Here is a 57,671-nt window from a genome sequence, read left to right on the forward strand (position 1 = left end):
CAATCGGTTCACGACGGGTAAAGACGTGCATGTCCGGCTTGTCGATCGGCAATACTGCGCCTTCGATCTTGTCAGCAAGCCCTGCATAGTAGCGATAATAATCAGCCACATAGGCGGTTTGGCTGGCTGTTTCAGCAAGTAGCTTGCCGCTGTCCGTGGTTTCGATTTCTCCCAAACGGGCCGCGTTTTTCTCAACCAGATCAGCCAGACGGGACAGAAGTTTGCCACGGGCGGTCTGGCTGATGTCTCTCCATGCAGGATCAGACAACGCGCGGCGGGCTGCGGCAATTGCCCGGTCAACATCATCGGGCGCTGCGCAGGCGAAACTGGCCCAGTCCTCGCCCGTTGCGGGGTTCTGAGAGGTCATCACCTGACCTGCCGATCCTTCGGTCCAGATGCCATCAATGAACAGTTGAAAATGTGTCCGTTGGGTCATGGGGCGTCCTCACTGAAACTTGGGAATGACGGTGTCGATAAATCGGGCGAGAGACGCACGCTTGCGCTCAAAACTCATTCCGCTGTCGATCCAGTATGAAAATTCATCATAGCCCAGATCCTGATATCTCCGCAGCCGATCTGTGACCTGATCTGAGGTGCCAATGGTCAGATCTCTGGCAAGGTTCTTTGCAGCCATCAGGCCGTTCGCAGCAATATCGTCGTCGGTCAGCGGCTCTATCAATCCCTGACGCACGGGGCGTTTGTTTTGAAACCATGCGCCAAAGTAATTGTAGAAGCGAGACAGCTCATGCGCCGCCTGCCCGACATCTGCATCGTCCGCGCCGACATAGGTATGGTGAAGCAACATGATTTTGGGGCGCTTGCCATCGTGTTTTGCACAGGCCGCATTGAAGCGCCCCATCAGGGTTTCTATCTCTTCCTGCCCCTGCCAAAGGGGTGTCACCTGAATATTGAACCCGTTTTCCACGCCAAATTCATGGCTGTTGGGGTCGCGTGCAGCAATCCAAATTGGGGGGCCGTCTGATTGGACAGGCTTGGGCGCTGCGGTTGTTGACGGGAACTGAAAAAACTCTCCCTCATGGCTGCAATCACCTGCCCATAGTTTGGGCAACAGGGGCGCGATTTCACGCATTCTCTGCCCAGCTTCCCAAGGGTCCAGACCGGGATGCAGACGCTCGTATTCATAAGAATATGCACCACGCGCGATGCCAAGTTCGATCCGCCCGCCCGTCATCAGATCGGCAGCAGCGGCCTCTCCTGCCAGTTTGATCGGATGCCAGAACGGGGCGATCACCGTCCCGGTGCCCAACCGCACGTTTTTGGTATGATGAGACAGATCAACCAGTGACATCAGGGGGTTGGGCGCGATCGTAAAGTCCATCCCGTGGTGTTCTCCGGTCCAGACAGCGCGCATTCCTGCGTCATCGGCCATCTTGCAGAGTTCGATGAACTCCTCATAGAGGCGGTCCTGGGGTTGGTCGGCGCTGGTGCGCTCCATATGAGCAAAGAGAGAAAACTCCATCCATCAGGTCCTTTCTGAGAAACGGTGGACATCGCCGGTTTCGGCAGTGCCGAGATACAGGGAAAAATCCCCCTGACGGCTTTCTGTGGCAAAACGAGACATCATCGAGGTGATTGATGGCGTCGCAAAGGTTGCATCGGCCAGAGCGTTGAGCGGCACTGCCGTCAGACGACCCGCCCGCGAGGGAGGCTCTGACAGGGAGGCAAGGATGTAGACGAAATGGGCCTGCCCGCTGTCAAAGACGGAATAAGCGGCACCGAGTTGCGTGTTATACCCTGCCGTAGCGAGATGGCTGCGGAGCAAACCGCGAAGCTGCGACTGATCCTGTATTTCGATTTGTGGCGGTCGAAGACCTTCTGACGTGGCCTCGAGGTAAACCTTGCCCTCATGTTCGATGATGGCCCCGGCCAGCGTAGGCGCTTGGGTGGTTTCAAACGCCTTGCGCTCCAGTCCGATGCTGAAATAGCGACCGTTTGAATACCCCAATCCCGGCCCATCGCGGTGGTTGTAGGTTTCGACCTGCCCCAACAGAATCCCGTGATCGCCTGCATCGACAAGCTCGCGGGTTTTGCAGGAAAACTGAGCTACTGCACCGTCAATCAGGGGCACGCCGTTGGCGGCTAACCGGTATGGGGATCGTGCAAATCGATCTCCCTTGAAGCTTGCAAAAGTATTGGAGATTTCCTCCTGCCCTTCTGCCAAAACGCTGACCCCGAAGTAGTCGCAGGATGCGAAGTGATCGAACGTTGACAGGAACTTTCCGGGGCAGATAAGCAACAATGGTGGGTCCAGGGACACCGAAGAAAAAGAGTTCGCAGTAAATCCGACGGGCGTGCCCTGGGGATCAACCGTGGTGACAATCGTGACACCAGTCATAAATCGGCCAAAAGCCTGCCGCAGGTCACGCGGATCAATGGTGGTCATTGCCAGACCTCCTTGAGGAACTGAAACAGGGCTGCGTTGACGTCGCCCGGATGGGTCATCGGCATCATATGTGCGGCGCCTGCGACGATCTGAGCCCGTCCGCCGGGGCAAATTTCCGCCATGGTTTCGGCCATCGCGGGGGTCGAGTTTGGTTCCAACTGCCCTGTCATGAAAACCGCCGGGCACCGGATCCCGCTCAGATCGGATCGTGATGGTTTCTGGCTTTGTGCAAAGGCGGTGTAGGCCAGTTTATAGCCCATCGGCGACACCTCCGAGAGCCAGGTATGGCAGGCCTCGCGTTGAGGGGTCTGATCCGTTCCGAACCAGCGTTCCAGGGTCGGTGACGGATCTGCCGGCGTTTCGCCATCCAGTGCGGAGGCACGGTAGCAAACTGCAGAAGACGCCTCGCTGCTGCGTTCAAACACCGCGTTCAGGGCAACGAGCCCCTCGACCAGCTGGGGAAACCGTGTTGCCAGTTCGACAGCAATCATGGCCCCCATTGAATGGCCGACAATAACAGCGGGGTTATTCAGGCGTTGCAGAACATGACCCATGCGATCGGCATAATCCGAAAGTGTTTCGAGCCCCGCATCCAGCGGGCTTAGGCCGTGGCCCGGCATGTCCGGCGCTGTCAGCTGATAATGGGACGTCAGCGCATCAAGCTGCGCGCCCCAGGCCTCTGCCCGCAAGCCAACACCGTGCAGCAGCAAAACCGGTCGACCTGTGCCTGCCCGAACGGCCGCTAGCCCAGCGTATTCAGACCGCGGCCGGGTTGTCCACGTCATGACCCAACTCCTTGAGATCCTGATAGCGATCACCAATGCGGTGATGGGGTCTGCCGGTGGTGGCGGCGCCCAGCACAACCACGACTTCATCGTCACGCGGAGCATCTGGGACAGAGAACTGTATGGTCAGGTAGTGTGACCGTCGACCGGCATCATTCTTGTCCATCAATGGGACCATGATTGGTGCGTTGGCGGGCCCGCGGGTGTTGGTAAATGCCAGATAGGATTTTGCATCGACCGCCTGGCGGTAATGGTTGCCAAATCTCAGGGTATGGATGAGGCCAGAGGCGTGTTCTATTTCGCCATCCAAGCCTACAACAGCGGCTTTCCCGTAGGCTTCGATCGCTTGGCCGCTGCCAGCCAGGGCAATCATACGCTCGGTCATCAATTCACCGAGTACCGGCCCGTAGGCGTAAATCTCTGGGGTCAGATCCTCTACATACCTGCCAGCCCAAGGGTTTTTCAAAACCACCGCGACTGCGAACATGCGCCAGGGTGTTTTTGCCGGGCGAAAGCCCTCGATCAAGACTTCCTCGTCGTAGGTGACGATTTTTCGAATTTCCGGTTCCATGCTGCTTCTCCTGTCGCGCAAGAAGACGTTAGGAACAGGCGAATTTTTTGACAAACGAATGAATTATGTGCTTACCCATTAGCGATACTAATGGCTGAGTTGCGCAATGAGTAAATATCTTCCTCCATTGACTTGGTTTCGCTCTTTCGAGGCGGCTGCACGGACGCTCAGTTTTACTGCAGCGGCAGAAGAAATCGGGCTCACGCAATCTGCTGTCAGCCAACAGGTCAAATCCCTGGAAATGCGATTGGGGGTCGATTTGTTTGTGCGTCGAACACGTGGCCTTGCCTTGACAGACGCCGGACGCAAACTGTTGCCAGAGGTTGGCAGCGCGCTTGAGATGCTTTCGGGGGCTGCCGCCAGATTTGACATCGGCGCGGCGGGCGATCTCCTGACCGTTGCGACTTCGGTCAGTATTGCACAATGGGTCATCGCCCCTAACCTGGCAGCCTTCAAAACGCAGAACCCTGAGATCAGGTTGCGGATCCTCAGCGCAATCTGGCCTGATGATTTTCACGCCTCCCGTGCGGATGTGCAAATTCGGTTCGGCTCAGAGAAGCAGGTAGGCGCGGGATCTCAGCGCTTGTTGCCGGATCACCTGATTGCCGTGAAATCGCCAAGCCTAGAGACTGATTTCGAATCCTGCCCGCTGATCGAAACCGTGGGAACATCCAACGGCTGGGCGACTTGGGGCGAAGCAAACGGCCCCGTCCAAGAGCCGGCGGTCTTTGCAGATACATATGGGATGGCCCTGCAATTGGCCGTCCATGGCAACGGCGTCGCCTTGGTGAGTGAGCTTGTCGCCAAACACGCGGTCACATCCGGGTTGGTGGTGCAGGCCCATCCCGGTCAGATCGAGAGCAAAGAGGGCTACTTCTTGTCTATCAATGAGGAGTTGCCGGCGGCTTGTGTCTTTCGCGATTGGCTAAGGACGCAGCTTGCTGCGGGATGAAACCGGGACTGATGGCCCCGGTTTCCTTTTTATTCTTACGTCAGAATGATTTGGTCACAGACACCTTGAAGGTGCGGCCCGGTGCCTTGCGGCTGGCAGAGGACAAATGGCCAACGTAATCCTCGTCCAACAGGTTTTCGATCCCTGCGCGGAACTCCGTCCCTGTCAGCACACCCTCTTGCGGGCGCCATGTCGCGCGGAGATTGTGAACGGTGACATCTGCCAGGTCGTTGCGCAGAGCATCCCGGCGATTCGCCGAGTGCACCATCTCCCAGCTCAGATCCAGCCAGTTGTCCCACTTCTTCCCAACGGTCAGCTGCAAGCGATCCGCTGCAGTGTTGCGCCAGACTGCGGATGTCCCGTCTGGATTGAACTCGGTTCCGTCAGCGCGGTGCCCTGCAAAATCAACATATGTTCCATTGGCCATCCCGTAAGAGGCCTCTAGTTCGAACCCCTTTGACTGAACGTCTCGCAGCTCGAGACTGGTTGATCCCGAAACCGTATAGCTGGTGATATCGTAAAGATCCGTGTCGTAGTAGTTCCCCCGCACCGTCAGGCTGTCGCCAGCTGCAAAGACATCAGTCCCCGTGTATTCAGCGCCGATTTCATATGTGCGGGATTTCTCCGACTGGTTAATCCGACGTTGGGCCGTTGCACTGGTGCCCAGGTCATCAATAATCGGAAGACCTTCGGTGTAAGCCGCGCTGCCAAAGACCGACAGACCATTGCCAAAGTCGTAGGCCAAGGCAAGTCCACCCATGAGCGCATCACTGTCATATGAATTCGGAACACCGGCCAGCGCAGTCGCGCTGTCGATCTTGGAGCTTTCGTAACGAATGGCGGGGGTCACGGTGAATTGCCCTATCGACATTTCGTCGATAACAAACAAGGCCATGCGATCATTCGTGCCACCCGGCGCGCCGGCGGCTGTGTTATCTGCCCGTTCCCGTCGTTGGATTTCGAAACCAGCGAGTAGATCATGGGATACGGTGCCGGTTTCAAAAATCGACCGGTTGGTGATCGTAAGCTTGGTCGTCTCATAGCGCTGGTCTGCATTCACGGTCCCCACGAGGAAGGGGAAACTGGGCGTGCCTTCCAGCGGTGAAGAGCCGGGGACATAGTCATACTCGATTTTTTGGTCTGCATAGGAGAGATTGGCGCGCAGATCGATCAGATCATTTCCAGGAGCAAAGCGATACTCGAGGACCGTTTGCTGGGTATCGGTCAGGCGGTCGACATTCCCAAAGCTGCCGCCGTCCGTCGCAAACTGATCGTAGGGAACATCCTTGTCGTCTGCCTCAGTTCGCGAATGGCTAAGGGTAATCGAATGGGCATTTGAATCACCAAAAGTGAACTTGCCTTTTGCCAGATAAGACGGCGTTCGAAACGCGCTGTTGCCGATGGTGGTGCCGTCACCTGCCTCCAGATCTCCCTGATCACGCAGCGAATAATTCAGCAAGAATTCCGTCTGCTCAGTTGGCATCCAGGCGAGATTGGTCGATGTGACCCACCCGCCACCGTTGGAACTGTACTCAAATGTCTGCGATCCACCGAAACCCGGCACCCCTCCGGTGAAGTCGGAGGCGTCTTTGGTTTCCAGCTTTACCACGCCGCCCACAATACCAGAGCCATAGGCGAAACTGCCAATGGTCCCGCGCAGCACCTCGACCTCACGGTAGAGCAGCGGATCCGTAAACAGCTGGGTTCCGATGCGATAGAGCTCTTCTGAACCGACGCTTGCACCATCGACCTGCACCGCGATTTTCTGGTCTGATCCAAAGGTCGTGTTGGCCCCGAAGCCACGAATGTTGATCCCCGACCCTTGTGGAGTGGTGCCGTTCACCAGCGATACGCCTGGAACAGAGTCAATCAGTTGGGCGACGGTGCTCGCCTGCCTGTCCTGAATTTCCTCTTCGTCCACGACTGTGCGAGGCAGTGCAGTTCCAAATGTCAGATCCCGCTTGCCAGCCGTTAGAATGAGAGTTCCAAGAAATCCGGGATCTTCCTGAGCGGCAACAGGGGCCGCTAGCGCCACGCCAAGCGGGACACACACAAGCGCGGTGGTTCCGCGCAAAAGAGGGGTAAGCATTTCGCCATCCTTGTTTTTTAGGGGGGCCACAACTGGCAAAGGCTGGCGAGGCTGATCGTCGTTTTGCGATATCTGTATCGCGACGGGTTGCAGCGATACTTTAAGCATACTAAAACAGTCAAGTAATTTAAGACAGCCATGCTCCCCTTCGTCAGAGCCAGCCATCCGACCTGTTCAGATCTGAGAGGATGCCATGCTCGACCGAGCCACCCCAACACCCGAAGAAATCCGTGCCTTTGTGCAGGACCATCCCAATTTGCGCGCCCGCGACATTGCGCAGAAACTCTCAATCGCCGAAGCGCAGCTGGTGGCCGCGGGCGTAGGGATCAATGCGACGCGGATTGCTCCGCACCCTGATGGCATCATTGCCGCTGCTGAACAGCTGGGCGAGGTCATGGCGTTGACGCGGGTTGGTGATTGTGTCCACGAAAAAGTCGGAGAATACGGGAATTATCATCCGGGCGAACATGCCGCGATGACCCTGACAGAGGAGATCGACCTGCGGATCTTCCCACGCCATTGGGTGCATGCCTACGCCGTCGAAACCCTATCCGACGCCGGCCCCAAACGGTCTCTGCAGGTTTTTGACGCAGCTGGCGATGCCGTTCACAAGATACACCTGCGAGAGACATCCCGGCAGGAAATGTGGCCAGAACTGATCGCAGGGCTGGCGATGGCAGACCAGTCCGCCGGGCAGGAGGTCACAGAGCGCGCTCCGAGCGAACCGCCAAAGTCCCGACCCGAGAAAACAGATGTGCTGCGACACGAGTGGTCAAGAATGACCGACACCCACCAGTTTCTGCGCCTGTGTTCCAAGTTGAAGATGAACCGCCTTGGCGCGTATCGTGTGGCTGGTGCGCCGTTTGTGCGCGCGCTGGATCCCGGAGCCGCGAATGCCATGCTGATGGCCGTTCGGGACGCAGGCATCAACATCATGTTTTTCGTGGGCAACCGTGGCTGCATCCAGATCCATACCGGTCCAATCCAGAACTTGCGCCCCATGGGCCCGTGGCAGAATGTCATGGATGAACGGTTCAACCTTCACTTGCGCTTGGACACCGTTGCCGAGGTCTGGGCGGTTGAAAAGCCAACACAACGTGGCCCTGCACTATCTGTCGAAGCATTTGACGCCGAAGGTGGATTGATCTTCCAGGTCTTTGGCGTTGGCAAGGAAGGCCAAGACAGTCGGGAAGACTGGGGCCGGATCGTGGCGGCGCTGCCTGACCTGCAGGAGGGGGCAGCATGACACCGCTGCGCGATAACTTTGCCTTTTTCGCTACGGTGCTGAGCCTTTGCCTTGGACTGGCTTTCGCCGTTTCAGTCAATCGGCTGCATGCGAAAGCTGGCAGCGAGGAACAAGCTGATGTTCTGTCGATCGGCGGGTCTGTCACAGAAATCGTGGTTGCGTTGGGCCAGCAACACCGCTTGAAAGCCCGCGACACGACTTCGGTCTATCCTGAAGACATCACTGCGCTGCCTGATGTGGGCTACATGCGCGCCTTATCGTCAGAGGGCATCCTCTCGGTTGCGCCCGGCTTGATCCTGTCAGAGGAAGGCGCAGGCCCGCCCGAAGCGCTGGATGTGATCCGTGGCGCTGACATCTCGTTTGTCGAAATTCCGTCTGCCGTGGATGGCGACGGAATTGCCGCCAAGATCATGGCTGTTGCAAAGGCCCTGGATGTTCCCGAGCGTGGCGAAACGCTCGCCGCAGAAGTGAGAGAAAGCCTTGCTGCGGCGGAAAAGCAGGCAAAAACAGCCAGCGACAACGCACATCGTGTCATGTTTGTCCTGTCCGCGCAGGACGGCAGGATCGTTGCAGCAGGGCAAAACACCGAAGCTGACGCCATCATCCGCATGGCCGGCGGGATCAATGCCGTGACAGATGTATCTGGATACAAACAACTCTCTGACGAGGCCATCGGCCTTGCATCCCCCGATGTCGTTCTGATGATGGATCGCAGGGGCAATCATGCGATCAGCGATGAAGCCCTGCTGGAGCTGCCTGCCATGCGTTTGACGCCAGCGGCCAGAACGCGATCGATCATCAGAATGAATGGCCTATTGCTCTTGGGGTTTGGGCCCCGCACCGCAGAGGCGGTCACTGAACTGCATCGTCAGCTGTATGCGGATGGATCCTGAGCGATGGTGGCAACAACCGACATTCCAATCGTCTCTCGGGACAGATTTCCAAAAGCACGCGCCCTGCATGTGATCTTGGCAGTGATCTTGTTGATGTCAGCGGCCGTCAGTCTTGAAACCGGGGCAACCGAGGTTCGGCTCAGCACTCTTGTCAGCAAAGCACTGGCCGGCACGCCGTTTAGCCAGATTGAAACAGTCGTTATGCTGGATATCCGTCTGCCGAGGCTGATGATGGGGATCCTTGTGGGCGCGGCACTTGCCGTGTCTGGTGCTGCAATGCAGGGTCTGTTCCGCAATCCGCTTGCCGACCCCGGCATCGTTGGCGTCGGCGCGGGCGCCGGTCTGGGTGCCATTATCGCGATCGTGCTTGGGGGATTTCTTCCTGCTGCGTTGCAAAGTTTGGCAGGCAGGCATTTAATTCCGATAGCCGCATTCCTTGGTGGCTGGGGATCAACCCTGCTGCTGTATCGGGTTTCAACCCGTCAGGGTCGAACATCGGTCGCGACGATGCTGCTTGCAGGCATTGCACTTGGTGCACTGGCGGGTGCTCTCTCCGGTGTACTGGTGTACATAGCGGATGATCAGCAGCTTCGCGATCTGACCTTCTGGGGGCTGGGCTCGCTTGCTGGGGCGAGCTGGACCAAAGTCACAGCCGCAGCACCCCTGATCGCCTTGTCCATCGGGCTGGCGTTCATGCTGGGACGTGGGCTGAACGGGCTAGCCCTGGGCGAGGCGACCGCTGGCCATATCGGCTTGAATGTCGAACGTCTGAAGTCGCTCACCATCCTGTCCGTGGCGGGTGCAACGGGCGCCGCGGTCGCGGTGTCCGGGGGAATAGGATTTATCGGCATTGTCGTACCGCATCTGTTGCGATTGGCGTCGGGGCCTGATCACCGCACGCTTCTGATTAATGCGGCCCTGCTCGGAGCCAGTTTGCTGGTTCTTGCCGATGTGATTTCGCGAACGATCATCGCCCCCGCAGAGCTCCCTATTGGCATCGTCACCGCTGTTATGGGAGCACCGGTTTTCCTTTGGATCCTTCTCAAACGCCGCGGCATGGTGGACCTATGACCCTGATTGCAGACAATATTCGCGTCACCTACGGCGCACGCACAGCGCTGAACGGTGTCGACCTGCGCGCCGAAGCAGGAGAGCTGACCGCAATTGTCGGCCCCAATGGATCTGGCAAATCCACCCTTTTGGGAGCGATCACCGCGACGCTGCCCTATACCGGTCGTGTGACCTTGAATGGCTGTGATATCCAGAAACAGAAACCCTGGCAGCTCGCGGCCCAACGTGCGGTATTACCGCAAGCCTCGCAGCTTGCCTTTCCATTTACTGTTATCGAGGTCGTGCGTCTCGGGCTTCAGGCAGGCAGCGGGGCAACGGATGACAGCATCCCGATGCGAGCACTAAGCCGCGTCGGGCTTTCCCATTATGCGGAACGGACTTTTCAAGAGCTTTCCGGAGGAGAGGCTCAACGCGTCATGCTGGCACGGGTGCTCGCTCAGATCTGGAAGCCGGTGGAGGATGGGCAACCTCGTTGGCTGTTGCTGGACGAGCCCGTTTCAAGCCTCGACATCGCGCATCAGTTACAGGTGATGGAACTGGCAAGAGAGTTTGCCGAACAGGGGGGCGGAGTCATTGCCGTCATGCATGACCTGAACCTCACCGCCATGTACGCACAGAAAATCGCGGTTCTCTCGCGGGGAGAGTGTTTGGCATCCGGCTCCCCACGGGAGGTTTTGACCGATGGTGTCCTATCGTGCGCCTATGGTTGCACCTTGCGGGTCTCGGCTCCCGTTCCTGCGAATGTGCCCTATATTCTTCCACATGCAGCCAGTGCCTGATCGGAGCTCTTTCATGTCATTGAAATCAAACCCTCTTATTCTCGCGGCTGCTTGTGCCATGACGGTGGCCCCGGCGCGAGCAGATCATCTTGGTAACGGGGTGTTTGTTCCCGAGGCAGAAATTGTCATTCTCGGAGAGGTTCACGACAATCCCGATGCCCACAAGGAACAGGCCAATGCAATTGCCGCCTTGCGCCCGACCGCCGTGGTTTTTGAAATGCTCACCCCAGAAGAGGGCATGAAGGCCAATCAAGATCCCGGCGCCATCGCCGGTATCTGGGCCAAGAGTGACTGGCCGGATTTCGCCCTTTATGCACCGATCTTTGCGGCACTCGACAGCGCCAAGATCATAGGGGCCGCAGCCCCACGGGAGAGCATTCGTTCTGTCTACACGGACGGATCGGCTGCACTGTTTGGCCAAGAGGCGGAACAATACGGCCTGACAGAGCCATTGGACCCAATGCAGCAAGCTGCCCGCGAAACGATGCAATTCGAAGCCCACTGCAAAGCGATGCCGTTGGAGATGATGGCAGGAATGGTAGACATACAACGATACCGCGATGCCCTGTTTGCCCGCGCGGCCGTTGACGCGCTGAACCGTTTTGGCCCCCCGATTGCCGTTGTCGCGGGCAATGGTCATGCCAGAACAGACTGGGGCATTCCCGCTGTCTTGGCCCGCGCAGCCCCCGGTGTTGCTGTCAAATCAATTGGCTTTGTCGAGGCCGATGGCGGCATGCCTTTTGATCACACACATATTGTCCCACCAGCAAACCGCAGCGACCCGTGCGACACGTTCAAAAGCGACTAGAGGCGCGGCTCGATCACTCTCGCGATCTCTTGGGCGATTTTTCGGGATCCCGCCAGAGAAGGGTGAACCCGGTCCCTGTCGAACAAGCGCAGGTCATCCGGGTCAAAAACAGTATCTAGGTCAAGCACGACAACTCCAGGATCTGCCAAAGCCATGCGCTGCAGGCGGTTCTGAAATGTCTGATAGAGCGTGTCGCACCTCGTGCCGGCAAACCGAGGGGCAGTGTAGTAGTCCAGCCATAGAACCTGGGCCCCTCTTGATCGCAGTTGGGTCACCAGTTCGGGGATATCCCCACGGGTGCCATCCTCTGAAACCAACCCTCGCAGTGCTGGGAGACAGCCAGAGCATCCACATGCCCGCCCAAGATCATTCGCCCCACCATTCAAGACAATCCAATCTGCCCGCACGTTTGCGAGCTGATTGGCAATATTAAGAGGGCCCTGCCCGCCAGACACTCTGGCGAAGGCCAGAGACACATCGCCCACCTGCTCCCCCAGACGGGGTTCGAGCTGCTGCGCAACTGCGCCGCCCTGACTGCGGTTCCAGGCCATTATTGAATCCCCCGCGATGACAATACGGGCATTGTCAGGCACCGCGCGCCCGCAGGCTGCCACCAGGAGAAAAAGAACAAACCATAGCTTCATCAGCATGAGCTAATGCAGCCATGCCTTCGTTCAACATTCAGCGTCGGTTCAAACCACCACAGCCCCCGCTCGGGATTTGATATCGCTGGGTGATGCGCCGAATTTTCGGGAAAACTCCCTGCTAAACTGGGTCGGGCTTTCATAGCCCACATCATAGGCCGCACCAGCAACCGAAACCCCGCCTGACAAGAGAAGCTGACGGGCTTCCAGCAAGCGCAGATCTTTTTGATACTGTAGCGGAGTGGTGGCGGTTACGGCTTTGAAATGCTCATGGAATGCCGACGGGCTCATTCCTGCAAAGGCTGCCAGATCTGCGACCGCGATGCTCTCGCGGAAATCACTGCGCAGCACGGCAATCGCTTTTGAGATACGGCTTGCTGGGCTGTCCTGACGCAGCAACTGCCGCAACATTCTGCCGTGCCCTGCCCGCAGCAGACGAAAGTGGATCTCTCGCAGGACAAGTGGCGCCAGCGCCTTGGCCTCAACGGGATCGCGTGACAGGCGAAACAATCGTGAAACCGCGTCAATCAAGGCCCTGTCGGACACATCTGCATCGACCGAGTGACCCGCCGCGCTGTTTTCTTCCAGGCCGCCGATTTCATCGGCCATGCTGCGAAGGATGCTCATATCCAGGTGCAATGCCAATGCCGTGTAGGGTTGCTGGGGGCTGGCCTGAATGACAGCCGCCTCCAGCGCCACGGCATGGCTCACAATCAAGGTATCTCCCGCACTGTAGCGCACGACGCGGTTTCTCGCGTGTGCCTCCTTTGCCCCTTGCAGCACCAGACACATGATCGGCTCATAGAAAGTGGCGGAACATTCGGTCGTCTGCGTATTGCTGATTGCGATGAACCCGTCGATCCCCGTGGGGCAGGCCTCTCCCATTTCGCCGTTGGTCTGCACAAATTCAAAAACGTCGCGAACAAGATCGTCTGGAACCATCCACCTTACCTCTCCTGAGCCCATGGAGAACCTAGCGCCGTTCCCGCGAACACGGAACGGCTACAAGCTGCCGATTGGAGGATTAGGCAGACCATTCGGAGAATAAGGCACGGACGTTCTCACGGGCTGATCTATATCTAATGCCAACCACGGTGCTGACGCCACTGGTGTGCCCTAAGACCGGGAAGGGCCCCACACCGTACCAAACAGCACCCCATCACCAGCCAACAGGGAGACCTTTAGCTATGGCGATCTCAATTAACATCAACGGAGAACAGCGAGATGTGGACGCCGAACCTGGCACCCCACTCCTTTGGGTCATTCGTGACGAGCTCAAGCTCACAGGGACGAAATTCGGCTGTGGTGTTGCCTCCTGCGGGGCGTGCACCGTCCATCTGAACGGTGAACCCGTGCGATCCTGCCAAACCTATATCGAAGATGTGGAAGACGCAGAGATCACAACCATCGAAAAGATGGCAGAGGACAGGGTTGGCGCCGCAGTTCAACAAGCGTGGCTTGAGCTGGATGTCGTGCAATGCGGCTACTGCCAATCCGGACAGATCATGAGTGCCGTTGGCCTGCTGCGCGAAAACGCCAAGCCCACCGCAGAAGACGTCGATGAGTACATGTATGGCAACGCCTGCCGGTGCGCGACCTACCAGCGCATCCGTGCTGGCGTTTTGCGTGCAGCAGAAATTCTGGAGGCTTAAACGATGACAACGCAACTATCACGTCGTGGTTTTCTGAAAACCGCCGCTGCTGCAGGCGCCGTCCTTTATGTCGGTGTCCAGGCCGATGGGGCGATGGCGGCCTCAAAATCTGCCGACGCATTGCTCAACCCTTTTGTGAAGATTGACAGCGATGGAAATGTCATCGCTATCGTCAAGCACTTTGAAATGGGGCAAGGCCCTGCAACCGGCCTCACCACGCTTGTCGCAGAAGAGTTGGGGGTGAGCATGGATCAGATCAGCTATGAGTTCGCGCCATCTGACGCTTCGGTCTATAACAACCTCCTGTTTGGCCCCTTTCAGGGGACAGGAGGCTCAACTGCGATGGCAAACTCCTGGATGCAGTATCGCACCGCCGGCGCCAATGCCCGTGAAATGTTGATCAAAGCCGCCGCGCGCGACTGGGGTATCGACGCTGCTGAACTTGATATCCAGAACGGTCAGATCATCGGCGCTGGAAACGCTGCCCCACTGGGCGAGTTTGTGACCGCAGCTGCAGATTTCGCACCCTCTGAAACGCCCCGTTTGCGAGATCCGTCAGAGTGGAAAATCATCGGCAAAGCCAGCACCAGGCGCAAAGACAGCCCGATCAAGATCAATGGCGAAGCCAAGTTTGCGATGGATGTCCAGCTTGACAATCAGATGGTGGTGATGATCAAGCGAACCCCGCAACGCGGCGGTACTGTTGCAAGTTTCGATGACAGCGCAGCCCGTGAGGTGAAAGGCTTCATCATGGCGCAGACACTGCCGACCAATCATGGTGTGGCAGTTTATGCCGAAACTACTTGGGCCGCGATGCAGGCTCGCAATGCACTGAATGTGGATTGGGATCTGTCCGCCGCCGAAAACAGGTCATCGCAAGACATCCGAGATGAGATCATGGCAGCGTTGGACGCTGATCCGGTTTTCAATGTGAACCAGGCAGATCTGGCATCAGTGCGCAGCACTGTCGACGGCGCGGCCAAAGTTGTCGAGAAAACCTTCTACTTCCCGCTGCTTGCCCATGCGCCGATGGAGCCGCTCAACTGTACGATTGAACAAACGGAGGAAGGCGACATCGTCTTGCATGATGGCGCGCAGATGCCGACCGGGCCGCATATGGCCTACCAGCAGATCTTTGGGCTGCCTGCGGACAAAATCCACATCAACACAATGCTGGCCGGCGGGTCTTTTGGTCGCCGCGCTACACCGGATGCAGATTACCAGGTAGAGGCGGGTCTGGCCTTTGTCATGACTGACCGATCACGCCCGGTCAAACTGGTCTGGGACCGCGAAGATGACATCCGGGGCGGGTACTATCGCCCCGCTTTCGGCCACAAGGTGCGCGTTGGACTGGACGAAGCCGGCACAATCGTTGGCTGGGAACATCAGGTCGCGGGGCAGTCGATCATGAAGGGCACATCCTTTGAAGGGTTTGCCGTACGCGATGGTATCGACCATTCCTCTGTCGAGGGTATCGCAGACAGCCCCTACACCATTCCGGGCCAGGCGCTTGGCCTTACCGATACGGAGAAAGCCACATCGGTTCTGTGGTGGCGGTCTGTTGGCCACACACACACCGCCTACGTGATGGAAGTGATGATGGATTTGGCCGCGCGTGCCGCGGGCAAGGATCCTGTCGAATTCCGTCTGGCTTACCTGACAGGAGAAGGTGACGCCGAGCGAAAGGCCGGCGCGCTGAAACTTGCCGCCGAAAAGGCAGGATGGGGCAAGGCCGCACCTGGCCGGGTGCAGGGCATTGCCGTTCACAAATCCTTTGGCTCCTACGTTGCCGAGGTGGTGGAACTTTCTGGCAATCTGGACGATGGGATTGTGATCGAAAAGGTCACCGCTGCCGTGGACTGCGGCATTGCGGTGAACCCTGACGTGATCAAGGCCCAGATCGAGGGTGGCATCGGCTATGGCATTGGTCATGCGATGCGCGACCAGATCACCTTGGACGGCGGTGCTGTCGAGCAGTCAAACTTTCCCGACTACGAGCCACTGAGGATTTCCGATATCAAAGAGATCGAAACCCATATCGTGGCCTCGGCTGAGGCGCCGACCGGTATTGGTGAGCCGGGAACGCCGCCGTCCGCACCCGCACTGGCGAACGCCATCGCGCAGTTGGATGTCGTCGTTGCTGAACTGCCGATGGCAGAAAACGGCGTTTCCTTCGCCTGACAAAAGCAACCGCAGCACGGGATGCCCTGTGCTGCGGTTTTTTTGTTGGTTCATTCCAGCACTCTAGACGACCTCCTCGCGGCCCAGATCACTGCCCGAAGCGTTCACGTCACCAGAAAGCCATCAAAACAGGAAGAATGCCCTCGCAGTTTGGAACGACTGCGTTTTCAGCAGTGTGACGGGCGGGTTGCTCAGGCCCGGCGCACTGCCTGAGTTTGACTGCCCAGCCCCTCGATCCCGAGGCGCATGGTTTCTCCGCCTTTCAGATAGACGGGTGGGGTTTGCCCCATGCCGACCCCGGGTGGCGTGCCAGTGGAAATGATGTCTCCTGGCTGCAGGCTCATGAACTGGCTGCAATAGGATATGAGATGCGGCACCTTGTAGACCATCGTCGCGGTAGATCCGTCCTGATACCGTTTGCCATCAACATCCAGCCACATGTGTAGGCCGTTGTAATCCTCCACCTCGTCTGGTGTGACGAGCCAGGGGCCAATCGGTCCAAAGGTATCATTCCCCTTGCCCTTGTCCCAAGTGCCCGCACGATTGAGCTGATAGTCACGCTCTGAAATATCATTGACGACACAGAACCCTGCGACATGGCTCAAGGCGTCGGCCTCATCAATATACTTCCCGCCCCTGCCGATCACGATGCCCAGTTCGACCTCCCAATCGGTTTTCTCTGACCCTCGCGGGATCTCGACGGCGTCATCTGGCCCGCAAATGGCTGAGGTCCATTTGCCAAAGATCACTGGCTCTGGCGGAATATCCATCCCCGCTTCTTCTGCATGGTCTGCATAGTTCAATCCAATACAGATGAACTTGCCAGTTCGCCCTACACAGGGGCCAAGGCGAAGATCTTCCTGAGGGGTGCCCGCCACCACTGGGAGGGTCGAAACATCAAGCGCACGAAGTTCGGTCATCCTTTCTGGCAGAAGAGTATCACCTGCAATATCAGTGACATGCGCGGAAAGATCGCGTACCCGCCCCTCTGCATCCAATACCCCGGGCTTCTCCGCACCTGGTGCCCCAAATCGCAGCAGTTTCATAACGTCCCTCTCTCAAACCAGCGTCCAGACGCTCTGACCGTACAGATATCCAGTTGGTGGAAAAGGCAAAAATTACCGGCTTGGTTGGCTCTGGCCGTCTAGCGGCGCATGGGCTGCCAAAAGAGCATCAAGCGCGGTCTTTACCTTGTCCGCAGCCGCCGGATCAGGACCATCGTGCCGCAGGGCAGCGCGCAAGTAGACGCCGTCAATCAACGCGGAGAGGACTGGCTCCACCTCCTGCGGTTGTTGGCAGACAAAACGGAGATCATGCAGAAGGTTGCTGCGCAACCGCTGCTGATAGGTTCGCAGCAAATGTCGCGCTTCCGGATTGCTTTGGGCCAGCGCATAAAAACTCAGCCAGGCAGAGGTTTTGCGTCGGTCAAAAACGTGATCCTCAAAGTTGGCCGCGATAATCGCGCAAAGTCGCTGATAAGGCGTCTCGGCCTTACGCAAGCCGGCCGCAACCCGTTGGGAAAACACCGCAAGAATGTGGCGCATCGCAGCAATCAGCATCTGATCCTTACTGCCGAAATAGTGATGCGCCAAACCGCTGCTCATTCCCGCGCGTCGGGCGATGCTGGAAACGGTTACATCCAGCGATCCTGCCTCTCCGATCTCGTCAATGACCGCACCGATCAGATCCGCGCGGCGTTTTGGCTCCATTCCTTGTTTTGGCATTGCACACCCTCCGTCGCCGTTTGTCAGCCCCCTCGCGGGAAGCGCGCGTTTTCTTCGACCACATTCAGGTCCATATGGTTGCGCATATACCGTTCGCTCGCCTTTTGCAGCGGTTGATAGTCCCAAGGGAAATAACCACCTTCGCGCAGCGCCTCATATACGATCCAACGACGCGCCTGGCTCTCACGAACGTCAGCGTCAAATCGGTCCAAATCCCATCTCTCATCTGCCATCGATTTGAGTTGATCCAGAGTGTCACGATAAACTGGATCTTTCGCCAGGTTGTTCAGCTCGTGCGGATCCGCCTCCAGATCAAAGAGCTGATCCGGATCAAGTGTGCACAGGTTCAGCTTCCAACGGCCCAATCGCAAAGATACCATCGGCGCATAAGAGGCCTCAGCAGCGTATTCCATCGCGACCGGTGTGCTGCGGACACCACCCTGACCAAGCGGCACCAGTGTTTCGCCAGATGTCCAGGGCATCACCTCTTCCATACTGACACCGGCCAGATCACATAACGTTGGGCAAACATCGATGTTGGACACCGGTGTTTCCACCAGGCCAGGGGCCATTTGCGGTGCACAAACCATCAAGGGCACGCGCGCAGACCCTTCATAAAAGCTCATCTTGAACCAAAGACCGCGCTCTCCCAGCATGTCGCCGTGATCGGAAACAAACAGGATGATTGCCTCCTGCCGGGTGTTTTCCAGCGCCTCCATCACCTCTCCGATCTTGTCGTCCAGATAGGAAATATTGGCAAAATACGCCCTGCGGGAACGGCGGATATCTTCTTCTGTAATGGTGAAGTTTCGCCAGTCGTTGGCGTCAAAGATCCGCTTTGCATGGGGGTCATGATTGTCATAGCCAAGATCTGCCACCTCTGGCAGCAAATGATCGCAGTCCTCGTACAGATCCCAGTACTTCTTGCGCGCCACATAGGGGTCATGGGGATGGGTAAAGGAGACGGTCAATGCCCACGGACGATCATCCTTGCCACGGGCTAGATCATAGATCTTTTGGGTGGCGTGAAAGGCAACTTCGTCATCAAATTCCATCTGGTTTGAGATTTCCGCAACTCCCGCTCCGGTGACAGAGCCCATGTTGTGGTACCACCAGTCAATCCGCTCTCCTGGCTTGCGATAATCCGGTGTCCAGCCAAAATCAGGCGGGTAGATGTCGGTGGTCAACCTGTCCTCGAATCCATGCAGTTGGTCAGGGCCCACAAAATGCATCTTGCCGGACAAGCAGGTATAGTACCCCGCCCGGCGCAGATGATGTGCATAAGTCGGGATCGAAGAGGCAAACTCTGCCGCGTTGTCATAGACTCGTGTCGCTGAGGGAAGCTGACCAGACATAAAGCTCGCCCGGCCCGGCGCACAAAGCGGGGAAGCGGTATAGGCGTTGCGAAAACGCGCGGACCGTTCGGCCAGTTTCTTCAGATTCGGTGCATGAAGCCAGTCCGCGGGGCCATCCGGGAACAATGTGCCATTCAGCTGATCCACCATGAAAATAAGGATGTTGGGTCGGGTCATCGATGTCTCCCTGTTCGCTCTCTCGTGCGTTCACCCCTGAGAAGGGTGAAAAAATGACGGGCCGGTTGGCTTTCCGCGCGATGCTGGTTTTTATTGACTGATGAGTCAATCAATAAAAAATCCGGCAAAAAAAGGGGCACAGCTTTGCCGTGCCCCGATCCAATTTCGCTAGGTCTGATCAGCCACGCAGGACCGCCCCATCTGCATCAAACGGGGGCTCGCTGAGGATTGTTGCCTTGTGCGGGCGACCCAGCACCATCACATCAACCACATCACCCGGACCCGCATTCTTGACGTAGCCTAGCGCCAGGGACATCCCGACGCTGTAGCCATAGGCCCCGCTGGTAACACGTCCAATGCCCTCTCCGTTCTTGAAAATCGGCTCTCCGCCCGTCGCATCAGCATTTGAGGCTGAGACGTCTGCCTCGTCCAGATGCAGCAAAACCAGGTGTTCACGTGCAGCGTTTTCCAGGACGGAAACAGCGGCTGACTTGTTGAGGAAGTCCTTGTCCAGCTTGCACAGACGATCAAGCCCAACCTCCTGCGGCCAATATTCAGGGCTGTATTCCCTACTCCACGAGCCATAACCCTTCTCCACCCGCAGCGACATCAGTGCACGGCTCCCTACCGGGCCTGATGTGAATGGCTGGCCTGCCTGCAACAGCGCGGAATAGAGCCGCAGCTGATCTTCGCTCTTACAGTGCAGTTCCCAGCCCAGATCGCCTGTAAATGACACCCGCAGCGCCAGAACCTCAATTCCGGCCACCTCGATCATGGCTGAACGCATGAACGGGAAATCCTCGGTCGCAAGCGACGTATTGGTCAGCTGCTGGAGCATCTCGCGTGATTTCGGCCCAGCCACGTTAAAGCCGCACATGGCCTCGGTCATCGATACGAAACTGGTGCCCTCGGGCAGCGGGACTTCTTTAAAGAACCGCTTGTGATAGCGCTCTGCCATGCCAGAGCCGATCACCCAGAACTCATCCTCGGCAGTGCGGGTCACGGTGAAATCACCGGCAATACCACCCCGTTTGGAAATAAGTGGGGTCAGGCAAGACCGCCCAACCGTCTTGGGCATGTTGTTGGCAAAGACCGCATTCAACCAGTCAGCCGCGCCGGGCCCCTTGCAGCGATATTTGGCGAAGTTGGAAATATCGATGATGCCTGCCCGATCACGCAGCATCTTGCATTCCTCACCAACGGGCGCCCACCAGTTCTGACGCGTGAAGCCGTTGGTATCCTTGGTGCCGGGCTGGTCTGCAAACCACAGCGGGTGTTCCCACCCTGCATTGAGCCCAAAAACGGCTCCCATCTCTGACTGCAGCTCATAGATCGGACGTGTCCGCGCAGGGCGACCTGCGCTGCGCTCTTCATTCGGGAAATGGATCGCAAAACGATGGGCATATTGATCTTGTACGCGGGCCTTGGTGAATACCTTCGTCGCCCAAGTATCAAACCGCGCCATATCCCACGCGAACATGTCGTATTGGGTTTCCCCTTCAATGATCCACTGCGCCGCCATCAGGCCCATGCCCCCCGATTGCGAAAAACCGGGAATAATGCCGTTGCAACAGAAATAACCCTCAAGCTCCGGCACGGGGCCCATCAGCACGTTTGAATCCGGCGACCAGATCATTGGGCCGTTGATGACGCGCTTGATGCCCGCATCACCAACAGCCGGAAGACGCTCGATCGCGTTCATCATGTTTTCTTCGATCCGTTCCAGATCATCGGGAAAGAGATCATGCGCGAAATCCAGCGGCGTGCCCTCTTCTGCCCAGAACTTCATGTCCCTCTCGTAGGCACCAACCAGAAGCCCCTGCCCCTCTTGGCGCAGATAGTACTCGCCGTCCCGGTCACTGACAGACGGTAGACGCGATCCGTGTTCCGCCACATCGGTCATCGTTTCAGTGACGAAATACTGATGTTCCGTCGGCTGCAAAGGCAACTCTACCCCAGCGAGCGCGGCCACCTCGCGCCCCCAAAGCCCCGCTGCATTGACCACCCATTTGGTGCGAATGTCACCCTTGGGTGTCTTGACCAGCCAGCTTCCATCATCCAGCTGCTCGGTTGCTGTGACCGGGGTAAAACGATGGATCTCGGCTCCGCGTTGCCGTGCCCCAACCGCATAGGCGTTCGTGACCCCAGATGGGTCAACGTTGCCGCCATCTGGTTCATACATGACACACCGTATGCCGTCATAGTTGACCAGAGGATTCAGCTTTTTGGCTTCATCAATGCTGATTTCGTAGAAATTCATGCCATAGAGCTTGGCTTTCGCGGCCTGCAGTTTCAGCTGGTGCTCCCGCTCTTCGGTCTGTGCCAGATACAGAGAGCCCGGCTGAAACACGCCACAGCTCTGCCCAGTCTCTTCCTCAAGCGCGTTATAGAGCGTCATGGTGTAGTGCTGGATACGGCTGATATTGGTGCTGTCATGCAAACCGTGAATGTTGGCAGCCGCATGCCAGGTCGACCCAGAGGTCAGTTCATCCCGCTCCAACAGGACGACATCGGACCACCCCAGTTTGGTCAGGTGATAAAGGATGGAACATCCGATCACACCTCCTCCGATGACCACGGCCTGTGCTTCTGTGCGCATTTTTGCCCCCTTCAAGAGCCTTGTCGGACAGGTGCGAACGGATTGATGCCCCTGTTCCCCCAGTGAATATGTAAAGTCTCGTCAGTGCCGACACCCAGATGGTGCCAGCCGTGTTTCAGCGAAAAATGCCCGTTTGCGACATTTCAGAAAGTTAGCCGTTTGGCGCGTCCGCGTTCTGCAAGGCGGGCGTTCAGCGGATCCGCCTCTGCGGCGCCTGCTTCCAGTGCAAAGACAAAGGCGTGTGTCAGATAGAAACAGGCCCGGTCGATTTCGCCCGCCACCTCTGCCTGATCGCCCGCCAAGGTATAGAGCCGGATCAGCGCAGTCGTATCGGTCTCCGCATGCGCCTTTAGAAGGGCCCGCTCGAGTTCGGCGCTGTTCATAGCTAACCCTTCAGCGAAATTGCGATATTCTTGGTGCGAACGTAGTTATACAGCGCTTCCAGCCCCTTTTCGCGACCGAACCCCGATTTTCCGACGCCGCCAAAGGGTGTCGAAATTCCCCCTGCAAACCATTCGTTGACGAACACCTGACCCGCGCGCAGTTTGCGCGCAACACGGTGAGAGCGCGCCAGATCGCGGGTAAAGATCCCCGCGACGAGGCCAAACTCTGTCCCATTCGCTGCCGCGATTGCCTCAGCCTCTGTGTCAAAAGGCGTGATGCAGGTGACGGGCCCGAAAATCTCTTCTTGGGCGACACGCGAAGCCGGGTCCACATCCGCAAGGATGGTTGGCGCCATGAAATGCCCAGCACGGTCCAGTCTTGCACCACCTGCCGCTACTCGGGCTCCGTCCTGCCGCGCTGTTGAGGTCAGAGCCTCGACACGCGACAGCTGTTGGGCAGACACAACCGGCGTATGATCGGGATTGTCCAATCCGTGCCCGACGCTCAGCCCATTCGCGAGTTCCGCCGCACGTGCGACGACCTCTTCATAGACAGAACGATGAACCAGTACCCGCGCCATGGCAGAGCATACCTGCCCCGCATTGTAGAAAATTCCCGATTTCAGGCTGCTCAAGACCCCATCAATATCGGCATCCTCGAACACCACAGCTGCTGATTTGCCGCCCAGTTCCATCAGCGAAGGGGTGACCGTTTCGGCCGCTGCATGCAGGATTGCCTGCCCCGTGGGGACAGAGCCAGTGAAGACGATCTGATCGATTTCACCACTCGCGACCAGTTTGGCACCGATATCAGAGCCGAGACCACAAAGGATCGAAACAGCCCCTGCAGGAACGTCCGCACGCTCCAACGCCATTCCCAGCATCGCAAGAGCAAGTGGATCGAGTTCCGGTGACTTGATGATGGTCGAATTCCCAGCCGCCATCGACGGCGCAAGGGAGCGCGCAGCGATCGAAACCGGGAAATTCCAAGGCACCACCTGTGCGGATACACCGTAGGGTTCAAATACAGTGTAATCCGCATAATCGGGACCAAGCGGGATCGATTTCCCTTCGATCTTGTCGGCAACACCTCCGTAGTACTCAAAGTACTGCGCCGCCTCCTCAAACTCTTCATGCGCCGCGCTGAGCGTTTTGCCGCTCTCGCGGCAAAGAATATCTGCCCCTTCCGTGGCCAGACCGCGAATTTCCTGCGAGACCCGCAACATCAGTCGGCCCCGGTCTGAGGGTTTCATGTCCGCAAGATCACCGCGTTCAAAAGACGCGCGCGCCGCCTGCAAGGCTTGCGCTAGCGAAGTTTCGCCCGCCTGCGCCGCATCCGCAAAATGCTCTCCTTTTCCTGGGTCTTCGATGGCGATTGTCCTGCCGCCATCCCCTTCGCTCCAGCTTCCCGCGACGTGGTTACGTGCAAGCCCGTCTGCCAGAAATCCGCTCATGCCTCGCGGCCCTTTTCGACCTGGCTTGCGACCCAGTGGTGGAAATTATGGGTAGGTCCATCCATTGCTGGCGAAAACCGTCCGCCATCAAAAAGAACCCCGTGCCGCCCCTTTTGCATACCCTCGACGACAAAAACGTCCTCTTCGAACACGGTTTTCCACAGCTGCGCGTTTGACGCGCGAAGACCATCGAATTCGGGCGTCTCCCGTTCGCTGCGCGCATAGTAGAGTTCAATGTGCTCGACCGTATTTTCGCAGTCCTTCGGTTCCAGAACGATCGCAAAGCAGTGATCCCGCTGCACTCCAAGCAGTACATTGGGATAGACCGCAACATATTCGGCGCCTTCATCCCATTTGTCGCTGAGCCCGTCGAAATCGGCCATCGTCGTGCCGTCTTCATCTTTCAGCTGACGATAAACCAGCGTTCCCTGGCCAGAGTATTTCCCGAGAACTTCGATATTATAGTGGTCTTCAAGGCGCGAATAGCTGTTCAGGCCCGGGTGAACCCACGGCAAGTGGTAGCTCTCGCAGTAGTTCTCGACCGCCAGTTTCCAATTGGTCGCCACCTCCAATTTGAACGAAGACGCTTCACCCCCATGGTGGATCGGTTTTTCGAATTCTGCCCACCGTTCCAACAGATCGGCGTGAACCTCTTCAAAGGCCGGGGCGTTACCGTCGACATTAACATAGATCACATCTCGCCACACATGGGAGCGGACGCGAACCAGACCGAGCTTGTCCATCTGAACGTCTTCATGTGTGTTTTGGCCCGGACCGCCGACATGCGGCGTGGTGCGCAATTCTCCATTCAGACCATAGCACCAGCTGTGATAGGGGCAGCGGATCGCCCCCCGGATTTTCTGAGGCTTGTCGACAAGGATCATCCCACGATGGCGGCAAGTGTTCTGGAACACTCCGATATCGCCATTCCGGTCGCGGACCAGCAACAGGGGCATACCAAGAAAATCAACCGGTTTGGCATCTCCGGCTTCGGGGATATCCTTGCCAAAACCGATGCCTGACCAGTTGGCAAACAGAACAGACTCGCGTTCCTCAGCAAAGACAGCTGGGTCCACATAGTGTTCATTCGGCAAGCCATTTGCGACGCTGACAGGCTTTAGAACGGATGACAGTTTGCTGTGTTTGTTCATCGAACTCTCCTTGGCGGACGATCCAGTTTTGCCCAGATGCCGCCGGAGAGCGTTTTTGCTCAATAGGAGAAAACTTCATTCATGGGTGATCTGACCTAAACCGAAAGCCCCTTGGCATCATTCAGGATCCAAGATTTCAGCCGCCTCGCATTTTCTGACAATTCTTCATCCGGCAATCCGACCAGATAGAATTCATTTGGGGCAGGCAGCTTGAAGTCGCCAACAATAGACAGCTTACCTGAATCGATCATTGGCTGGATCAACCGGCGCCAACCAAGCGCGAGACCTGCCCCTTTGCGCGCGATTTGCAACGCAACCGAATAGCTTGTTACTCGTATGCCGGGGGAGACATCACCACGATGTCCCAACTCCAGAAACCAGTCGCTCCAGGTTGTCCAGCTTTGACTTGCGCTTTGGAGATGGATCAACCGCTGACCCGCCAGCTCGCCCAGCGACACCCCTTCCAGTTTCGCCGCCAGATCCGGCGTCGCCACGGGAACCAGTTCGTCGCGATAAATCGCTGTGTGGCTGAGCGTTGTATCGCCATCCCGACCATAGCGGATAAAAAAGTCGAATTCGCGCGTGTCGTGGAAGGGACGGTCCTGTGTGATCTGATGAATGTTCAAATCAGGGTAGTCGCGCCAGAACCGGATGATAACGGGCGACAGCCAGAGCGCGGCAACAGCCGTGGTTGAGCCAACGGTGACGGCATCGTCTTCGCCCGTTTGACGGATCTTCCCCAATTGTCGCGAAATCTGTCTGAACGACGTAACCAGAGTTTCAAACAAATCCTGACCTTCCCGCGTCAGTTCAACCCCTCGATGCTTGCGCTGGAACAGCGCGACGCCCAGCTCGCCCTCCAAGGCTTTGATCTGGTGGCTGACAGCCCCCGGTGTCACCGAGAGCTCCTGTGCGGCGTTCTTGAAACTGAGATGGCGCGCAGCGGCTTCAAAGGCTGACAGGGTGGTCAGAGGAGGCAAGTTGTAGTGACGTCTGGACATGGCGGCTCTGTTGGGTGGGACACCCTGCTTGGCTTGGGGTTATATCAATTCATCCGAGTATGAGTATTTTTCAAATTGAACACCAATCTCAAATCGGCTCATGAGAGTTCGGAAACGAACAATTTGCCGCTAGGGCTGCTCGCCTGCATTATCTGGGGGATATGAGATGGACACCAAAACCGCGCGCCTGCTTCGCAAGACAGATCTCAGCGAGGACACGCGTGATTTTGCCTTCGAAATCCTTGATGGCCGTTTCTCGGGCCTGGAACCCGGCGCCCATGTCGATATTCACCTCGGTGCGGATCTCGTGCGGCAATATTCGATCTGGAGTTGGAGCCAGGATGGGCGGCAGATCAACGTCGCCGTCAAACGCGAGGACGCCGGCCGCGGCGGTTCGCGGGCTATGCACGAGCTGGAAACTGGCGCGACAGTCGAAATTGGCGGCCCGCGCAATCACTTCAAACTTCAGCCTGGTGAGTGCTACGTAACCCTGATCGCAGGGGGCATCGGCGCCACGCCGCTTGTTGGCATGGCACGCGAGTTGGTCAACAGCCGTCGCGAGTTTCAGATCTACTACCTCGCCCGCTCCCGCCATCTTGCGGCGATGGACAAGGCTTTTCGCGCGCTGGGTCTGGGCGACAGATATCATTTGCATTGTGATGACACCGACGGGCAGCTGGACCTCGCTTCTGTACTGCAATCCATGCCCATCGGCAGCGACGTCTACGCATGTGGTCCGGAACTGATGCTCAACGCCGTTCTTGACGCAGGCAGCGCTATGCGGGGTGGGACCATTCATTTTGAACGGTTCGCGGCCGCTGCGGATGCCGATCTTGGTGCCAAAGACAGCTTTGAGATTGAAATCCAATCAACCGGGCAGATCCTGCCGGTCCAGTCTGACGAGAGCATTCTTGATGTGTTGAAAGCAAATGGGATTCCGGTTGATTTCGGGTGTTCAGAGGGTCTTTGCGGGTCATGTATCGTTGATGTGATCGACGGAGAAGTCGATCACCGGGACGGGATCCTGACGCCCGACGAACAGGCAACCAACAGCTACATGTGTACCTGCGTGTCACGCGCAAAGTCAGCGCGGCTGGTGCTCAATCTCTGACAGAAAGGCCAGTCGCCGCACGGATGTACTCCCATGCGGAGACTTGCCTGGCCTCAGCGTTCATTGAACGCGTTGGTCATGGTCTGGTGAACCGGCTTCAACATATAGGCGAGCAGTGATTTTTCGCCGGTCGTCATTTCCGCAACCACTGTCATGCCGGCCTGAAGTGGACGTTCGAAACTCCCCGCCCCGACAGAGCGACCATCAAGCCGGATGGAGGCGCGAAAATAAGTTGCGCCTGTTTGCTCATCAATGAGCGGCACAGGCGACAGCGCGGTCACACGGCCCTGAACCTTGCCAAAGCGGCGAACATCATAAGTATCAACCGTGAGATTGACGGGCTGCTCGACGCCGACATGGCCGATCTCACCATTGGGAATGCGAGCCTCTACCATGAGATCAAGCCGGGTGGGCAGCAACTCAAAGATGGTTTCCCCAGGCGCGATCACCTCACCCTCGTTGGGGAACGCCACGGATTGTACGACCCCCATGCTCGGGGCGACGATCTGCAGACCCTCAAGCTTTCGGTCCACAATCCGCAATGAGACCGCAAGTTCGCTTCGCTGGTCACTCAGTTCCTCGATTTCATCAAGCATCTCTTCGCGCAACGTCAGCGTCTGCTCAGCCAATTCTGCACGGGCCAGTGTCAGGGCACTGCGCGTCTCCGCCAGTCGGACTTCTCCGTCAGAGGCTGCAGTGCGCAAGGCATCCAGTTGGTCCGCATCACGACCCAAATCCCGCAGCGTCGTCAGCCCCTGCTTGTGCAGCTGACGGGCGCGCTCCAGCTCTTCTGCCTTGCGCGCCACCCGCTCCAGCGTGAACTTGTGGGACGCCTCCAGAATATCCAAGGTTTCCTGGTGCTGGGAGATTGACATCGATTTCACCCGCTGGCTCTCGGCGTAGATCTCCAGCGTGGCGGCGGCGCGGTGCTGATCCAGGCTGCGCAGTGCTTCCAGTCGATCGGCGGTGATCGCAACTCCGCTTTCCAGCGCGCTCAGCACTGTCTGGGCTCGCGACAGCTTGCGATCTGCGATTGCGATCTGCTCTTGCAGTTTCTGCTGCTCCTTCGTCAGGTCCGGATGACGCAGCTCAACCAGGACATCGCCCGCCTGAACCCGGTCGCCGTCTTGCACATGCACCCGGTCGACGATGCCCCCTTCCATCACCTCGATTTGGGTGTAGTCACCAAGCGGGACAATGGTGCCCGGCGCTCTCGTGATCTGGGGCACATCGGTTCGCCCCGCGAGCACAATAAGCGCCACAACCATCCCGGAGAAAATCGTTGCGATGAGTGCCGCAAAACGGGGCTGCTTTGCTTTCGCTTTCTGCTTGGCCTGTGCAATCGGCCCGTTGCGGTTCTGTTTCATAGATGACGTGCCCATTGGTTAGGTTTCCATTGCTTTGAGAACAGCCTGAACTTTTTTGATGGCAGCAGCCCCAGTGTCATTCACCACAACCCTGTCACCATTGAGAAAGATGACCCGGTCTGCCATCTGGAGGAATGACCGATCTGCGGTCGCGATCAGGACTGTACTGTGTCCCCTTTGCTCCTCCAGCCAGGATTTGAACTGCGCACGGCGGGGTTGGGACAGGCCATTTGTCGGCTCGGAGAACAGATAGATCGAAGACGGGCGGATCATCGTGCGCGCCAGCGTCAGACACTTAACGACCTCTCCCGGCAGGGTGGCCAGCAACCGATCATTCAGCCGCGACCGCACGCCATCTGGCAGGGCGTTGATGTCATCCGCAATTCCGATCGCATCGAGCCCCCTGGAAATATCAGCATCCGTCAACGCAGGAGAGGCCAGTCGGAAATTCTGGCTGATTGTGCCGTAAAACAGGCGGGGATCATAGGTCGCGTAGGACACCGATTTGCGCAGCTCATCCCGAGCGATCTGGCGAATGTCGATCCCATCATGTTCAATCGCGCCGGTCGAGGGGCTGGCAAGACCGCTGACAAGGTCCAGAACCGCGGTCCGGCTCGCCACATCGCGGCCCATGACAACGACCAACTCACCGGGTTTGGTGTCCAGCGCCGCCGCCGTGAGCAGAGCAGGATTGAGCGGATCCGGGCGATAGCCAACGCCCTTGAAAGTGATCCCGCCCTGCAACGTTTTCTGATGAGATTGGCGCAGACCCAATTCCATTTCTTCCGGCAAAGCCAACACCCGATCGGCCTGCACCTGGCTTTTGCGAAAGCCGACCAACTGCCCGAGCGATGACTGCAGCGCCTGAACGGGTGCAAGCACCTTGGAGACCAGCGCAATCGACGCAATCAGCGCGCCAAATGTCATGCTGCCGGAAACAGCCCCATGCGCGCTGATGATGATCGCCCCAACCGAACCAAGCGCAACGATGCTCTGCGACACGGATTGCACCAGATTGCGCAGCTGTCGCGCCTTTGCAGTTGCAGCTTCGGATGCTTCAGCAAGCGGCATGCAACGCTCAAGCCATTGAGACTGCATGCCCAGGTTCGCCAAGGCGCGTTGATGCACCACCGCATCCTGCACAACGCCTGCGCTTGCAGCGCCTGCTTCTGCCGCTGCCTGATCCAGCCGCTGCTGGAATGGCAGTGAAATGAAGCCAATTCCCACCAGTAGCACGGCCAGTCCCAGCGTCAGCAGGCCAACCGCAGGCGCCAAGTAGGTAAGTACCGCAAAGAACATCACCGCAAACGGAAGGTCGATCAGCGTGGTCATCACCTGCCCCGTGAACAGCTCCCGCAGGGATTCAAACTGGCGAAACCGCGCGATTTGCTGGTTGACGTCAGATTTTCTGAGCTGGGCCAGAGGCAAGCTCATCAGCTTGCCAAAAAGGGCAACAGCAAGCGCCCGCTCTCCCCTTTGTCCAACATACGCCAGCGCCCGTGTGCGCGCATTGCGGAACATGAAATCGGACAAGGCAAGAATGGCGACACCGACCACCAAAGATGTCAAAAGATCAACCGAACCAGATGGGATCACCCGGTCATAGATCGCCATGATAAGAAGCGGCGCCAGCAATCCCAAAAGATTGGTAAGGAACGCCGCAACGAGCAGACCCGGCATCATCTGGCGCAGGGCAGAGAAAGATGCACCAACGGTCTGATTTGCCCGCAGCGACGGCTGGTAGGTGAATTTCTCAATCCGAATGACCGTGCAATGTCGCCGCGCAGGTCGGATTTCAACAGCGGTTTCGCCATGTGGGTCGGCGACTTCTAGGATATCTCCCCGCTGGCCGAGCGCAACATAGCATGGCGCATTCACCGGGATCACCAGTGCGGGGCATTCATCTTCGGTGATTTCCGTCTCAAGACAGGTGGTCTGGACATAGGGCACTTCCAGATTGTCGAGCGTCTGGATCAGGTCGGCCGGATCCAGGGTTTCCGACAGGTGCGGAAACGCCTCTGCAATAGTGTCCTCATTGTTCTGCCAACCGCCAACAACCAACAACTCCCTGATCAGTGCGCCAGCATCTTGGGTGCGAACCATATTCATGCGACGTCCCTCCTCAGGTTTTCTGCAGCATCTCGGTCAAGGCGGGCATCGGCCTCCCAATCTGCAACATCGTCACCGTCGAGAGCGGACAGTTTGCATGTAACCTCTGCCAGCCGCTTCATCCGCGGATCCGGGCTTTCGATCAGGAGGGTTGGCTTTTCCACCAGTCCGGCAAGGCAGGCAGACAGCGCGTCCCTTTCAGCGGTATCCAGAACGGCAGTCGGCTCACTCATGATGAGAAGCCGGGGACGTAGGGCCAAGACCCGAACCAAAGCGATCAGCTGACGGTTCACAGGATCATTTTCAAACCCGCTGCCGGTTCCCAGCTTGGTGTTATAGCCCATTGGCAGGCGGTGAACCCGCTTTTCCAGGCCAAGTTGAGCCGCAAAATCCTTGGCACGGCTGACACGGGCCTCATCGCCAAAGGCACTGATGTTTTCAAGCAAGGTTCCCGACAGGATGGCTGGATCCGGCTCCAGTATCACCAAGGCCCCTTCGCCGCGCTCCGACACTCTTGAGGTGGCGGGCTGACCATCAATCAAGACCTGCCCCACAGCGGGAGGCCGCTGTCCTGCGATCACTTCGAACAGGGCCTGGCTCTGCCAGGCGGCGCTCCCCTCTATCAGAACGGTCTGCCCAGCCTGAACACACAAATCCGGCACGATGACCTGCTCGCCCTCGCATCCCTCATTAACCAGCCTCACCCCTTCGAGCGTCAGCTCACCTTCAAACGAGCTGCGCTCTTCCTCTGCTCCGGAGTTGACAGGCAGGGCATCGACCTCCCGCAGTTTGGACCACGACAACGCGAGATTTTCTGACTGAACCCACAGTGTCATCAATTTGGTCAGCGGCTGTACAATGCGACCGTTCAGCAGCATGCAGGCGGCCATCTCGGCAATGCCGATCTGCTGCTGTATCACCAAATAAGCCCCCAAAAGACCCATCGCTGCCACCGACAGCTGGCCAAAAATCGCGCCGAAGCTCTGCGCCAGGCCGGAAAATCGAATGAGCCTCTGGCTGATGTCGACTGTTTGGTCTTCCAGCAGCTCGAAACGACGTGTGAGTTGCCGTTCCATCCGGTTTGCCTTGACCGTTTGACTGCTCGACAGAACCTCGGACAAAAAGGCATAGCGCCGATTGTCGAGCGTTTTGCGTTGATCGAACAGAGCCCACTGCGCCCGCTTCATCAAAAGCGAAAAAACCAGAACAGCCGTCAGCCCGGCAATGGGCACCATGACCAGCCAACCGCCGATCATTGCGATCATCCCCGCAAAAAGCAGCGTAAAAGGAAGGTCAATCAGCAAGGCATGGTTCTGCCCCGCGTGGTGATCCCGCAATTGAGCGATGGCAGCAAAACGATCGAGATGTATCGGCGCGGCATCCCGCGCAAAGGCCACCGTGTTGGCGCGTAAAATCCGGTCAACAAAACGGCGATAGTTGGACACCGCCGCCTGCTCTGCTGTGGCATTCAAAAGGGTCGACCGGCTCCAGCGCAGGATCAGCTCCAACGCCGCACTCCCAAGCAAGAACAGCGTCAACATCTGAAGCGTGTCCAAGGACTGAAAAGGGATAACGCGATCAAAAATCAGCAATATCACCACTGGCATGACCAGCGCGGCCACGTTCAGCGCCAGCGAGGCAGCCAAGATCGGCAACCTCGTCCCGGCGGTCGTTTCGCGCCCCTTGAACGCAGATTCTTCCATCTTGGCACCCATTCCACACCACTCACTGAACTCAGTGTGTGCGCGTAACTTCTTTCACATTCATGAATATGTCACACGCTGGACGAGAATAAGTAGTTCAAATTATTCGAGAAAGGAGAGAGCGCCTTAACCATTTCACTTTATGGTCGCTTGCGATTTGAGCACGCAACAGGACCAAAGTGATGAGTGACACCATTAAGGGCGGCCAGGGGGTTGCAAGCCGTGCAACCAAGGATCAGCACGACAAGGAAGCCTTCGCAGCAGAGCTGTCTCGGGGCGTCCAGGTCACGCCAGAGGATCAAAGCCGCAGCACCCTTCACACCGGTGAGCAGCAGGAAGGCGCCTACATCGCCAAGAAAAATGTTGAGGGGACAGACAGCGGATCCGGCAGCGGCACAAACCCATCGGCCGCCTCACCTGCACAATCACCGCAATCATCAGGTTCAGACCCCCGCGGGCTCGCCCAGACCGGTCAATCGGCCGACTACCAGCAGCCCGCCGCCCCTGATGCACCCAACCCCGACAGCACAGGCCCCTCTCCCACTGGTGGGGAGGATGCCATGGCGTTTCGAACGGCCAGCACTGCTCCGAACACATCTGCCAAGGTGGCACCTGATGGGCCTGAGCCGACACGATCTCCCACCGGCGGTCCAGGGCTGGATGGTGTCAAAACACCAAACACCGATGGCACCCCTCCCACTAACACCGGGGGGGAACCCGCACCTGTAGATCCAGGAACCGAGCCAACGGAACCCGCCACTCCGACAGAGCCCGAGCCCTCCGAGCCTCGTACACCGCAAACACCTGAACCAAGCAAACCGCAAGAGCCCGAACCACAGCCCGGCACAGATGGCGCCCAGCCGGAGCCGCCAACCGATACAGGGCAACCGCCGGCGGTAAGCGGACCCAGCAACACGGACGGTGACGGTGACGGACCAGATCCGGCACCCTACACTCCACCCCCGAATTATGTGCCGGAAGACATGGATCTTTCCGGCAACAGCCTGAATGAAAACGACGACGGCGCTGTCGTCGGAACGCTGAGCACAAACGACCGCAATGGCGCTGACACGCACACCTATAGCGTCTCGGATGACCGGTTTGAGGTGGTCGATGGCCAACTGCAACTGAAGGACGGTGTCGCCCTCAACCACGAGGTCGAAGATCAGATCACCATCGACATCACTGTCACCGACAGCCAAGGCGCGGAATATATCGAGACATTCACCGTCGAGGTCACGGATACCAACGACGCGGTCACCGGCATGGACCTCTCTGGCACGCAGGTTTCGGAAAACGCGGGCGGCGCGGTTGTCGGCACCCTCTCGGCGCAGGACGAAGACGTAGAGGACACGCACAGCTATTCCGTCTCGGATGACCGGTTTGAGGTGGTCGATGGCCAGCTGCAGCTGAAAGACGGTGTCGCCCTCAACCATGAGGTCGAGGACCAGATCGACGTGCAGGTCACTGTCACGGACGCGGCGGGCACATCGCACACGGAAGGGTTCACCGTCGAAGTCACCGATACCAACGACGCCGTCACCGGCATGGATCTCTCCGGCACGCAGGTTTCGGAAAACGCGGGCGGCGCGGTTGTCGGCACCCTCTCGGCGCAGGACGAAGACGCAGAGGACACGCACAGCTATTCCGTCTCGGATGACCGGTTTGAGGTGGTCGATGGCCAGCTGCAGCTGAAGGATGGTGTCGCCCTCAACCATGAGGTCGAGGACCAGATCGACGTGCAGGTCACTGTCACGGATGCGGCGGGCACATCGCACACAGAGGGGTTCACCGTCGAGGTCACGGATACCAACGACGCGGTCACCGGCATGGATCTCTCCGGCACGCAGGTTTCGGAAAACGCGGGCGGCGCGGTTGTCGGCACCCTCTCGGCGCAGGACGAAGACGCAGAGGACACGCACAGCTATTCCGTCTCGGATGACCGGTTTGAGGTGGTCGACGGCCAGCTGCAACTGAAGGATGGCGTCGCCCTCAACCATGAGGTCGAGGACCAGATCGACGTACAGGTCACTGTCACGGACGCGGCGGGCACCTCGCACACGGAAGGATTCACCGTCGAGGTCACAGATGAAAATGAAGGGCCAAGTGGACTGAGCCTGAGCTCAGAGGTCGATAACCTGGTCCAAAACGGGAGTTTTGAGAACTTCGACCTTGATACAGGGCGGTGGCGCGCCTTTCGGGAAGATGATTCCGGCGGCTGGGATACCGACACAAGCATCGAAGTGTGGGACCACATGGGGCGCACCACTGCCTCAGAAGGCGAGCAGCACATCGAGATGGATTCCGGTCGCGGGATCGACAGCATCAGCCAGACCATTCAGACCAACGAAGGTCAGGTCTACGATCTTGGCATGGATCTGCGTGAGCGGCTTAGCAATGGCACGGACACCGTAGAAGTCTATTGGAACGACAACCTTGTGGGGGAGCTGAACCCCGACAGCAAGGAGTGGACCAACTTTGAGATGCAGGTGATCGGGACTGGCAATGACACGCTAGAGCTGCGGGAGGCCGCGGATCAGAATGACACCTATGGTGCGCTGGTCGACAATATTTCGGTCACTTCTGTTCAGAATGTTGTCGCCGAAAATGTCAGAGGGGCGATCATCAACCGCCTGAATTTCGAAGATCCCGACGAAGATGACACCCATATGTTTGAGGTTTCCGACGACCGGTTTGAGGTCGTAGACGGGGTTTTGCGGCTGAAAGAAACGGCGTCACTGGACTATGAAGAAGCCAGCGAAGTTGATGTGTCTGTAACGGTGATTGATTCCGGCGGTCTTAGTGCGTCAGAGACATTTACCATCGGTGTTGCCGATACAGCCGATCTTTCGGTGTCGACGGGATTTCAGGCCAGATATTTCGATGTCGATCATCACCTTGAGGAGCTTGATGACGTCGACTGGGACGCAGAGCCCACCCATCAAGAGCTTGTCTCCCAGATCGATTATGAAAACAGCGCGGATTCATTCTGGGAAGGCGGCGATACAGATACCTTTGGTGTAGAGATCAGCGGCGCGGTACAGGTCGACGAAGGCGGAACCTACAGGTTTGATCTGGGTGGCGATGACGGAGCTCAGTTGGTTGTGAACGGTCAGCCCGTCATCAAAAACGACGGGCTGCATTCCTACGAGACAAAATCGGGTGAGGTCGATTTGCCCCCGGGCACACACCACATCGAGATTAGATATTTCGAAAACTACGGCCACGCCGGGCTCAAACTCGAATGGGAAGGCCCTGGCATGGACGGGCCCGAATTGGTCACGGCGCCCGATATGTCAGAGGCACAAACCATTTCTGGCATGCCAATTGCGATGAACGTTGCTCATCCGGAAACCGAACTGAGCGATGCCACAAATCTGACAATCGAGGGCTTGCCCGTTGGCACAGTTGTGGAGTCAAACGGACAAACCATCGTGGTAGAGGATGGTGGCAGCGCTGATCTGACTGGCTTTGATACTGAGTTGCTGACGATTACGCCGCCCTACGATTTTGTTGGGCAAGTCGATGCAACGCTCAACATGACGGACAGCACGGCCCCCGTCGGGACAACTGCGATCCAGCAGCCCATCACTCTCAACGTGAATGAGGCCCATATCACAGAGCCAAGTGCGGAACTTGTGACAGGTTTTCGTGCGGATTACCTCGATGTGGACCACAGGATCGACACGCTGGACGATGTTGAATGGGATGCCACCCCAACCCATCAGGACCATAAGGGCGAAATCGACTATCAAAACAGCCACGACTCTTTTTGGGAAGACGGCTCAAACGACACATTTGCCACCCGGATTCAGGGCCAGGTAACGGTGGAAGAGGGTGGCAGCTATACGTTCTTCACCTCTGCAGATGATGGGGTCGTCGTCTACGCGAATGGCGAAGAAGTCGTGAAAGATGATGGCAACCATAGCTATCGCACGGACTCAGGTCAGATTGAGCTCGAACCAGGGACCCACGACATTGAAGTGCGGTATTTTGAAAACTACGGCCGCGCCGGGCTCAAATTGGAATGGGAAGGCCCGGATTCAGACGGGCGCGAGATACTGCAAGCCGATCAGAATGTTGCCGTCGACGTAAACGGCACTCTTGAGGTTGGTATTGATCTCAGCGCCGCCAGCAGTGGTGCTACAGTCGGGGTAGAGGGGTTGCCACCAGATACAATCGTCACAAGTGGCGACAAGGCAATCGTGACCGATGGGGGGCCCGTTGACCTGTCTGGGTGGAATATCAACGCTTTGGAAGTGTCCCCTCCACCTGGCTATGAAGGCGAGATCAACGGCGAGATCATTGTGAACGACACCGCGTTCAACGGCGCGCCGGTCACATCCAGCAGCGACTTCTCTATCCCGGTTGGTGACACGACCTTGGCCCCCGAGGCAGGTCTTCCGGACGCAGAAGTACCGGTTGCGATGTCAGATGGCGCCGCCGAAACAGCGTCAATGGACGCAGCATGGGACGAAGCCCCAGATGCAGGTGACGGCGGTGACAGCGCCGAACCTGCAGCGGAGCCAGATGTCATGGCGGAACCGGTTGTCGTCCCTGAGGCTCAAGAGGTTACGCAAATCAACACGGAGACCTATGAGCGCACGGACTGGTAACGCACTCCGCTGGTGTTCATGCGTAGTGCGCCACTTTCGCACCTGCCTCGTCGCGCCACATTGGCAGGCGCGACGGGTGTAAACGGCGCCGACAGGCTCTTCCCGCTCTGCCTGTTACGTCTCATCCACTGAAGGCATATCAGCCGGATCAGGTCTACCGACCTGATCAACAATATCGGGCTGATCTGCCTCCAGTTCTTCCTGATCTGCGGCCAGCGCCACGGTTTCCGGTGTGGAAATCCGCGCCAAAGGTGCCGCCTGGAACGCGCCTTTGTCATCGGGCGCCACAGCCGGAGCAAAGCGGATCCGCACAATGGCAAACAGGATCAGCAACACATGGGCAAAACCCGTGGTCAGAAACAGGCTGGACGTTCCGAAACTTGTCATCGCAAAACCAGCCACTGACGGCCCCACGATCGACCCAACCCCATAGACCAGCAGCAGCCCCCCGCTCACTTGAATGAAACTGCCGGGTTCTGCGTGATCGTTCGCATGGGCCACAATCACCGGATACATGGTGAAAACCGTCGCACCAAACAACGCCGCAAGACCCATTGCCACCAACGGCCCGGCACCGCCAACGGTGATGAAAAGGACATCGGCGACCAGCGCCAGAACCGCAATGCCAAGCAAGACAACACGCCGGTCATAGCGGTCCGATGCAATGCCAACCGGCAGCTGCATAACGGCCCCCGCGAGGATCGGAATGCTGGCAAACAGCGCAATATCGGTCAGCGGCAGGCCAATCCGCGCGGCATAAACAGCGGCAAGCGTACCAAAAGATGCATTGGAAACGCCCACCATGAGAACTGCAAAAACCGCGATGGGGGAATTTTTCCACAAAGCGGGTAGGTTCAGCGAGACCTGTGTCAGCGGGCGGGGTGTCGTTGTCGCGCTGATCGCTGTTGGCAAGAGAGCGAGACAGTAAACCATTGCTGCCAAAACAAAAAAGAAGAAACCAGAGGCGTCTCCCAGGGTGAGAACCATCTGCCCGGCTGTCGTCGCCATCAGGTTGACCATAGTATAGATGCCAAAGATGCGCCCGCGAGAAGCAGCATCGGCCCGCTCGTTCAACCAGCTCTCGACAACCATCGCTGCGGCGGCAAAACAGAACCCGGACAAGGCGCGCACCGGCACCCAGACCCAAGGTGTCACCAACAGAAGGGACATCAGAACGGCAATGGCAGCGATGGCACACATGGCACCAAAGGCACGGATATGGCCCACCTTCGCCACCAGGGCCGGCGTGCGCAGACAGCCCGCCACATAGCCGATGGCCCAACCCGTCCCCAGCAAACCAAGAGCCGCTGCACTGAACCCCTCTGCTTCACCGCGGATCGGCAGAATAAGACTGTTGACGCCTCCCGCAAAAAGCAGAAACGCGGATCCCATCAACAAGGCCGTCAAAGGCAGCAGACTTTTGACCATAAATTCCTCATCTCACTTCGTGGTCGGACGGCGCCCGCACCTCTTGAAGCAACAATACCCAATTGAAAAATCCACGCTGTTGGAAATCAAGCATATTCCACACAGCATGGTTCTGTCTTGCTCCCTTTAAATGGCAAACCTTTGACAAGCATCAAAAAAAGCGGCGCGCCAAGGGTATGCCAGCCATGCAAAAACATCGGGGCTCGCGTAGCCGGTGCTATTCCGCTGCGGAATGATAAGATGACTGTCCCAGATATGGATCCAACAAGCTGCGCAGATCGACCCTTGCACCGAGTTTGGTTGCAAGGAGCACGAGGCCACCCAGTTTTCGCTGCACGAACAAAACGTCCATCGGAACTGCGGGTGGCGCCACCCGCTCCTCCATCAGGGCAAAGCCCTCAGCCTGAATTTCCTGGGCCAATGAGGTGTCGGCAAAGTCAAACGCCTCTCCGGTTGTCAGAGCATCGAAAACACGCGTCATCATAGCCAGGATGCGTGTTTTCTGATCCGCGCTCAGATCTGTTGGCAGAAATCCCAACTGTCCCGCCGCTGTCTCCAGCGACACTTCTGAGGTCAGCCCCAGCCCCGCCCGCAGAAACTCGCGGTAGGCCATTGGCGTCTCGTCCGCGAGGGAACGGGTCGCTCCGAAATCAAGCAGGACAATACATCCGGTATCTTCCTGCCAGAGGTAGTTTGCGAAATTCGGATCACTCTGCATCACCGAGAATTCAAACAACTCGCGCAGAAACAGGGCGAAAAGGTCTCGCATGATCCCGTCGCGAACCGACTGCGCAGCGCTGGCAGCTTTTTCAATCGGCTGGCCCTGCATGAACCGCATCACAAGAACCGAGTCCGTAGACAGATGCGGACACTGTTCTGGCACAAGAAACCTGGGTTCCGCCATCAGCTGCTCGCCGAACCATCCCAGTTGGTTGCCCTCGCGCTGATAGTCTACTTCTTCGTGCAGCTGACGCCGCACTTCCTGCAGATACGGATCAAGATCAAAGCTGGCAGGGATCAACCGCGACGCCCGCAGCAGGCTCGCAATATTGGACAGATCACTGTCAATGCTTTGGGCGATGCCGGGATATTGGACCTTGACCGCAACATCTCGGCCATCAGGAAGGATCGCACGATGAACCTGCCCGATCGAGGCCGCCGCGATTGGCCGGACATCAAATCGTCGAAACCGCTTTTGCCAGCCTTCCCCCCAATTCTGATCGAGCACCTGTTTGAGTTGACGAGGCGGCATGAAGTCGGCCTCTGCCCGAAGACGTGAAAGGATAACAGCGAACTCCTGCGGAAGAATATCGCCAGCATCCATAGACAGCAGCTGGCCCAATTTCATCGCAGCGCCACGCATGGCGGCAAGCTCGGACGTGAGTTTACCAAGCGCTGCCGGTGTCACGGCCAGCTCTCGCAGCGAAGGCCGCGTCCCGCGCAAGACCGCCTGCATGCCTCCCACGGCGACCTGGCCCGCCAGATGCGCCGCAACCCCGCCAACGCGAAACGCACGAGAAACGCGCCCTGTCGGAACCGGTCTGGGCTGCATCTTGCCTGTTTTTGCTGACATACCTGCTGCTCCACCACTCAGCTTACACTGACATGCAGCTAAATCGGATAGCAGGGCCGTCAACTGGCAGAGCGCCCAAACCCAATGCATCGAAAACAGCTGTTGCAGTATGTGCGCAGTCCGAACATGTAAGCACAGCTACAAATAACACAAACTTGCACCCGTCCACGGCGTTCATTTAACGCTAGATTCACCTTCTGACCTCAATACAGGAAGTCAGACTCAGTGACCGATAGGATTGATTTTGAACTTTAGTATTCTGCACCGGATCACTGCGTCTCTTTGGGCAGCCCTTGCTGTCATCTGCAGTATTCTCCCTGACTCCTCCCTGGCCCAGACGCGTCCGATCCGCGTCAGCTATAGTGAGTTCAATCCCTATTCCTACACCGACAACAACGGGACAGCGCGTGGCTACGCCATTGATCTCATCCGCCATATCGCAACAAAGGCGGGATATGATGTCAGCTTTGTCGCTGGTGGCCATCCGGCCGGGATGATGGCGGCGTTGAAAGATGGGCGCGCTGATCTGACGTCGCTTTTGGCCCTGACACCCGCACGGCTTGAGGAGGCCATCGCAACCGACGAGATTGGCAGCTTTGACCTCACCGCATTCGTCGCGACAGAGGGTCCGGTCGAGGATTTATCTGATCTGACGGGCGGGAACATCGGCGCAGTCACTGGCAGTTTTGCCCTCAAGGGAGCGGAAAAAGTGCCCTTCGCCAATGTCGTGGAGTTTGACGAAAGCGACCACATGCTGATGCCGCTGCTCAATGGGGAAATCGATGCCATCGTGACATCGCGGGACAGCTATCTGAGACGTCTGCGCAGTGCCGGCCTTGACGGCGCGGTCGCGCCTCTTGAACCCGCACTCATTTCAAGCGCCGCCGCTCTCTACCTGCCTCCCGGCAACACTGCGCTTCAGGCAGATCTCAACCGGGTGATCCGCTCTGGTCTCGACAAGGCGCATATTAAGGACCTTCGTGAGAAATGGTTTGGGCGGGACAGTTCGCTATTCGACGATCCTATCGTGATCTGGGCCGCGCGATTGGCGTTATTGCTCACTGCTGTTGCAGGGTTTCTGGGCTATCGTGCCTTGGTCTATCGCGGCCGAGAGAAACAGCTGTTGCGCGCCCGCAAAGGCGACCAGCTTTTGATCAGCGCATTGGACGAGGTTGCCGCCGCTGTGGTCATTTTCGACAAGGATCTGCGGGCGGTCCACTGGAACCAGGGGATGGAGTTGATCTTTCCGCAGATGGTGCCGGGTCTGCGCTCAGGTGCGACACTGCGCAAACTGCTCACCCGATCGTACAGTGACGGAACCGTGCCACATGACATGGATGATGCCGCCATCGCCGACAGCGTGGAAACGATCATCGACGACATGCGAAATGGCCGAGATACCATTCGGATCATTCGCCTCGGCGATGGGCGCGTTTTCCAAGGTCGCGATGTTCCCTTGGGCAAGGACCACTATGCCACCATCCGTGTGGAAATTACCGAACACCAGAAGCAGCAGGACACGATCAAGGACCAGGCAGATCGCTTGGTGCTTGCGAATGAACAGTTGCGGACGTTCACGTCGATTGCCGCTCATGACCTCAAGACACCTCTGTTCAATCAGATCGCTCTGCTTGAATTCATCGGTGAAGACCTGACCGCCGCAGGCATCGAACTGCCGCCAGAGGTACGGGAAAATTGGGTGCAGCTCGAAAATGTCGCCCAACAGATGTTGCGGCTTGTTCAAGATCTCTCCATCTATGCCACGACCGACAGTGAGAACCAGACGGTTGAGCTGATCTCTCCCAGCGAGCGTCTGAAAGACGTGCTGCATCTGGCGCAGCCTCGCTCGGGCTTTCAGATCACGATCGACGATGACATGCCTGATCTTCTGGTCAATGCGACCGCCTTTGACATGGTTATGCGCAACCTGCTGACGAACGCGATCAAACATCACGACAAGGACTTCGGGCGCATCTCTGTGCGTGCGCGGAAAACTGACAGCGGGCTTACCCTTCTCGTGCAGGACGACGGCCCCGGCATCGCCGCACCTTTCAGAGAAAAGATATTTGAGCCTTTCACACGTCTGTCGACGCAGACAGATGGGTCGGGTCTTGGACTTGCCTTTATCAAGAAAACAGTCGCGAGCTGGGGCGGCACAGTGAGTGTCAAACCGGCAGAGCCGCGCGGCAGTGTATTTGAGGTGACATTTCCGCACCCAAAGGGCGGTGCACAGATCCTGCCGCTTCTTGATCCAAAGACCGCGCAGACCGGTCGGCAAGTTTCCAAAACCGGGTAAACGCTATCCTGCCAAAATTGATGCCCCGCTTTCCCCCGGAAGCGGGGTTTTTCTTGTGTCAGTCTGACAGATCCAGAAAATCTTCACCCCCGACACACACGGAAATATCACGAAAACACGGGTGATTACGGAATTATATCAACTTTTGTGATAGCGCCATCACGATTAGTCTTTTGCAAAACAAGACAGATCTGTCCACCTTGAGATCATCGAAACAAGGCAAGTCACAGTTTCTAGTAACTCTGAAAAAGTGGCTACCTTTCATGATGTTAAAGGACACAAAATGAAACTGACGTTCAAATCCACCGCAACCTCTGCCGTCTTGGCAGCAGCGAGCACCCTGTTTCCCACCGCGACCCTGGCAGGAGAAAGCCCATTCTCTGTCGCCCTCAACACAACAGAAATTGATGGTTTGACCATCGCCTACCGTGAAGCAGGTGATCCCGAAAACCCGACCCTCTTGCTGCTGCATGGCTTTCCAACCTCGTCGCATATGTTCCGCAACCTGATCCCGGAGCTCGCAGACAGCTATCATGTGATTGCGCCCGACTATCCCGGTTTCGGTGCGTCAGATATGCCTGACGCGGCAAACTACGACTACAGCTTCGCAAATACCGCCGAGATCGTGACCAAACTGATCGACAGCAAGGGCGTCGAAGACTACAGCGTCTATCTGATGGACTATGGTGCACCGGTCGGCTTCCGCATGTTTGCAGAGCATCCAGAGCGCGTGACCGGCTTCATCATCCAGAACGGCAACGCCTATGATGAAGGCCTGCGGGAATTCTGGGACCCGATCAAGGCATATTGGAGCGAGCCTTCTGTCGCGAACGGCGATGCGTTGCGTGCCTTTCTGACCCTCGATGCAACGAAATGGCAATTCACCCACGGGGTTGGGGACGTTTCCAAGGTAAGCCCCGACAACTTCTGGCATGTGCAGTATCTCCTCGATCGCCCTGGCAACCAAGAGGTCCAGTTGGAGATGTTCCTGGACTATGGCACCAACGTGCCGGAATACCCCAAGTGGCAGGCTCTGTTTCGCGAGCATCAGCCCCCTGCTCTGATCGTCTGGGGCAAGAATGACTACATTTTCCCTGCCGAGGGTGCGCATCCCTACAAGGCGGATCTGAAAGACGTGGAGTTCCATCTGTTGGATACCGGCCATTTCGCGCTGGAAGAATACGGATCGGAAATTGCCAGTGAAATCCGCGACTTTCTGCAGCGCACCACGAATTGATCACAGACAACCCAGGCGTCCGCATCAGGGCGGGCGCCCACCTACAAATTTGTCCTGCTCTTACAGCTGGCAGGAAAAGGAACAAAAAGATGACAACCACTCATATTTCACCCGATCTTGGAAACCTTCGCCGCATTGCTGCCTTCTCCTCTGGTCACGAGGGGGGCAACCCAGCCGGGGTTTTAATCACGGATCACGCCCCCAACGATAGCGAGATGCAAGCCATCGCCGCAGAAGTCGGCTATTCCGAAACCGCATTTGCAAGCCCAGATGGCGAACACTGGCGCGTGCGTTATTTTTCCCCCGAAGGTGAAGTCGATTTCTGCGGCCATGCGACCATTGCGCTGGGGCGGGCCCTTAGCGATCTGAAGGGGCCGGCACGCTATGACCTGCGCATCAACGCCGGTGACATCAGCGTCGCAAGCCATACCGACGACAGCGGCAAAACTCTGATTGAGCTGCAATCCCCCCCAACACGAAGCGGCCCGGCTGAAGGGGCCGTGTTGGCCGAAGCGCTTGCGCTGTTTGACCTGTCCGAAGAGGATCTTGATCCTGCACTGCCTCCCGCCATTGCAAACGCAGGCAATGACCATCTTGTTCTCGCGCTGCGACAACGCGACCGGTTGGCCAGAATGGAATATGATCTCGCGGATGGTCGCCGTCTGATGGAGCGCCACGGTCTGACCACCATCAATTTGATCGTGGCTGGAGAGGACGGGCTGTTTCTGTCGCGCAATGCCTTCGCTATTGGCGGAGTGCTTGAAGATCCTGCAACCGGGGCCGCAGCGGCCGCACTGGCAGGTTATCTGCGGGATATCGACTGGCCACTGGATTGGTCGCCAAAGGAAGCCGCTGACGCTGCGCGGGCAGAAATCCGCATCGAGCAAGGCGACGATATGGGTGTTCCCTCGCGGTTGCGGGTCAGCATCAGCCCAGAGAAAGGCGCGCCCGTCGCAGTCTCAGGTCAGGCGCGCGATATCACTTGATCTTGTGGATGGCCTGCTTGCCTGCCCTGCAGGCGGGCCGCTCACGTCTTGGCGCTGCTGTCTTCCGCACGCCAGGTCAGAAATGCATTGAACAGCTGCTGTTGGGTGCTCACCCCAAGTTTGGCATAGGCATTGCGGCGGTGGGTCTTTACGGTCGGGACCGCGATGCCAAGTGTCAGGCTGATCGACAGGCTGGAATGCCCCTTCAGGATCAGCTGCATCACCTCCGCCTCGCGGGTAGAAAGCACATCCCGGCCAAAGGCCTCAAGGCGGGCGGGCTCAGGCTTTGGCGCCCCGCCATGATCCTGCCCTTCCCAAAGCTGCTGAAATGCACATTCAAAAAGAGGCAGAAAGGGGCGCAGCCTGTTCAGGTGATCATCGCAAAACCCACCATCAACAGCCGGGCGCGCCATGCTCAGCTCGCCCATCGCGCCATCAGGCAGCCGCACCAAAAGGGCCAGTTCCTGCAAGCCGGCGGGCCACCCCGGTGTCCGGTACCCGATTTCTTCTTCGTTCTCGACCAGAACAGTCGCATCCACTGATGCAGGGTTCCAATTGTCTGGCGCCAGATCCGCCATGCGATGCAGGCCAGGCGAAACCCCGGACAGCACCGCATTATAGACGGGATTCAAGAGGTACGTGCTCTCCACGTAAAGCTGCACAGCCGCTTTGGCAGCACCTGCCGGGTAGGTGTCGGCCAAATAGACCGGCTGATGGTTTTCTCGATTGATCACGCAAAAAGCCGCCGAAATCGGGATCAGCGAGGACGCTGCCGCAATCAAACCAGAGGCATCCGCGCGGCCCGAACACACCGCGGAAAAAGCGGTATTTGCCGCATTGATATCACTGGAATCGAACAACATGCTGCGGGCTTACCTTATTGGCGTCAGGCGCTGAGGGACACGATATCATCCTTCGGGATGATAGGCAGTTTGGGATTTACTGGCGTAGGGTCTGCGAAACTTCAAGGATCCATACCATGTCCAATGCCCCTCTCGTTCTGGATGCCGCGACGGTCTCACAATATCTGCCGCATATCGACGTCCTGCAGGAAATGCGTCAGCTGTTTGTTGAACTCGGCCGCGCACAGGCAGTCCAGCCTGCTCAAACACTCACCCTCTTTCCTGATGAGCGCGGTGATTTCATCACCTACCTCGGCGCCGCTGCCGGTGCGGGGGTCTTTGGTGCAAAACTCTCGCCCTATCTGGTGCAGGATGGGCCGCCGATCATCACCGCCTGGACGGTCCTGATGTCGATGGAAACCGGTCAACCCCTGATGCTATGCGATGCCGGTCAACTGACCACCGAACGAACCGCAGCAACGACGGCCCTGGCTGTGGATCATCTTGCGAAACAGGATACCACTACGCTAGCAATTATCGGCACAGGCGGAGTTGCACAGGCCCATTGGCGGCAGGCACGCGCTCTGCGCCAGTGGGAGAAGGTGGTTGTTTACTCTCCGCGTCTAAGCCAGTCTGGCGACGTGCAGCAGATATGGAGAGACCTCTGCCCGCAGGTCACTTTTGCCAGCAGCGCAGAAGGCGCAGCCGAAGGTGCCGATGTGGTGATGCTGTGCACCTCCTCAGGCACACCTGTTGTCGACGCCGCTGTCATTGGCCCAGGAACACTCGTCACGTCGATCAGCACCAATGTCGCCAGAGCGCATGAAATCGACCCCGCGTTTCTGAGTGCGGCAGACGTGTACTGCGACTACCGCCAGACCACACCAACCACAGCCGGGGAAATGCAGATCGCCGCGCAAGAGCATGGTTGGTCAGCTGACCGCGTTCAGGGCGATTTGCCGGGCCTTGCCATCGCGCAGTGCCCCACCCCGAGCGGCACGCGACCCATTTTCTTTCGCTCCATCGGCTTGGGGCTTGAGGATATTGCCGTTGCCCATGCACTCTTTCGCGCGGCGAGCGCCTGAACTCAACGAAAGGACACCCAATGCATATCGAACCGTTTGGCGTCGAAATCTGGATGAACGAGTGGGAAACCAAATGCGAATGGAATCTCGCTGAAACCTGCGTTGAAAGCATCACGATTGCCGAACTTCTTGATCTGTGCGGGCACAGCACAGAAGATCTCTCTGATCTGCTCGGCATGAAGATGACCTATGGCGCAATCGAAGGTTCTGACCGGCTTCGCAGTGCAATCGCAGATCTTTATCCCTCACAGACCGCTGAAAACGTGATCGTCACCCATGGCACCATCGGGGCGAACATGCTGGTGCACAAGGCACTGGTCAGCGCTGGCGACAGGGTCGTTGCGGTGGTTCCGACCTATCAGCAACACTACTCCATCCCCGCCAGCATCGGCGCGGATGTTCAGCAGCTAAAGCTCCGCGAAGAGGACGGTTTCCTGCCGGATCTTGATGCTCTGCGTGCCCTCGTCACAACGGAAACCAAGCTGATCGCGATCAATAACCCCAACAATCCCACAGGTGCCCTGATGGACCGGGACATGCTGCATCAAATTGCCGAGATTGCACGCAGCGTTGGGGCCTGGGTTCTGTGCGACGAGGTGTATCGCGGCACGGATCAAGACGGCGATGGCATGACAGATTCGATTGCCGACATCTATGAGAAAGGCATTTCAACCGCCGGCATGTCCAAGGCCTACTCGCTCGCAGGACTGCGTCTGGGGTGGGTCACAGCCCCAAAAGACGTGATTGAGGCCGTCGCCATCCATCGTGACTATGACACCATTTCTGTTGGGATGATCGACGATCACTTTGCAGCGATGGCCTTGGAAAACCGCGACAAGATCCTCGCCCGCAGTCAGCTCATCACCCGCACGAACCTCGCCATTTTGGACGACTGGATCGCAGCGGAACCCAAGATCAGTTGGGTCAAACCACGTTCTGGCACCACGGCCTTGCTGAAATATGACCTGCCATTGACCTCACGGGATTTCTGCATCCGTTTGCTTCAGGAAACAGGCGTCATGTTCACTCCCGGCTCAGCGCTTGGCATGGAGGGTTATGTCCGGATCGGCTATGCCAACGGGTCCGATATCTTGCGTAGGGGCCTTGCGCTGGTGTCAGAGTTCATGGCCCGCCACAAGTAAGCAACCGATTTGACCCGGCATTTCGACGGCCTGACTGCTGCGACAGTCGGGCCGTTTTGTTTTGTGTTTTGGAACCAGCCATCGGGCTGGGGCGTTTGAACACCAAGACCTGATAACAGAAAGGCCGAAACAATGACCCATACTGCTGATCTGGGAGACCAGGCACGCGGCCACGCCGCAGATCTTGTAGGCAAAGCCAAGGAAACCGCCCATCGCTCTGTGCGCGATGCCACCGACCAGGCCCGCCAGCATGTCGCAGGCGAAGTGCACGGTGCGGCAGAGGCCGCCCAAGCAGCCGCAAATTCATTTGACAGCAACGGGATGCAGGCACAGGCGGCACAGGTGATTGCCTCTCACCTGGAGGACGCAGCCGAGCGGGTCCGGACGCTGGATGTAGAAAAAACTGTCTCAGACGTCAGCCAGTTCGCTCGCCGCAACCCCCTGCTGTTCCTGAGCGCCGCCGCGCTCGCCGGATTTGCGGCGACCCGCTTCCTCAAAGCGAGCGAACCTGACGCCGCAGCACCGGATGGGCAGCCGCTCCCAACCCCGCATATTCATGAAGGGACAGATCATGACCCGGCCTGATATTCGAAACGCCCCAGATCTGCTGCTGAACGTACTGCGCCAGTTTTCCGATCTGTTGCGTAGCGAGGCGGAACTGGCAAAATCCGAGCTGAAGGAGAAAGCGTCGAACGCCCGCGACGGTGCAATCGCGCTGGTTGCCGCGGCCATCGTGGCATTGGTGGCCCTGCATGTTCTCGCGGCGGCATTGGTTGCATGGATCGGAACACTGGGCCTAGGTCCCGGCCTTGCTGCCCTGATTGTTGGAGGTGCACTGCTGGTCGTGTGCCTTGGCCTTCTGTTGTTTGCCAAGTCACGGCTCAGCAGCGAAGCCCTTACGCCGACACGTACCATCGAAAATGCCAAACGCGATGCCGCACGCATCAAGGAGGCTGCACATGTCCGATACTAAGAGACTTGAACAGGAACTTGAGATCAAACGCCAGAACCTGGCCCGATCTGTATCTGGTCTCAGCGATGTGATTGCGCCGCGCAATGTGGCCCATCAAATCAGCGAGACCGCCCAAGGCTATGGCGGCGAAGTCGCAGGCCAGGTGGTTCAGGCGGCTCGGCGCAATCCTGCGGGTCTCATGCTTGCTGGCGCGGGGCTTGCCCTGATGGCAACCGGCACCGGCAGCCGACCCGTCGTGACATCGCGCAAGACAATCGCCACCCCCCCGGCGGAGGCATTTGTGGGATTTGATGCACGGGTCGCAAAAGCAGACGCAGCTATGAAGAAGGAGATGACAGGGATGACCGACGAAACCCTTCGCACGAACAAAATGCGCGACACATTGCAGGCAGGTCTGGACAAACTCCCGGCAAGTGCCCGCAAACGTGTGCTGGATGCTCGCACCTCGGCGTTGAAAGCGCAGGAGAAAGTAGAAGCATACACCACGCGACAAGCCCGCGCTGGCAAGACGTTCTATTCCGAAAACCCCCTCGCGGTCGGCGCTATTGCCTTGGGTATGGGGGCGCTGATCGGGGCTCTCTTACCTTCCACGAAACGGGAGGACGAACTGCTTGGCGCCCATCGCGATGCGCTAGCGGCCAAGGCAGAAGCAGCCCTGCAAGAAGAGATGGACAAGATCCATCGCCGGGCAGAGGCCAAAATTGACGAAGTTGCTTCGGCCTGATTTCTCAGGTGCTGTGAAAACGAATGCCCTCACCGCTGATCTCTGCAGCGGTGAGGCGCCCTGTCGCATAGGCACCGGTATCAATTTCCACTCGGCCCCCGATCATTCGGGGCTCGGGAACGATCCAGTGGCCATGCACCACCCATAGACCATCAGTACGCTCGGTGCTGCGCGCTTCTGTGGCCCCCCACAGCAGATCATCGCGAATCTGGTTGTCGAAACTGCGGGCAGGGTTGGCCCCTGCATGAGCCATGAAGACATTTCCACTGATCGCACCGCGCGGCAGCGCGCGCACCCAGTCTATCAGCTCCTCGCCCATTGCATCGCGCAACTGTGCCGCCGCGCGGTGGTAATCTTCAGGCGCAGAATGGGCCGTGACCCCACCGACCCCAAAACTCGCCAATGTCTGCAGACCGCCATTTTGCAGCCAAAACGCACCATTTGACGCGGGATCATCGAGAAAATCCAACAACATAGCTTCATGGTTGCCCATGAGGGATGTGATATCCGGCCGCCCCATAAGGCGACGCAGCACAGCCGCGCTTTCTTCGCCCCGATCCACATAGTCGCCGATGCAGACAATCGGCACGCCTGGATCGAATTTTTCCATAAGAGCTGCCAGCAGACGATCACATCCGTGGATGTCGCCGATGACGTAAAACCGCAACTCAGGTGCAAAATCTGCAAATTCTTGTGGCTTCGCCCATAAATTAGTAAATAATTCCTTAATCATGAGCAGTGCTCCTTGGGGGTCTGACGCGCTGAACCGGCGAAGTGCCGGGCTAGTGTTAGGCAGGGTTGGGAGCCGTGTGAAGAACGCACTGCCAAAAAATGGCGGGCAACATTGAGGCTGGGCAGGGATGCGGGCAAGCGCATGTCTTCTATTTGGTTGTCTGAGCATGCTCGGCGGCCCACTCGTGGCGACCCGTGGTCCCGCGCAGACACTGACGACCTATGGGTCGCCCGGCCTGATCGACATGCCAACGGCAGAGGTCTTTCCTGACGGCACGCTGGCGCTGACCACCGCGAACTTTGAAAACACCAGCCGCAACACGCTCGCGTTTCAGTTTTTGCCGTCCGTTTACGGAACATTTCGCTACAGCTTTTTGCGCGACTTCGACTCCGGTGTCGGCCTCAGCCGATACGATCGCAGTTTTGACATACACTTTCAGCTTCGTGAAGAAACCGCCCGTGGACCAGCCATCGCGCTCGGCCTGCGCGATTTTGGCGGGACTGGCATCTATGCGAGCGAATATCTCGTCGCGACCAAACATCTGGTGCCGTCCGTTTCTGTGACGGGTGGTATCGGGTGGGGGCGTCTGGCCGGGCGCGGAGGCCAACGCAACCCCTTAAGCGTTCTTGATGGTCGCTTTGACACGCGCCCCGACTCCAACGCTGGTGGGATCGCGACAACGGGCCAACTGGATTTCGGCAACTGGTTCCGGGGCGATGCGGCCTTTTTCGGCGGGGTGAAATGGGATGTGAATACTCGCCTGACATTGACCGCCGAATATTCCTCTGATGATTACGCACCAGAAGCGCAGCGTGGTCTGATCGACGTTCGGTCTCCGATCAACCTTGGTGCAACTTATCGCTTCGATAACGGCGTATCTCTGGGGGGATCCTATCTGAACGGCTCCACCCTCGCCCTTCAGCTGAGCTATGCCTTCGATCCGCGCAAACCAAAGGCTCCGGGCGGACAAGGGGCAGCGGCTCCCGCTTTGCTCCCCAAGGAGCAGGTGGCCCTGGCCTCCTGGAACCTGCCACGGGATGGCACCAGCCCTGACAGCAAGGTCACGGCAGAACTGCGCCGCAACCTGAAAGGCCAGGGCCTGCGTCTGATCGGATTTTCGCAGAATAAGCACCGAACCGATGTGACAGTTGAAAACCTTCGGTATGGCGCAGGCGCTCAAGCGGTGGGCCGGACCGCCCGCGTTCTTGCCAATACGCTGCATCCTGAAATCGAGACCTTTGTCATCACGCTTGCCGAGGACGGAGTGCCGATCACCACAATCACCAGCCAGCGCGACGATCTTTATGCACTGGAAACGGATGTGGACGGCGCATGGCGCAGCCTGGCACGCAGCCAGATCGCTGACGCCGCGCCGGCGATTTCGGGGCAGGATCAGGCTGCGGCTTTTCCCGCCTTCACCTACCGATTTGCGCCCTACACCCAGCTGTCGTTCTTTGATCCCGATGAACCGCTTAGATACGAACTTGGCGCGCAGCTTGAGGCAGATTTCCAACCTGCGCCCGGGCTCACTTTCTCCGGCCAGTTGCGCCAGCCTGTGATTGGAAATCTCGACAACGACACGCGCCCGTCCAATTCGGTACTGCCACGGGTCCGCTCCGATTGGGGGCGCTATGCTGCGGACTCCGATCTGCGGCTGAGCCACCTGACGGCAGACTATCAATGGCGCCCGCATGAGGATGTATTCGCCCGTGTGACCGGCGGCTATCTGGAGCAGATGTTCGGCGGGCTGTCAGCCGAGGTTTTGTGGTTCCCCGTCGGCAGCAGCCTCGCGCTAGGCGCAGAACTGAACTACGCCAAACAGCGTGATTTCGACGGCAAACTTGGATTTCAGGACTACGACGTGATGACCGGTCACGCTTCGGTCTATTACAAAACGCGCGGGGATTATCACGTCCAGGTCGATATGGGCCGGTATCTTGCTGGCGACTGGGGGACAACCCTGACTGTGGACCGAGAGTTCAACAATGGCTTCAAGGTCGGAGCCTTTGCAACGATGACAGATGTCTCCTCTGCCGAGTTTGGCGAGGGATCTTTTGACAAGGGGATCCGGATTGAAGTTCCCGTTTCCTGGTTCACTGGCAAGCCATCCCGCAAGAAGGTGACGCAGGTCATCCGCCCTGTCCTGCGCGATGGCGGCGCGCGGTTGAACGTTCGCAACAGGCTCTATGAAACGGTGCGTGACAACCGCGGCCGTGAGCTCGCGACAGGATGGGGGCGTTACGCACGATGATCTTGACTCACCGCGCAATCCGAACCGGCTTTGTCGCCAGCGTCCTTGGCGTCTTGGCCGCCTGCACAAATGGCGAAGCAGAGGTTTCGCCGTTTCAGGCGCTGACCAGCCGGGAGGCGCCCAGCCACAAGGCCCATGTCACTGCGCTGGCACGATCTGGACAGCCACAACTTCAGGTCAGCATCCCAAAGTCCAGCCGCGGTGGGCTCATGGTGAGAGAGACCCAGCGGAACGGGCTGACAACCTGGCTGTCCGCTGATGGCGCGAGCCTCCAGACGCGCAATGGCCTCCTGCAAGCGACCCGTGGACTCGGCGCGGGGCTGATGGCAGTCGATGACGCGCAGTCCGCTCGTCTCATTCACGCCCGAGAGACCGGGCAAGCGCTACGGTTTCACAGCTTTTTGTCCGGAAACAACACGATCCAAACCCGCAGCTATCATTGCGAGATCACCGATCGTGGCGTGAGAGAGCTGACCGTTGGGGATGAGACAGTCACAACTCGCCTGATGGCTGAAACCTGCGCCAACGGCGAACAACGTTTCTTGAATCTTTACTGGCTGGACGACGCAACGCATCAGCTGGTGCAAAGCCGCCAATGGTCTGGCCCATACCTCGGCAACATAACCACACGTCTGCGGAGGGCCACATGACAGCGACCACCCCGTCCACAACGACAAGATCCGCTACCGGAGGAATACCAATGCGCCTGATGACCATGATCTGCTGCGCCGCGCTCGCTGTGGCGGGATGCTCGACAGTCTACCGCAGCTCAGACGTCATCCCCGGATCAACGGATGGCACCCAAGTTCGCGTTGTTCCCCTGACCGGTGAGACCGTCATCCAGGCCAACCGCGCGCCATATGCGCCCCAATCGCTGCCCTCTGCCTTTAGCCAAAGCGCGGGCACAGGTGCAGGGCTTGCAGGGCGCGGGGTCGGCGTTCTGCCGGATGCGCCATCCACACAGGCCGGTGCCCGCAATCAACAGCTGGTTCTGAACAGCCCTCCCCCGATTTCCCCCGGCGCCTATCGCATTGGCGTTGGTGATGTCGTGATGCTGGCAACCCCCTCGACCGGCAACACACTCGAAGCCATTTCAGGGCTTCTTGCCGCTCAAAACAGTCGCAGCGGCTATACCGTTCAAGATGATGGCTCCATCAATATCCCTGACGTTGGCCGGGTCAGAATTGCTGGCCTCACGATCGAAGACGCCGAAGAGCTGCTGTTCCAGCGGCTGGTTGAGGCACAATTCGATCCAACCTTCAGCCTTGAGATTGCAGAGTTCAACTCGCAGCGCGTCGCCATTGGTGGGGCGGTCGGCAAACCTGCGGTTCTGCCAATCACACTGACACCGCTTTACCTCAGCGAAGCGCTGGCCGCTGCGGGGAGCGTCGCCGCCGCAAATATCGATGTGACCTCTGTGCGGATTTACCGGGATGGTCAGTTGTATCAGATCCCGTTGGCTGATTTCTATTCCAGCCCCGATCTGCAGAATATCCGGCTGGTTGCCGGTGACTCGGTTTTTGTCGACAGCGATTTTGATCTCAATCGCGCCGAACGCTTCTTTGAACAGCAAATCCGGTTGAAGCAAACCACACTTGCGGCACGCGCTCAGGCTCTGAGCGAGCTGAACACAGCTGTCAGCCTGCGTCGCAACGACAACGCGGAACGGCGCGCCAATTTCGAGGCCCGCGAAGCGCTTGGTGCGAGCGACCGCGACTATGTCTACCTGACCGGAGAGGTCGACAAGCAGACACGCTATCCTCTGCCCTACGAACGGCAGGCCTCTCTGGCTGACGCGCTTTATGATGCGGGTGGCGGTATTGCTCGCGAAACCGGGGACGTGTCGCAGATCTACGTTTTGCGTGCCTCAAGCGATCCACGGGAGTTCGGCGCTGTCACAGCATGGCACCTCAATGCATCCAGTGCCGCCAATCTGACACTGGCCACCCGGTTTGAACTGCGCCCGGATGACGTGATCTTTGTCGCCGAAAACCCTGTTACAAAATGGGGCCGAACGCTGCGCCAGATCACTCCGTCCCTCATCACAACGCCCGTCGCGGCTGCGGTCAACTAGACAAGAAGGCACCTATCATGCGTGATCTCTTGGCTGTCACATTCGGTTTGGGCATCGCTTTAGCCGGGCTGCCCTGCCCCACGTCTGCAATTGCGCAGGAGCAGAGACAGGTAGAGCTGGATTGCGAGGATGAACGTAACGCGGAAGAAGAGGCATGCCTGTTTGTTCAGGGGTCGACCTCGGCCGAGTTCGCCCCCTTGATTGCCCCGGTTGTTGGCCTGCTGGGCCTGGCGCTGATTGCTGGCGCCGGGTCTTCTGGCTCCACCAGCACGGTGAGCACGGACTAACCGGCGATCCAGTCGGCAGCGCGCCGCAAATCTGCGAGCATATCAGCCCGCGCCCGTTGGACTGCCGCGGCATCAGACAAACGCAGAAGAAATGACGGATGCAAGGTGATCAGGACGGGCAGGCCATCGGCACGCCATTCTACCCGCCCACGTCTGTCGGTGATCGCTTTACCTGATCCCAACAGGGCCTGCGCCGCGCTGGCGCCCATTGCAACAATGAGCCGTGGCTGAATCAGCGCGATCTCTGCGCGCAGCCAGGGATTGCAGATGGCGATTTCATCCTGACTTGGCTTTTGGTGCAAACGTTTGCGCCCGCGCGGCAAGAACTTGAAGTGTTTGACGGCATTGGTCACAAACGCCTCTTCCCGCTTGAGCCCCGCTTCGGCCATCAACAGATCAAACAACTGCCCCGCCGGGCCAACAAAGGGGCGGCCCACCAGATCCTCGTGATCACCGGGCTGTTCCCCAACAAACATCAGCTCAGCGGATTGTGGCCCCTCTCCCGCCACCGCCTGTGTCGCAGGCTTGTGCAGCGGACACCTGGTACAGGCGCTGATGTCAGAAGGCAGATCTCCGCCCGGGGCCTGCCAGTGGGGGTTTGCCTCTGGTAGATTTGCCTGGATCCGCTCCGCCCGCAGTGGCGGCAGGGTCGGCGCGGCCTCCGCCATTTCGCGGGCGCGTGCAGGTGCATTTGCAATCAGATCAGGAATCGCCGCCGCCTCAGGCATGTTCTTCCAATATTTCTTTGGCATCTCTGATTGCATGGCCTGAACCTTTAGCCGCGCAGGGTTAAAGATGTTGCGGAAATACGTGACCCAGAGCTGTTCGCTTGCATCGTCGGGCAACTCCGGACGGGGCTGCCCCGGTTCAAACCGCAGCTTTCCGCCCTCGAAAATCGCGGACACATCCGGGGTGAGGATCCGCCAATCCATATCGGCAAATCGCCTGACAAAGAAATCAGCAGTGGGTTCGACGGTATGATGGCTTGGCTCGAACCACGCCGCAAAAGACCTGCGCGCTGCATCAGGCTCTCCAATCTCGCGGAAGCGCACGAAGGCTTTCATCTTGTGCTGGCAGCGGGACACGTTCTTTTCCATTCGCCGCAAGACGGACAGATCGGCATCACCGCGATCCTGCATGTGCGCACGGCCTGAACGCAGACGCCATAGAAACGCATAGAGCCTTGCAAACCGGCTGGGATCACGGTGCCAAACCACCTTGTCAGCCATAGAGATAAAGCTGCGTGGCACTTTCACTTGTCCGCTTGGAGGTTTGGCCGCATCTGCCCCGAACAGATCTGGCGACGCACTGTCATCTCCCCACAGAATCTGATCGGGTGGGACGTTCTTTGCCAAAAACCCGCGCGCCGCCTCGCGCCAGGCTGTGGCGGCACCTATTTGAGGGATCTCTGCCCGATACATCAAAACAACGACAATTGCTGCGGCGGCGGCGCAAACCGCGCCCGCAGATCGACACTGTCGGTCAGCGCGCCGGGGCTCCAACCACCCGCCACCACAAAAGCACGCGCCTTTTTCATCGACGCCCCCATCCGCGCCAGATCCTCGTAGCGCAATGTCCGATGTCGACGGGTCGACAGAATGCGGGACACGGTTTTGACGCCGAACCCCGGAACCCGCAGCAGCATTTCTTTGCTGGCCCGGTTCACATCCAGTGGAAACACCGCGCGATGCGCCAGCGCCCAGGCCAGCTTTGGGTCGATATCAAGATCCAGATTGCCATCCGGCGTCACAGATGTGATTTCATCCAGCTGAAAATCATAGAACCGCAGCAACCAGTCGGCCTGATACAGGCGATGCTCCCGCTGCAAAGGCGGCGACACCAATGGCAGTTTGGCTGAACTGTCTGGAATGGGCGAAAAGGCAGAATAATAAACACGCTTCAGCTTGTAGCTGGAATAAAGGCGCGTCGACTGTCCCAACACTTTGGCATCGTTGGAACCATCCGCCCCGATAATCATTTGCGTGGACTGACCAGCCGGGGCAAACCGCGCTGGACGCTTGCCTGAAAATGACCTGTCTCCCGCAGCCTCCTTTCTCAGCCGCACATCACCCATCGCCTTGCGAATTTGGGATGGGTCTTTTTCCGGCGCATGCTCTCGCACGGCTGTATCGCTTGGCATTTCGACGTTGATTGACAGGCGATCAGCCAGCAGGCCCGCCTCCTCAATCAGCTCCGGCGCTGCATCCGGGATCGTCTTGAGGTGGATATACCCACGAAAATTCTCTTCCTGCCGCAGCTTGCGGGCAATCTGCACCATGTCGGCCATCGTCGCGTCAGGAGAGCGGATGATCCCTGACGACAGGAACAGACCTTCAATGTAGTTGCGGCGGTAGAACTCAATAGTGAGCTTGACCACCTCATCCACCGTAAACCGGGCTCGCTGCACGTTCGAAGAGACGCGGTTCACGCAATAGGTACAGTCATATATGCAGAAATTCGTCATCAGGATCTTGAGCAGGCTGATACACCGCCCATCCGGCGCGTAGGCATGACAGATGCCTGTACCTTCGTTTGATCCCAGCCCCTTTCCATCCCGCGAATCCCGTTTCGTTGATCCGGAGGAGGCGCAAGAGGCATCGTATTTCGCTGCATCGCTGAGGATGGCGAGTTTTTCTTCCAAAGATTGCCGAGTCATATGTTCTATATATGTTCACGCCGACGGGCGGGCAACTCAATTAGAACAAACCGGGATCAGAACCTGCTCTAACCTGCGATCTTCCCCCACAACCCTGTCCGCCTACAGGCCCAGAATGCGCCCGCGACGGCGCTGAAATTGGCCAGCACGGCAGCCGCAAGGATGCCGGAGTATCCCACCATCCAGACCCCGATCCAGGCGACTGGCACGTAAACTGCAAAGATCCGGAACAGACTAAGCCCCATTGACCAAACGGCCTTGGACCTCGCATTCATCGCTGCATTGGCAGTCACCAGAATGCCATAGCCCAGAAAGCTCCAGCTCACGATTTCAAGATAGCGTGCGGTGTAACCTGCTGCCTCGCTGTCTGATGCGATAAAGCCCGCAATCGGGTCAGCAAACAGGGTGAGCAGAACGGCCACCAGCACACCGTAGGCTGCGCAAAACATCCAACTCTGTCGCACCGCCTCACGCGCGCGATCTTCGCGCTCCGCCCCCCAGTTTTGGCCAACGACCGGTCCGATCCCCGCCGAAAGCGCAAGCAGCGGCACGATCGAGA

48 protein-coding genes (2 of these 48 cut by a window edge) are annotated in these 57,671 nt (G+C 58.0%); 22 read left to right on the forward strand and 26 right to left on the reverse strand.

Features of this window, described 5'->3' with window-relative positions; genetic code table 11:
• The 5 genes in view from KUV39_RS16425 to KUV39_RS16445 are tightly spaced (at most 9 nt apart) and all read right to left on the reverse strand, a layout consistent with a single transcriptional unit that may run on beyond the window.
• A protein-coding gene (locus tag KUV39_RS16425; RefSeq protein WP_222460350.1) for an aldehyde dehydrogenase crosses the window boundary here: on the reverse strand, window positions 1–436 show its 5' portion. The gene continues 1,043 nt to the left of window position 1, outside the view; 436 of the gene's 1,479 nt are visible here — the first part of the coding sequence; it begins with the start codon at window positions 434–436; its stop codon lies off the left edge, out of view.
• Window positions 437–445: 9 nt separating this feature from the next.
• On the reverse strand, window positions 446–1,480 hold the full coding sequence (locus KUV39_RS16430) for an LLM class flavin-dependent oxidoreductase (protein ID WP_222460351.1): 1,035 nt from the start codon (window positions 1,478–1,480) through the stop codon (window positions 446–448).
• Between the two features lie 3 nt (window positions 1,481–1,483).
• Window positions 1,484–2,404 (reverse strand): flavin reductase family protein, encoded by a 921-nt coding sequence (locus tag KUV39_RS16435; RefSeq protein ID WP_222460352.1) that lies wholly within the window; start codon window positions 2,402–2,404, stop codon window positions 1,484–1,486.
• Window positions 2,401–3,189, reverse strand: a complete 789-nt coding sequence (locus tag KUV39_RS16440; protein ID WP_244998417.1) for an alpha/beta fold hydrolase — start codon at window positions 3,187–3,189, stop codon at window positions 2,401–2,403. Before KUV39_RS16440 ends, KUV39_RS16435 begins: the two co-directional genes overlap by 4 nt.
• The gene (locus KUV39_RS16445) at window positions 3,161–3,760 is read right to left on the reverse strand and encodes an amino acid synthesis family protein (RefSeq protein ID WP_046211948.1); all 600 of its coding nucleotides are present in this window, start codon (window positions 3,758–3,760) and stop codon (window positions 3,161–3,163) included. The genes KUV39_RS16440 and KUV39_RS16445 overlap by 29 nt, the downstream gene beginning before the upstream one ends.
• A gap of 106 nt (window positions 3,761–3,866) precedes the next feature.
• Between KUV39_RS16445 and KUV39_RS16450 the strand changes: the two genes are divergently transcribed.
• Window positions 3,867–4,712: a LysR family transcriptional regulator gene (locus KUV39_RS16450; protein ID WP_222460353.1), complete on the forward strand. Its 846-nt coding sequence runs from the start codon at window positions 3,867–3,869 to the stop codon at window positions 4,710–4,712.
• A gap of 40 nt (window positions 4,713–4,752) precedes the next feature.
• Here the strand turns inward: KUV39_RS16450 and KUV39_RS16455 are convergent, their stop codons facing one another.
• Window positions 4,753–6,801: a TonB-dependent receptor domain-containing protein gene (locus tag KUV39_RS16455; RefSeq protein WP_222460354.1), complete on the reverse strand. Its 2,049-nt coding sequence runs from the start codon at window positions 6,799–6,801 to the stop codon at window positions 4,753–4,755.
• Window positions 6,802–6,994: 193 nt separating this feature from the next.
• Between KUV39_RS16455 and KUV39_RS16460 the strand changes: the two genes are divergently transcribed.
• The 5 genes from KUV39_RS16460 to KUV39_RS16480 are packed head-to-tail and all read left to right on the forward strand — an operon-like array spanning window position 6,995 to window position 11,598.
• On the forward strand, window positions 6,995–8,047 hold the full coding sequence (locus tag KUV39_RS16460) for a hemin-degrading factor (protein WP_222460355.1): 1,053 nt from the start codon (window positions 6,995–6,997) through the stop codon (window positions 8,045–8,047).
• Window positions 8,044–8,940 carry a heme/hemin ABC transporter substrate-binding protein gene (locus KUV39_RS16465; protein WP_222460356.1) on the forward strand — a complete coding sequence of 299 codons (897 nt, stop codon included), beginning with the start codon at window positions 8,044–8,046 and terminating at the stop codon, window positions 8,938–8,940. Before KUV39_RS16460 ends, KUV39_RS16465 begins: the two co-directional genes overlap by 4 nt.
• Before the next feature lie 3 nt (window positions 8,941–8,943).
• On the forward strand, window positions 8,944–10,011 hold the full coding sequence (locus KUV39_RS16470) for a FecCD family ABC transporter permease (RefSeq protein ID WP_222460357.1): 1,068 nt from the start codon (window positions 8,944–8,946) through the stop codon (window positions 10,009–10,011).
• Window positions 10,008–10,790 (forward strand): heme ABC transporter ATP-binding protein, encoded by a 783-nt coding sequence (locus KUV39_RS16475; protein ID WP_050672673.1) that lies wholly within the window; start codon window positions 10,008–10,010, stop codon window positions 10,788–10,790. The genes KUV39_RS16470 and KUV39_RS16475 overlap by 4 nt, the downstream gene beginning before the upstream one ends.
• 13 nt (window positions 10,791–10,803) lie before the next feature.
• Window positions 10,804–11,598, forward strand: coding sequence for a ChaN family lipoprotein (locus KUV39_RS16480; RefSeq protein WP_222460358.1), 795 nt, complete (start codon window positions 10,804–10,806; stop codon window positions 11,596–11,598).
• On the opposite strand, the gene KUV39_RS16485 is transcribed toward KUV39_RS16480, so the two are convergent.
• A complete protein-coding gene (locus tag KUV39_RS16485; protein ID WP_336512831.1) occupies window positions 11,595–12,248 on the reverse strand; it encodes an SGNH/GDSL hydrolase family protein in 654 nt (217 codons plus the stop codon). The two genes, KUV39_RS16480 and KUV39_RS16485, sit on opposite strands and share 4 nt — an antisense overlap.
• Window positions 12,249–12,290: 42 nt before the next feature.
• Window positions 12,291–13,184, reverse strand: coding sequence for an AraC family transcriptional regulator (locus KUV39_RS16490; protein WP_008563416.1), 894 nt, complete (start codon window positions 13,182–13,184; stop codon window positions 12,291–12,293).
• Between the two features lie 245 nt (window positions 13,185–13,429).
• Here KUV39_RS16490 and KUV39_RS16495 point away from each other — a divergent pair, with 245 nt between their 5' ends.
• Both KUV39_RS16495 and KUV39_RS16500 read left to right on the forward strand, forming a co-directional pair.
• Complete coding sequence (locus KUV39_RS16495; protein ID WP_008563415.1) at window positions 13,430–13,894, forward strand: (2Fe-2S)-binding protein; 465 nt, start codon at window positions 13,430–13,432, stop codon at window positions 13,892–13,894.
• Between the two features lie 3 nt (window positions 13,895–13,897).
• Window positions 13,898–16,075, forward strand: coding sequence for a xanthine dehydrogenase family protein molybdopterin-binding subunit (locus KUV39_RS16500; protein WP_222460360.1), 2,178 nt, complete (start codon window positions 13,898–13,900; stop codon window positions 16,073–16,075).
• Window positions 16,076–16,266: 191 nt separating this feature from the next.
• Here the strand turns inward: KUV39_RS16500 and KUV39_RS16505 are convergent, their stop codons facing one another.
• The 8 genes from KUV39_RS16505 to KUV39_RS16540 form a co-directional block, all read right to left on the reverse strand.
• Window positions 16,267–17,121: a fumarylacetoacetate hydrolase family protein gene (locus KUV39_RS16505; RefSeq protein ID WP_222460361.1), complete on the reverse strand. Its 855-nt coding sequence runs from the start codon at window positions 17,119–17,121 to the stop codon at window positions 16,267–16,269.
• 72 nt (window positions 17,122–17,193) lie between these two features.
• Entirely contained in the window at window positions 17,194–17,799 is a 606-nt protein-coding gene (betI, locus tag KUV39_RS16510; RefSeq protein WP_222460362.1) for a choline-binding transcriptional repressor BetI, read from the reverse strand.
• A gap of 23 nt (window positions 17,800–17,822) precedes the next feature.
• The gene (betC, locus tag KUV39_RS16515) at window positions 17,823–19,331 is read right to left on the reverse strand and encodes a choline-sulfatase (RefSeq protein ID WP_222460363.1); all 1,509 of its coding nucleotides are present in this window, start codon (window positions 19,329–19,331) and stop codon (window positions 17,823–17,825) included.
• Between the two features lie 178 nt (window positions 19,332–19,509).
• Complete coding sequence (locus KUV39_RS16520; RefSeq protein WP_222460364.1) at window positions 19,510–21,930, reverse strand: GcvT family protein; 2,421 nt, start codon at window positions 21,928–21,930, stop codon at window positions 19,510–19,512.
• Between the two features lie 143 nt (window positions 21,931–22,073).
• Window positions 22,074–22,313 carry a hypothetical protein gene (locus tag KUV39_RS16525; RefSeq protein ID WP_008563438.1) on the reverse strand — a complete coding sequence of 80 codons (240 nt, stop codon included), beginning with the start codon at window positions 22,311–22,313 and terminating at the stop codon, window positions 22,074–22,076.
• A gap of 2 nt (window positions 22,314–22,315) precedes the next feature.
• Window positions 22,316–23,767 (reverse strand): aldehyde dehydrogenase family protein, encoded by a 1,452-nt coding sequence (locus KUV39_RS16530; RefSeq protein WP_222460365.1) that lies wholly within the window; start codon window positions 23,765–23,767, stop codon window positions 22,316–22,318.
• Window positions 23,764–24,918, reverse strand: coding sequence for an aromatic ring-hydroxylating oxygenase subunit alpha (locus tag KUV39_RS16535; RefSeq protein ID WP_008563339.1), 1,155 nt, complete (start codon window positions 24,916–24,918; stop codon window positions 23,764–23,766). Before KUV39_RS16535 ends, KUV39_RS16530 begins: the two co-directional genes overlap by 4 nt.
• Before the next feature lie 95 nt (window positions 24,919–25,013).
• The gene (locus KUV39_RS16540; protein WP_222460366.1) at window positions 25,014–25,919 is read right to left on the reverse strand and encodes a LysR substrate-binding domain-containing protein; all 906 of its coding nucleotides are present in this window, start codon (window positions 25,917–25,919) and stop codon (window positions 25,014–25,016) included.
• A gap of 166 nt (window positions 25,920–26,085) precedes the next feature.
• On the opposite strand from KUV39_RS16540, the gene KUV39_RS16545 reads away from it, so the two are divergent.
• Window positions 26,086–27,030 carry a PDR/VanB family oxidoreductase gene (locus tag KUV39_RS16545; RefSeq protein WP_222460367.1) on the forward strand — a complete coding sequence of 315 codons (945 nt, stop codon included), beginning with the start codon at window positions 26,086–26,088 and terminating at the stop codon, window positions 27,028–27,030.
• A gap of 53 nt (window positions 27,031–27,083) precedes the next feature.
• On the opposite strand, the gene KUV39_RS16550 is transcribed toward KUV39_RS16545, so the two are convergent.
• The 3 genes from KUV39_RS16550 to KUV39_RS16560 are packed head-to-tail and all read right to left on the reverse strand — an operon-like array spanning window position 27,084 to window position 32,209.
• The gene (locus KUV39_RS16550; RefSeq protein ID WP_222460368.1) at window positions 27,084–28,412 is read right to left on the reverse strand and encodes an HlyD family type I secretion periplasmic adaptor subunit; all 1,329 of its coding nucleotides are present in this window, start codon (window positions 28,410–28,412) and stop codon (window positions 27,084–27,086) included.
• 3 nt (window positions 28,413–28,415) lie between these two features.
• Window positions 28,416–30,506, reverse strand: coding sequence for an ABC transporter transmembrane domain-containing protein (locus KUV39_RS16555; protein ID WP_222460369.1), 2,091 nt, complete (start codon window positions 30,504–30,506; stop codon window positions 28,416–28,418).
• The gene (locus KUV39_RS16560) at window positions 30,503–32,209 is read right to left on the reverse strand and encodes an ABC transporter transmembrane domain-containing protein (RefSeq protein ID WP_222460370.1); all 1,707 of its coding nucleotides are present in this window, start codon (window positions 32,207–32,209) and stop codon (window positions 30,503–30,505) included. The genes KUV39_RS16555 and KUV39_RS16560 overlap by 4 nt, the downstream gene beginning before the upstream one ends.
• Window positions 32,210–32,391: 182 nt before the next feature.
• Here KUV39_RS16560 and KUV39_RS18745 point away from each other — a divergent pair, with 182 nt between their 5' ends.
• The gene (locus KUV39_RS18745) at window positions 32,392–36,825 is read left to right on the forward strand and encodes a PA14 domain-containing protein (protein ID WP_222460371.1); all 4,434 of its coding nucleotides are present in this window, start codon (window positions 32,392–32,394) and stop codon (window positions 36,823–36,825) included.
• Between the two features lie 114 nt (window positions 36,826–36,939).
• Here the strand turns inward: KUV39_RS18745 and KUV39_RS16570 are convergent, their stop codons facing one another.
• On the reverse strand, window positions 36,940–38,253 hold the full coding sequence (locus KUV39_RS16570) for an MFS transporter (protein ID WP_222460372.1): 1,314 nt from the start codon (window positions 38,251–38,253) through the stop codon (window positions 36,940–36,942).
• A 217-nt stretch (window positions 38,254–38,470) separates the two neighbouring features.
• The gene (locus tag KUV39_RS16575) at window positions 38,471–39,826 is read right to left on the reverse strand and encodes an ABC1 kinase family protein (RefSeq protein ID WP_244998418.1); all 1,356 of its coding nucleotides are present in this window, start codon (window positions 39,824–39,826) and stop codon (window positions 38,471–38,473) included.
• Between the two features lie 244 nt (window positions 39,827–40,070).
• Between KUV39_RS16575 and KUV39_RS16580 the strand changes: the two genes are divergently transcribed.
• The 3 genes from KUV39_RS16580 (at window position 40,071) to KUV39_RS16590 (ending at window position 44,345) form a co-directional block, all read left to right on the forward strand.
• On the forward strand, window positions 40,071–42,122 hold the full coding sequence (locus KUV39_RS16580; protein WP_222460373.1) for an ATP-binding protein: 2,052 nt from the start codon (window positions 40,071–40,073) through the stop codon (window positions 42,120–42,122).
• A 283-nt stretch (window positions 42,123–42,405) separates the two neighbouring features.
• Window positions 42,406–43,359: an alpha/beta fold hydrolase gene (locus KUV39_RS16585; protein ID WP_209035258.1), complete on the forward strand. Its 954-nt coding sequence runs from the start codon at window positions 42,406–42,408 to the stop codon at window positions 43,357–43,359.
• A gap of 89 nt (window positions 43,360–43,448) precedes the next feature.
• Window positions 43,449–44,345 (forward strand): PhzF family phenazine biosynthesis protein, encoded by an 897-nt coding sequence (locus tag KUV39_RS16590; protein WP_222460374.1) that lies wholly within the window; start codon window positions 43,449–43,451, stop codon window positions 44,343–44,345.
• Window positions 44,346–44,386: 41 nt separating this feature from the next.
• On the opposite strand, the gene KUV39_RS16595 is transcribed toward KUV39_RS16590, so the two are convergent.
• Window positions 44,387–45,208 (reverse strand): helix-turn-helix transcriptional regulator, encoded by an 822-nt coding sequence (locus KUV39_RS16595; RefSeq protein WP_222460375.1) that lies wholly within the window; start codon window positions 45,206–45,208, stop codon window positions 44,387–44,389.
• Window positions 45,209–45,324: 116 nt separating this feature from the next.
• Here KUV39_RS16595 and KUV39_RS16600 point away from each other — a divergent pair, with 116 nt between their 5' ends.
• The 5 genes from KUV39_RS16600 (at window position 45,325) to KUV39_RS16620 (ending at window position 49,111) form a co-directional block, all read left to right on the forward strand.
• Window positions 45,325–46,272 (forward strand): ornithine cyclodeaminase family protein, encoded by a 948-nt coding sequence (locus tag KUV39_RS16600; RefSeq protein WP_222460376.1) that lies wholly within the window; start codon window positions 45,325–45,327, stop codon window positions 46,270–46,272.
• Window positions 46,273–46,292: 20 nt separating this feature from the next.
• On the forward strand, window positions 46,293–47,414 hold the full coding sequence (locus KUV39_RS16605; protein ID WP_222460377.1) for an aminotransferase: 1,122 nt from the start codon (window positions 46,293–46,295) through the stop codon (window positions 47,412–47,414).
• Between the two features lie 132 nt (window positions 47,415–47,546).
• Window positions 47,547–47,999 carry a hypothetical protein gene (locus tag KUV39_RS16610; RefSeq protein ID WP_222460378.1) on the forward strand — a complete coding sequence of 151 codons (453 nt, stop codon included), beginning with the start codon at window positions 47,547–47,549 and terminating at the stop codon, window positions 47,997–47,999.
• Window positions 47,986–48,387 carry a phage holin family protein gene (locus KUV39_RS16615; RefSeq protein WP_222460379.1) on the forward strand — a complete coding sequence of 134 codons (402 nt, stop codon included), beginning with the start codon at window positions 47,986–47,988 and terminating at the stop codon, window positions 48,385–48,387. Before KUV39_RS16610 ends, KUV39_RS16615 begins: the two co-directional genes overlap by 14 nt.
• A complete protein-coding gene (locus tag KUV39_RS16620) occupies window positions 48,374–49,111 on the forward strand; it encodes a hypothetical protein (protein WP_222460380.1) in 738 nt (245 codons plus the stop codon). The genes KUV39_RS16615 and KUV39_RS16620 overlap by 14 nt, the downstream gene beginning before the upstream one ends.
• Window positions 49,112–49,115: 4 nt before the next feature.
• Here the strand turns inward: KUV39_RS16620 and KUV39_RS16625 are convergent, their stop codons facing one another.
• Window positions 49,116–49,844 carry a metallophosphoesterase gene (locus tag KUV39_RS16625; protein WP_222460381.1) on the reverse strand — a complete coding sequence of 243 codons (729 nt, stop codon included), beginning with the start codon at window positions 49,842–49,844 and terminating at the stop codon, window positions 49,116–49,118.
• Between the two features lie 166 nt (window positions 49,845–50,010).
• Between KUV39_RS16625 and KUV39_RS16630 the strand changes: the two genes are divergently transcribed.
• Genes KUV39_RS16630 through KUV39_RS16645 form a run of 4 tightly spaced genes read left to right on the forward strand, consistent with a single transcriptional unit; the run spans window position 50,011 to window position 54,456 of the window.
• The gene (locus tag KUV39_RS16630; RefSeq protein ID WP_244998419.1) at window positions 50,011–52,095 is read left to right on the forward strand and encodes a YjbH domain-containing protein; all 2,085 of its coding nucleotides are present in this window, start codon (window positions 50,011–50,013) and stop codon (window positions 52,093–52,095) included.
• Window positions 52,092–52,745, forward strand: coding sequence for a YjbF family lipoprotein (locus tag KUV39_RS16635; protein WP_244998420.1), 654 nt, complete (start codon window positions 52,092–52,094; stop codon window positions 52,743–52,745). The genes KUV39_RS16630 and KUV39_RS16635 overlap by 4 nt, the downstream gene beginning before the upstream one ends.
• 50 nt (window positions 52,746–52,795) lie before the next feature.
• Window positions 52,796–54,169 (forward strand): polysaccharide biosynthesis/export family protein, encoded by a 1,374-nt coding sequence (locus KUV39_RS16640; protein ID WP_008563472.1) that lies wholly within the window; start codon window positions 52,796–52,798, stop codon window positions 54,167–54,169.
• A gap of 17 nt (window positions 54,170–54,186) precedes the next feature.
• Entirely contained in the window at window positions 54,187–54,456 is a 270-nt protein-coding gene (locus KUV39_RS16645; RefSeq protein WP_222460384.1) for a hypothetical protein, read from the forward strand.
• Here KUV39_RS16645 and KUV39_RS16650 read toward each other — a convergent pair.
• The 3 genes from KUV39_RS16650 to KUV39_RS16660 all read right to left on the reverse strand — a co-directional run.
• Window positions 54,453–55,877, reverse strand: a complete 1,425-nt coding sequence (locus KUV39_RS16650; RefSeq protein WP_222460385.1) for a UdgX family uracil-DNA binding protein — start codon at window positions 55,875–55,877, stop codon at window positions 54,453–54,455. The genes KUV39_RS16645 and KUV39_RS16650 overlap by 4 nt on opposite strands.
• The gene (locus KUV39_RS16655; protein WP_046212238.1) at window positions 55,877–57,112 is read right to left on the reverse strand and encodes a putative DNA modification/repair radical SAM protein; all 1,236 of its coding nucleotides are present in this window, start codon (window positions 57,110–57,112) and stop codon (window positions 55,877–55,879) included. The genes KUV39_RS16650 and KUV39_RS16655 overlap by 1 nt, the downstream gene beginning before the upstream one ends.
• Before the next feature lie 68 nt (window positions 57,113–57,180).
• On the reverse strand, window positions 57,181–57,671 hold the 3' end of the coding sequence (locus tag KUV39_RS16660) for an MATE family efflux transporter (RefSeq protein ID WP_222460386.1). 853 nt of this gene lie beyond the right edge of the window; the window shows 491 of its 1,344 coding nt (coding positions 854–1,344); its start codon lies off the right edge, out of view; it ends in the stop codon at window positions 57,181–57,183.

The sequence above is a fragment of the Phaeobacter italicus genome (genome assembly GCF_019801785.1).
In the GTDB taxonomy this organism is placed as follows: Bacteria; Pseudomonadota; Alphaproteobacteria; order Rhodobacterales; family Rhodobacteraceae; genus Phaeobacter; species Phaeobacter italicus.

Excerpts from the sequence above, each read along its gene's own strand:
- KUV39_RS16460 (WP_222460355.1), top strand. The coding sequence starts at position 6,995 with ATGCTCGACCGAGCCACCCCAACACCCGAAGAAATCCGTGCCTTTGTG.
- KUV39_RS16545 (WP_222460367.1), top strand. The coding sequence starts at position 26,086 with ATGGACACCAAAACCGCGCGCCTGCTTCGCAAGACAGATCTCAGCGAG.
- KUV39_RS16610 (WP_222460378.1), top strand. The coding sequence starts at position 47,547 with ATGACCCATACTGCTGATCTGGGAGACCAGGCACGCGGCCACGCCGCA.
- KUV39_RS16450 (WP_222460353.1), top strand. The coding sequence starts at position 3,867 with ATGAGTAAATATCTTCCTCCATTGACTTGGTTTCGCTCTTTCGAGGCG.
- KUV39_RS16560 (WP_222460370.1), bottom strand. The coding sequence starts at position 32,209 with ATGGAAGAATCTGCGTTCAAGGGGCGCGAAACGACCGCCGGGACGAGG.
- KUV39_RS16495 (WP_008563415.1), top strand. The coding sequence starts at position 13,430 with ATGGCGATCTCAATTAACATCAACGGAGAACAGCGAGATGTGGACGCC.
- KUV39_RS16635 (WP_244998420.1), top strand. The coding sequence starts at position 52,092 with ATGATCTTGACTCACCGCGCAATCCGAACCGGCTTTGTCGCCAGCGTC.
- betC (WP_222460363.1), bottom strand. The coding sequence starts at position 19,331 with ATGACCCGACCCAACATCCTTATTTTCATGGTGGATCAGCTGAATGGC.
- KUV39_RS16520 (WP_222460364.1), bottom strand. The coding sequence starts at position 21,930 with ATGCGCACAGAAGCACAGGCCGTGGTCATCGGAGGAGGTGTGATCGGA.
- KUV39_RS16465 (WP_222460356.1), top strand. The coding sequence starts at position 8,044 with ATGACACCGCTGCGCGATAACTTTGCCTTTTTCGCTACGGTGCTGAGC.
- KUV39_RS16590 (WP_222460374.1), top strand. The coding sequence starts at position 43,449 with ATGACAACCACTCATATTTCACCCGATCTTGGAAACCTTCGCCGCATT.
- KUV39_RS16615 (WP_222460379.1), top strand. The coding sequence starts at position 47,986 with ATGACCCGGCCTGATATTCGAAACGCCCCAGATCTGCTGCTGAACGTA.
- KUV39_RS16595 (WP_222460375.1), bottom strand. The coding sequence starts at position 45,208 with ATGTTGTTCGATTCCAGTGATATCAATGCGGCAAATACCGCTTTTTCC.
- KUV39_RS16625 (WP_222460381.1), bottom strand. The coding sequence starts at position 49,844 with ATGATTAAGGAATTATTTACTAATTTATGGGCGAAGCCACAAGAATTT.
- KUV39_RS16555 (WP_222460369.1), bottom strand. The coding sequence starts at position 30,506 with ATGAATATGGTTCGCACCCAAGATGCTGGCGCACTGATCAGGGAGTTG.
- KUV39_RS16655 (WP_046212238.1), bottom strand. The coding sequence starts at position 57,112 with ATGACTCGGCAATCTTTGGAAGAAAAACTCGCCATCCTCAGCGATGCA.
- KUV39_RS16550 (WP_222460368.1), bottom strand. The coding sequence starts at position 28,412 with ATGGGCACGTCATCTATGAAACAGAACCGCAACGGGCCGATTGCACAG.
- KUV39_RS16600 (WP_222460376.1), top strand. The coding sequence starts at position 45,325 with ATGTCCAATGCCCCTCTCGTTCTGGATGCCGCGACGGTCTCACAATAT.
- KUV39_RS16445 (WP_046211948.1), bottom strand. The coding sequence starts at position 3,760 with ATGGAACCGGAAATTCGAAAAATCGTCACCTACGACGAGGAAGTCTTG.
- KUV39_RS16485 (WP_336512831.1), bottom strand. The coding sequence starts at position 12,248 with ATGCTGATGAAGCTATGGTTTGTTCTTTTTCTCCTGGTGGCAGCCTGC.
- KUV39_RS16455 (WP_222460354.1), bottom strand. The coding sequence starts at position 6,801 with ATGCTTACCCCTCTTTTGCGCGGAACCACCGCGCTTGTGTGTGTCCCG.
- KUV39_RS16500 (WP_222460360.1), top strand. The coding sequence starts at position 13,898 with ATGACAACGCAACTATCACGTCGTGGTTTTCTGAAAACCGCCGCTGCT.
- KUV39_RS16640 (WP_008563472.1), top strand. The coding sequence starts at position 52,796 with ATGCGCCTGATGACCATGATCTGCTGCGCCGCGCTCGCTGTGGCGGGA.
- KUV39_RS16430 (WP_222460351.1), bottom strand. The coding sequence starts at position 1,480 with ATGGAGTTTTCTCTCTTTGCTCATATGGAGCGCACCAGCGCCGACCAA.
- KUV39_RS16440 (WP_244998417.1), bottom strand. The coding sequence starts at position 3,189 with ATGACGTGGACAACCCGGCCGCGGTCTGAATACGCTGGGCTAGCGGCC.
- KUV39_RS16605 (WP_222460377.1), top strand. The coding sequence starts at position 46,293 with ATGCATATCGAACCGTTTGGCGTCGAAATCTGGATGAACGAGTGGGAA.
- betI (WP_222460362.1), bottom strand. The coding sequence starts at position 17,799 with ATGCCAAAACAAGGAATGGAGCCAAAACGCCGCGCGGATCTGATCGGT.
- KUV39_RS16620 (WP_222460380.1), top strand. The coding sequence starts at position 48,374 with ATGTCCGATACTAAGAGACTTGAACAGGAACTTGAGATCAAACGCCAG.
- KUV39_RS16525 (WP_008563438.1), bottom strand. The coding sequence starts at position 22,313 with ATGAACAGCGCCGAACTCGAGCGGGCCCTTCTAAAGGCGCATGCGGAG.
- KUV39_RS16480 (WP_222460358.1), top strand. The coding sequence starts at position 10,804 with ATGTCATTGAAATCAAACCCTCTTATTCTCGCGGCTGCTTGTGCCATG.
- KUV39_RS16650 (WP_222460385.1), bottom strand. The coding sequence starts at position 55,877 with ATGTATCGGGCAGAGATCCCTCAAATAGGTGCCGCCACAGCCTGGCGC.
- KUV39_RS16505 (WP_222460361.1), bottom strand. The coding sequence starts at position 17,121 with ATGAAACTGCTGCGATTTGGGGCACCAGGTGCGGAGAAGCCCGGGGTA.
- KUV39_RS16630 (WP_244998419.1), top strand. The coding sequence starts at position 50,011 with ATGCTCGGCGGCCCACTCGTGGCGACCCGTGGTCCCGCGCAGACACTG.
- KUV39_RS16475 (WP_050672673.1), top strand. The coding sequence starts at position 10,008 with ATGACCCTGATTGCAGACAATATTCGCGTCACCTACGGCGCACGCACA.
- KUV39_RS16570 (WP_222460372.1), bottom strand. The coding sequence starts at position 38,253 with ATGGTCAAAAGTCTGCTGCCTTTGACGGCCTTGTTGATGGGATCCGCG.
- KUV39_RS16575 (WP_244998418.1), bottom strand. The coding sequence starts at position 39,826 with ATGTCAGCAAAAACAGGCAAGATGCAGCCCAGACCGGTTCCGACAGGG.
- KUV39_RS16540 (WP_222460366.1), bottom strand. The coding sequence starts at position 25,919 with ATGTCCAGACGTCACTACAACTTGCCTCCTCTGACCACCCTGTCAGCC.
- KUV39_RS16530 (WP_222460365.1), bottom strand. The coding sequence starts at position 23,767 with ATGAGCGGATTTCTGGCAGACGGGCTTGCACGTAACCACGTCGCGGGA.
- KUV39_RS18745 (WP_222460371.1), top strand. The coding sequence starts at position 32,392 with ATGAGTGACACCATTAAGGGCGGCCAGGGGGTTGCAAGCCGTGCAACC.
- KUV39_RS16490 (WP_008563416.1), bottom strand. The coding sequence starts at position 13,184 with ATGGTTCCAGACGATCTTGTTCGCGACGTTTTTGAATTTGTGCAGACC.
- KUV39_RS16535 (WP_008563339.1), bottom strand. The coding sequence starts at position 24,918 with ATGAACAAACACAGCAAACTGTCATCCGTTCTAAAGCCTGTCAGCGTC.
- KUV39_RS16645 (WP_222460384.1), top strand. The coding sequence starts at position 54,187 with ATGCGTGATCTCTTGGCTGTCACATTCGGTTTGGGCATCGCTTTAGCC.
- KUV39_RS16585 (WP_209035258.1), top strand. The coding sequence starts at position 42,406 with ATGAAACTGACGTTCAAATCCACCGCAACCTCTGCCGTCTTGGCAGCA.
- KUV39_RS16470 (WP_222460357.1), top strand. The coding sequence starts at position 8,944 with ATGGTGGCAACAACCGACATTCCAATCGTCTCTCGGGACAGATTTCCA.
- KUV39_RS16435 (WP_222460352.1), bottom strand. The coding sequence starts at position 2,404 with ATGACCACCATTGATCCGCGTGACCTGCGGCAGGCTTTTGGCCGATTT.